The 55,967-nt window shown below is 48.8% G+C and carries 60 protein-coding genes and 3 riboswitches; of the genes, 44 read left to right on the plus strand and 16 right to left on the minus strand.

The genetic code is table 11. From position 1 onward, the window contains the following. Window positions 1–548: 548 nt before the first annotated feature. The 16 genes from ACFQZT_RS22355 (at window position 549) to ACFQZT_RS22430 (ending at window position 11,326) form a co-directional block, all read left to right on the plus strand. Window positions 549–848, plus strand: a complete 300-nt coding sequence (locus tag ACFQZT_RS22355) for a LiaF transmembrane domain-containing protein (RefSeq protein ID WP_379303255.1) — start codon at window positions 549–551, stop codon at window positions 846–848. A gap of 83 nt (window positions 849–931) precedes the next feature. Beyond that, the gene (locus ACFQZT_RS22360; protein ID WP_379303257.1) at window positions 932–1,585 is read left to right on the plus strand and encodes a PspA/IM30 family protein; all 654 of its coding nucleotides are present in this window, start codon (window positions 932–934) and stop codon (window positions 1,583–1,585) included. 35 nt (window positions 1,586–1,620) lie between these two features. Continuing rightward, complete coding sequence (locus ACFQZT_RS22365) at window positions 1,621–2,076, plus strand: PspC domain-containing protein (RefSeq protein WP_379303259.1); 456 nt, start codon at window positions 1,621–1,623, stop codon at window positions 2,074–2,076. A 3-nt stretch (window positions 2,077–2,079) separates the two neighbouring features. After that, window positions 2,080–2,766: a PspA/IM30 family protein gene (locus ACFQZT_RS22370; RefSeq protein WP_379303261.1), complete on the plus strand. Its 687-nt coding sequence runs from the start codon at window positions 2,080–2,082 to the stop codon at window positions 2,764–2,766. Window positions 2,767–3,212: 446 nt separating this feature from the next. Further along, window positions 3,213–3,299: riboswitch (cyclic di-GMP riboswitch) on the plus strand. An 86-nt stretch (window positions 3,300–3,385) separates the two neighbouring features. After that, entirely contained in the window at window positions 3,386–3,718 is a 333-nt protein-coding gene (locus tag ACFQZT_RS22375) for a DUF192 domain-containing protein (RefSeq protein ID WP_379303440.1), read from the plus strand. 20 nt (window positions 3,719–3,738) lie between these two features. Continuing rightward, window positions 3,739–3,921, plus strand: a complete 183-nt coding sequence (locus ACFQZT_RS22380) for a Flp family type IVb pilin (protein ID WP_379303263.1) — start codon at window positions 3,739–3,741, stop codon at window positions 3,919–3,921. Between the two features lie 72 nt (window positions 3,922–3,993). Beyond that, window positions 3,994–4,179: a Flp family type IVb pilin gene (locus tag ACFQZT_RS22385; protein WP_379303265.1), complete on the plus strand. Its 186-nt coding sequence runs from the start codon at window positions 3,994–3,996 to the stop codon at window positions 4,177–4,179. A gap of 36 nt (window positions 4,180–4,215) precedes the next feature. Next, a complete protein-coding gene (locus ACFQZT_RS22390) occupies window positions 4,216–4,410 on the plus strand; it encodes a Flp family type IVb pilin (protein ID WP_379303267.1) in 195 nt (64 codons plus the stop codon). A 111-nt stretch (window positions 4,411–4,521) separates the two neighbouring features. Continuing rightward, entirely contained in the window at window positions 4,522–5,043 is a 522-nt protein-coding gene (locus tag ACFQZT_RS22395) for an A24 family peptidase (protein WP_379303269.1), read from the plus strand. Continuing rightward, window positions 5,040–5,420 carry a TadE/TadG family type IV pilus assembly protein gene (locus ACFQZT_RS22400; protein WP_379303271.1) on the plus strand — a complete coding sequence of 127 codons (381 nt, stop codon included), beginning with the start codon at window positions 5,040–5,042 and terminating at the stop codon, window positions 5,418–5,420. The genes ACFQZT_RS22395 and ACFQZT_RS22400 overlap by 4 nt, the downstream gene beginning before the upstream one ends. Before the next feature lie 10 nt (window positions 5,421–5,430). Then, window positions 5,431–6,363 (plus strand): pilus assembly protein TadG-related protein, encoded by a 933-nt coding sequence (locus tag ACFQZT_RS22405; RefSeq protein ID WP_379303273.1) that lies wholly within the window; start codon window positions 5,431–5,433, stop codon window positions 6,361–6,363. A 9-nt stretch (window positions 6,364–6,372) separates the two neighbouring features. Further along, on the plus strand, window positions 6,373–7,053 hold the full coding sequence (cpaB, locus tag ACFQZT_RS22410; RefSeq protein ID WP_379303275.1) for a Flp pilus assembly protein CpaB: 681 nt from the start codon (window positions 6,373–6,375) through the stop codon (window positions 7,051–7,053). Between the two features lie 51 nt (window positions 7,054–7,104). Next, window positions 7,105–7,974, plus strand: a complete 870-nt coding sequence (locus tag ACFQZT_RS22415) for a CpaE/TadZ family protein (RefSeq protein WP_379303277.1) — start codon at window positions 7,105–7,107, stop codon at window positions 7,972–7,974. A 30-nt stretch (window positions 7,975–8,004) separates the two neighbouring features. Beyond that, complete coding sequence (locus ACFQZT_RS22420; protein ID WP_379303279.1) at window positions 8,005–9,435, plus strand: TadA family conjugal transfer-associated ATPase; 1,431 nt, start codon at window positions 8,005–8,007, stop codon at window positions 9,433–9,435. A gap of 5 nt (window positions 9,436–9,440) precedes the next feature. Next, window positions 9,441–10,394: a type II secretion system F family protein gene (locus ACFQZT_RS22425; RefSeq protein WP_379303442.1), complete on the plus strand. Its 954-nt coding sequence runs from the start codon at window positions 9,441–9,443 to the stop codon at window positions 10,392–10,394. Window positions 10,395–10,402: 8 nt separating this feature from the next. Then, window positions 10,403–11,326, plus strand: a complete 924-nt coding sequence (locus tag ACFQZT_RS22430) for a type II secretion system F family protein (RefSeq protein ID WP_379303281.1) — start codon at window positions 10,403–10,405, stop codon at window positions 11,324–11,326. A gap of 302 nt (window positions 11,327–11,628) precedes the next feature. On the opposite strand, the gene ACFQZT_RS22435 is transcribed toward ACFQZT_RS22430, so the two are convergent. From ACFQZT_RS22435 to ACFQZT_RS22460, 6 genes are all read right to left on the minus strand, one after another. Continuing rightward, window positions 11,629–12,465, minus strand: coding sequence for a response regulator (locus ACFQZT_RS22435; RefSeq protein WP_379303283.1), 837 nt, complete (start codon window positions 12,463–12,465; stop codon window positions 11,629–11,631). A 16-nt stretch (window positions 12,466–12,481) separates the two neighbouring features. Next, window positions 12,482–14,134 carry a GspE/PulE family protein gene (locus ACFQZT_RS22440; RefSeq protein ID WP_379303285.1) on the minus strand — a complete coding sequence of 551 codons (1,653 nt, stop codon included), beginning with the start codon at window positions 14,132–14,134 and terminating at the stop codon, window positions 12,482–12,484. Between the two features lie 46 nt (window positions 14,135–14,180). After that, a riboswitch (cyclic di-GMP riboswitch) is annotated at window positions 14,181–14,276 on the minus strand. Between the two features lie 209 nt (window positions 14,277–14,485). Beyond that, the gene (locus ACFQZT_RS22445; protein ID WP_379303287.1) at window positions 14,486–15,649 is read right to left on the minus strand and encodes a hypothetical protein; all 1,164 of its coding nucleotides are present in this window, start codon (window positions 15,647–15,649) and stop codon (window positions 14,486–14,488) included. Further along, on the minus strand, window positions 15,646–17,145 hold the full coding sequence (locus ACFQZT_RS22450) for a hypothetical protein (protein ID WP_379303289.1): 1,500 nt from the start codon (window positions 17,143–17,145) through the stop codon (window positions 15,646–15,648). Before ACFQZT_RS22450 ends, ACFQZT_RS22445 begins: the two co-directional genes overlap by 4 nt. Before the next feature lie 24 nt (window positions 17,146–17,169). Further along, the gene (locus ACFQZT_RS22455) at window positions 17,170–17,910 is read right to left on the minus strand and encodes a class I SAM-dependent methyltransferase (RefSeq protein WP_379303291.1); all 741 of its coding nucleotides are present in this window, start codon (window positions 17,908–17,910) and stop codon (window positions 17,170–17,172) included. Continuing rightward, window positions 17,910–18,893 (minus strand): glycosyltransferase family 2 protein, encoded by a 984-nt coding sequence (locus ACFQZT_RS22460; protein WP_379303294.1) that lies wholly within the window; start codon window positions 18,891–18,893, stop codon window positions 17,910–17,912. The genes ACFQZT_RS22455 and ACFQZT_RS22460 overlap by 1 nt, the downstream gene beginning before the upstream one ends. Window positions 18,894–18,974: 81 nt before the next feature. After that, window positions 18,975–19,064, minus strand: a riboswitch (cyclic di-GMP riboswitch). Window positions 19,065–19,315: 251 nt separating this feature from the next. Between ACFQZT_RS22460 and ACFQZT_RS22465 the strand changes: the two genes are divergently transcribed. The 5 genes from ACFQZT_RS22465 to nadE all read left to right on the plus strand — a co-directional run bounded on the left by ACFQZT_RS22465 (window position 19,316) and on the right by nadE (window position 23,138). After that, a complete protein-coding gene (locus ACFQZT_RS22465) occupies window positions 19,316–20,194 on the plus strand; it encodes a polysaccharide deacetylase family protein (protein ID WP_379303296.1) in 879 nt (292 codons plus the stop codon). A 69-nt stretch (window positions 20,195–20,263) separates the two neighbouring features. Then, window positions 20,264–21,142 (plus strand): hypothetical protein, encoded by an 879-nt coding sequence (locus tag ACFQZT_RS22470; protein ID WP_379303298.1) that lies wholly within the window; start codon window positions 20,264–20,266, stop codon window positions 21,140–21,142. 71 nt (window positions 21,143–21,213) lie between these two features. Then, entirely contained in the window at window positions 21,214–21,627 is a 414-nt protein-coding gene (locus ACFQZT_RS22475) for a DUF3905 domain-containing protein (protein WP_379303300.1), read from the plus strand. A gap of 125 nt (window positions 21,628–21,752) precedes the next feature. Then, entirely contained in the window at window positions 21,753–22,190 is a 438-nt protein-coding gene (locus ACFQZT_RS22480; RefSeq protein ID WP_379303302.1) for a BrxA/BrxB family bacilliredoxin, read from the plus strand. A gap of 138 nt (window positions 22,191–22,328) precedes the next feature. After that, entirely contained in the window at window positions 22,329–23,138 is an 810-nt protein-coding gene (gene nadE / locus ACFQZT_RS22485; protein WP_379303304.1) for an ammonia-dependent NAD(+) synthetase, read from the plus strand. A gap of 379 nt (window positions 23,139–23,517) precedes the next feature. Here the strand turns inward: nadE and ACFQZT_RS22490 are convergent, their stop codons facing one another. Next, window positions 23,518–24,495, minus strand: coding sequence for an aldo/keto reductase (locus tag ACFQZT_RS22490; RefSeq protein ID WP_379303306.1), 978 nt, complete (start codon window positions 24,493–24,495; stop codon window positions 23,518–23,520). Between the two features lie 238 nt (window positions 24,496–24,733). Here ACFQZT_RS22490 and acpS point away from each other — a divergent pair, with 238 nt between their 5' ends. Next, window positions 24,734–25,123: a holo-ACP synthase gene (gene acpS, locus ACFQZT_RS22495; protein ID WP_379303308.1), complete on the plus strand. Its 390-nt coding sequence runs from the start codon at window positions 24,734–24,736 to the stop codon at window positions 25,121–25,123. Between the two features lie 10 nt (window positions 25,124–25,133). On the opposite strand, the gene ACFQZT_RS22500 is transcribed toward acpS, so the two are convergent. Together ACFQZT_RS22500 and ACFQZT_RS22505 are read right to left on the minus strand one after the other, a co-directional pair. Next, window positions 25,134–25,574 (minus strand): c-type cytochrome, encoded by a 441-nt coding sequence (locus ACFQZT_RS22500; protein WP_379303310.1) that lies wholly within the window; start codon window positions 25,572–25,574, stop codon window positions 25,134–25,136. Window positions 25,575–25,707: 133 nt separating this feature from the next. Next, the gene (locus tag ACFQZT_RS22505) at window positions 25,708–26,283 is read right to left on the minus strand and encodes a hypothetical protein (RefSeq protein WP_379303312.1); all 576 of its coding nucleotides are present in this window, start codon (window positions 26,281–26,283) and stop codon (window positions 25,708–25,710) included. Between the two features lie 99 nt (window positions 26,284–26,382). Here ACFQZT_RS22505 and mutY point away from each other — a divergent pair, with 99 nt between their 5' ends. After that, a complete protein-coding gene (gene mutY / locus ACFQZT_RS22510) occupies window positions 26,383–27,510 on the plus strand; it encodes an A/G-specific adenine glycosylase (protein WP_379303314.1) in 1,128 nt (375 codons plus the stop codon). An 11-nt stretch (window positions 27,511–27,521) separates the two neighbouring features. Here the strand turns inward: mutY and ACFQZT_RS22515 are convergent, their stop codons facing one another. The 4 genes from ACFQZT_RS22515 to ACFQZT_RS22530 form a co-directional block, all read right to left on the minus strand. Further along, window positions 27,522–28,205, minus strand: coding sequence for a Crp/Fnr family transcriptional regulator (locus ACFQZT_RS22515; protein ID WP_379303316.1), 684 nt, complete (start codon window positions 28,203–28,205; stop codon window positions 27,522–27,524). A gap of 192 nt (window positions 28,206–28,397) precedes the next feature. Next, window positions 28,398–29,357, minus strand: coding sequence for an HD-GYP domain-containing protein (locus tag ACFQZT_RS22520; protein WP_379303318.1), 960 nt, complete (start codon window positions 29,355–29,357; stop codon window positions 28,398–28,400). A 347-nt stretch (window positions 29,358–29,704) separates the two neighbouring features. Next, window positions 29,705–30,316, minus strand: a complete 612-nt coding sequence (locus tag ACFQZT_RS22525) for a superoxide dismutase (protein ID WP_379303320.1) — start codon at window positions 30,314–30,316, stop codon at window positions 29,705–29,707. Between the two features lie 83 nt (window positions 30,317–30,399). Beyond that, on the minus strand, window positions 30,400–30,603 hold the full coding sequence (locus ACFQZT_RS22530) for a hypothetical protein (protein ID WP_379303322.1): 204 nt from the start codon (window positions 30,601–30,603) through the stop codon (window positions 30,400–30,402). 391 nt (window positions 30,604–30,994) lie between these two features. Here ACFQZT_RS22530 and ACFQZT_RS22535 point away from each other — a divergent pair, with 391 nt between their 5' ends. The 10 genes from ACFQZT_RS22535 to ACFQZT_RS22580 all read left to right on the plus strand — a co-directional run bounded on the left by ACFQZT_RS22535 (window position 30,995) and on the right by ACFQZT_RS22580 (window position 39,096). Next, the gene (locus ACFQZT_RS22535; RefSeq protein WP_379303324.1) at window positions 30,995–31,426 is read left to right on the plus strand and encodes a GNAT family N-acetyltransferase; all 432 of its coding nucleotides are present in this window, start codon (window positions 30,995–30,997) and stop codon (window positions 31,424–31,426) included. 143 nt (window positions 31,427–31,569) lie between these two features. Continuing rightward, window positions 31,570–32,124 (plus strand): DUF402 domain-containing protein, encoded by a 555-nt coding sequence (locus tag ACFQZT_RS22540; protein WP_379303325.1) that lies wholly within the window; start codon window positions 31,570–31,572, stop codon window positions 32,122–32,124. After that, entirely contained in the window at window positions 32,087–32,725 is a 639-nt protein-coding gene (gene lepB / locus ACFQZT_RS22545) for a signal peptidase I (protein ID WP_379303327.1), read from the plus strand. Before ACFQZT_RS22540 ends, lepB begins: the two co-directional genes overlap by 38 nt. Window positions 32,726–32,763: 38 nt before the next feature. Continuing rightward, complete coding sequence (queG, locus tag ACFQZT_RS22550) at window positions 32,764–33,957, plus strand: tRNA epoxyqueuosine(34) reductase QueG (protein WP_379303329.1); 1,194 nt, start codon at window positions 32,764–32,766, stop codon at window positions 33,955–33,957. 390 nt (window positions 33,958–34,347) lie between these two features. Beyond that, complete coding sequence (locus ACFQZT_RS22555) at window positions 34,348–34,899, plus strand: methylated-DNA--[protein]-cysteine S-methyltransferase (protein ID WP_379303331.1); 552 nt, start codon at window positions 34,348–34,350, stop codon at window positions 34,897–34,899. A gap of 5 nt (window positions 34,900–34,904) precedes the next feature. After that, complete coding sequence (locus ACFQZT_RS22560; RefSeq protein WP_379303333.1) at window positions 34,905–35,939, plus strand: HD-GYP domain-containing protein; 1,035 nt, start codon at window positions 34,905–34,907, stop codon at window positions 35,937–35,939. Window positions 35,940–36,058: 119 nt separating this feature from the next. Continuing rightward, window positions 36,059–36,268, plus strand: a complete 210-nt coding sequence (locus ACFQZT_RS22565) for a YneF family protein (RefSeq protein WP_379303335.1) — start codon at window positions 36,059–36,061, stop codon at window positions 36,266–36,268. Between the two features lie 117 nt (window positions 36,269–36,385). Continuing rightward, window positions 36,386–36,964, plus strand: a complete 579-nt coding sequence (locus ACFQZT_RS22570; RefSeq protein WP_379303337.1) for a TetR/AcrR family transcriptional regulator — start codon at window positions 36,386–36,388, stop codon at window positions 36,962–36,964. A gap of 18 nt (window positions 36,965–36,982) precedes the next feature. Continuing rightward, on the plus strand, window positions 36,983–37,570 hold the full coding sequence (gene folE, locus ACFQZT_RS22575; protein ID WP_379303339.1) for a GTP cyclohydrolase I FolE: 588 nt from the start codon (window positions 36,983–36,985) through the stop codon (window positions 37,568–37,570). Between the two features lie 206 nt (window positions 37,571–37,776). Next, on the plus strand, window positions 37,777–39,096 hold the full coding sequence (locus tag ACFQZT_RS22580; protein ID WP_379303341.1) for a deoxyguanosinetriphosphate triphosphohydrolase family protein: 1,320 nt from the start codon (window positions 37,777–37,779) through the stop codon (window positions 39,094–39,096). A 229-nt stretch (window positions 39,097–39,325) separates the two neighbouring features. Here ACFQZT_RS22580 and ACFQZT_RS22585 read toward each other — a convergent pair whose 3' ends face one another. Beyond that, window positions 39,326–40,342: an alpha/beta hydrolase gene (locus tag ACFQZT_RS22585; RefSeq protein ID WP_379303343.1), complete on the minus strand. Its 1,017-nt coding sequence runs from the start codon at window positions 40,340–40,342 to the stop codon at window positions 39,326–39,328. Window positions 40,343–40,783: 441 nt separating this feature from the next. Between ACFQZT_RS22585 and ACFQZT_RS22590 the strand changes: the two genes are divergently transcribed. Then, complete coding sequence (locus ACFQZT_RS22590; protein ID WP_379303345.1) at window positions 40,784–41,527, plus strand: IclR family transcriptional regulator; 744 nt, start codon at window positions 40,784–40,786, stop codon at window positions 41,525–41,527. A 137-nt stretch (window positions 41,528–41,664) separates the two neighbouring features. Further along, a complete protein-coding gene (locus ACFQZT_RS22595; RefSeq protein ID WP_379303347.1) occupies window positions 41,665–42,555 on the plus strand; it encodes a cation diffusion facilitator family transporter in 891 nt (296 codons plus the stop codon). 86 nt (window positions 42,556–42,641) lie between these two features. On the opposite strand, the gene sleB is transcribed toward ACFQZT_RS22595, so the two are convergent. Both sleB and acnA read right to left on the minus strand, forming a co-directional pair. Continuing rightward, window positions 42,642–43,301 carry a spore cortex-lytic enzyme gene (gene sleB / locus ACFQZT_RS22600; protein ID WP_379303349.1) on the minus strand — a complete coding sequence of 220 codons (660 nt, stop codon included), beginning with the start codon at window positions 43,299–43,301 and terminating at the stop codon, window positions 42,642–42,644. A gap of 475 nt (window positions 43,302–43,776) precedes the next feature. Then, window positions 43,777–46,491, minus strand: coding sequence for an aconitate hydratase AcnA (gene acnA / locus ACFQZT_RS22605; RefSeq protein WP_379303351.1), 2,715 nt, complete (start codon window positions 46,489–46,491; stop codon window positions 43,777–43,779). 374 nt (window positions 46,492–46,865) lie between these two features. Here acnA and ACFQZT_RS22610 point away from each other — a divergent pair, with 374 nt between their 5' ends. From ACFQZT_RS22610 to ACFQZT_RS22650, 9 genes are all read left to right on the plus strand, one after another. Further along, window positions 46,866–47,885, plus strand: coding sequence for an amidase domain-containing protein (locus tag ACFQZT_RS22610; RefSeq protein ID WP_379303353.1), 1,020 nt, complete (start codon window positions 46,866–46,868; stop codon window positions 47,883–47,885). 41 nt (window positions 47,886–47,926) lie between these two features. Beyond that, on the plus strand, window positions 47,927–49,078 hold the full coding sequence (locus tag ACFQZT_RS22615) for a D-alanine--D-alanine ligase (RefSeq protein WP_379303355.1): 1,152 nt from the start codon (window positions 47,927–47,929) through the stop codon (window positions 49,076–49,078). 7 nt (window positions 49,079–49,085) lie between these two features. Beyond that, complete coding sequence (locus tag ACFQZT_RS22620; RefSeq protein WP_379303357.1) at window positions 49,086–49,403, plus strand: hypothetical protein; 318 nt, start codon at window positions 49,086–49,088, stop codon at window positions 49,401–49,403. Window positions 49,404–49,593: 190 nt separating this feature from the next. Then, a complete protein-coding gene (locus ACFQZT_RS22625; protein ID WP_379303359.1) occupies window positions 49,594–49,908 on the plus strand; it encodes a hypothetical protein in 315 nt (104 codons plus the stop codon). A gap of 89 nt (window positions 49,909–49,997) precedes the next feature. Further along, window positions 49,998–50,987, plus strand: coding sequence for a UV DNA damage repair endonuclease UvsE (gene uvsE, locus ACFQZT_RS22630; protein ID WP_379303361.1), 990 nt, complete (start codon window positions 49,998–50,000; stop codon window positions 50,985–50,987). A gap of 381 nt (window positions 50,988–51,368) precedes the next feature. Next, on the plus strand, window positions 51,369–52,139 hold the full coding sequence (gene fabI / locus ACFQZT_RS22635; protein ID WP_379303363.1) for an enoyl-ACP reductase FabI: 771 nt from the start codon (window positions 51,369–51,371) through the stop codon (window positions 52,137–52,139). Between the two features lie 189 nt (window positions 52,140–52,328). Continuing rightward, window positions 52,329–53,189 carry an inositol monophosphatase family protein gene (locus ACFQZT_RS22640; RefSeq protein WP_379303365.1) on the plus strand — a complete coding sequence of 287 codons (861 nt, stop codon included), beginning with the start codon at window positions 52,329–52,331 and terminating at the stop codon, window positions 53,187–53,189. 522 nt (window positions 53,190–53,711) lie between these two features. Further along, window positions 53,712–54,575 carry a helix-turn-helix domain-containing protein gene (locus tag ACFQZT_RS22645; RefSeq protein ID WP_379303367.1) on the plus strand — a complete coding sequence of 288 codons (864 nt, stop codon included), beginning with the start codon at window positions 53,712–53,714 and terminating at the stop codon, window positions 54,573–54,575. A gap of 61 nt (window positions 54,576–54,636) precedes the next feature. Continuing rightward, entirely contained in the window at window positions 54,637–55,929 is a 1,293-nt protein-coding gene (locus ACFQZT_RS22650) for an ABC transporter substrate-binding protein (RefSeq protein ID WP_379303369.1), read from the plus strand. Window positions 55,930–55,967: the final 38 nt, after the last annotated feature.

The following is a 55,967-nucleotide window of genomic DNA, read 5'->3' on the forward strand; positions in this document are numbered from 1 at the left end:
GGCCGTTGAAATCCTGCGAATAAGCGAGAATACATGAGAAAAAACCTTAAAACCGAGGGAACGATATTTTTCATCTTTACAAACGAGAAGATGGATGATGGACAAAGACAAGTTCGTTCACAAACGTATGGCTTTAGGCAAGTAACTGGCCATCGGCCAGGTTTTTCGTGCGAGAGGAGGAGCTGCGGACACCGTGCCGCTAGCGGAATAATCGCGGCAGTAAGTGCCCAGCCGGCCCTTACAGCGTGGCAATCGCCCGCCCGCCGTTCCGTAGCGGCCGAAAAGGGCGCTACAGAAAATTAATGCTGCTACAGCAGCATGTTTTCGCCATAATTCTGCCCCGGACCTCGCAAGCCGCGCCACCAAATCAGCTTGCTTTTCTGCCGTTCAAGCGCTGCATCGCCTTGTCTTATCCGCAGGTCTGACCCCCGCCCCGACTTAGGTCTAGGTTTAAAAACCGTCGCGGGTCCGTTTTGGGCAGTCTCGTTTTTACCTAAAATAAAGACATGAACAAGAGCACAACACACGAAAGGCGGTGACGAAAAACGATGAAAAAAAACACAGGCTTGGCATTTCTGCTGATCGCATTTGGTGCGCTGATCTTACTACACAAAATCGGCATCCACACGGGACCATTCATTGGCTCGATTATGGCTTACGTAATTCCGCTCGCTATGGTGGGTCTAGGTTATGTAGGAATCAAAAACGGCAGTAAATTCGGATGGATCATCGCAGGACTCGGTACCATTATCCTGCTTGGTAAATTAGCCGGTTGGATCGTAATCCTACTTGCAATCGGGTTAATCGCTTACGGATTCTCGTTGTTGTCGAATAGAACGCGAGTGTAAGCACAGTAACACAAGGTATCGAAATGTATCGCAAGGTATCGCAATGTAATGCAATACAGAGATTGAAAAAGGTGGTATGAGAGATGAGCCTGCTTAGGCGTATGAGAGACATTACCGTAGCAACACTGAATGAACATTTGGAACGGTCGGAAGATCCGGTTCGGTTGATTGATCAATACTTATCCGCTACTCGCGAGCAGCTGCAACAATCCGAAAAGCTGTACCAGCAATGCGTCAGCCACGCGGCGGCGCTCCGGCAGCAGTATCTGACTGCGCTGGAAACGAAAGAAAAGCGCGAGCATCAAGCGATGCTTGCTCTGAAAGCCGGCGAAGAACAGATGGCACGGATTGTGCTTCAAGAGAAGCTGCAAGCCGAAGAAAAAAGCGAGCAATATCACGAGCTGTATGAACAGGCGAAGCAGTCCATCCTTGATCTGGATGAAGAACTGCAGCAAATGAAAGCCGATTACAAAGAAGTGGCAGACAAACGCAGCTACTACCTGGCGCGAATGGAATCCGCCCGCTTGCAGCAAAGACTGCATGCCCGGATGAGCAGTGTGACGCAGGATGCGACACCACGCATGTTCGGCCGCCTGGAGGAGCGCGTATCCGATATGGAGCTGCATGCTAGAACGCTCCGCGATGTAAGACGCATGAGCCGTGAAAGCTACTATGCGGCGGGTAACCCGGCAGTAGACGCTGAAATGGAAGCACTACGCAAAAAATTGAATAGCTAAAGAGATTCTGTGAAATTAGGAGGGATAGCACAATCATGAGCAAACTTTATCGCTCACGAAGAGATAAAAAAGTTACCGGACTATGCGGCGGACTAGCCGAAACGATGAATGTAGATGCAACGTTGTTACGCCTGCTGGTTGTCATTACGACATTTTTCACTGGAGGCACGGTCATTTTCATCTATTTCCTAGCTGCGGTTGTCATTCCGAAAGAACCTGGCTTTGATCAGCCGCCATATGATCCTTATGCAGGCGGATATGGCCGACATGCTTATAATGGCGGCGGCTGGCAGCCCCACAAGCCTCATCATACAGGTCCGGCAGCTAGCAACTTTAACACAGCTTCAACTTATGATGCTGCTAAAACCAATAACATTGATGAAATGATGAAAGATATCGAAAAGAAAGCTTTGCAAAGAGAAGTTGAAGAATTAAGAGCCAAAGTCGCTCGCTACGAAACTACTAACGATACTAATAAAAAGGACGTGTAAACAATGGGAGTATTTACAAGAATGAAAGATATGACGAAAGCATCGATTCACGAGGTATTAGATAAAATCGAAGATCCGATCGTTATGCTTAATCAGTACTTACGGGACATGGAACAAGAAATTGCGCAAGCCGAAGTGACTGTTGCCAGACAAATCGCCAATGAGCGCAAGCTGAAACAGCGCCTGGAAGAATCCGTACGCCTTGTAGCCGATCGCGAAGCAAAAGCGGCAGCAGCGCTGAAAAACGGTCAAGAAGCAATTGCCCGCCAAGCTTTGGAAGAAAAACTATATCATGAAGATAAAATTGTTGAATACACAGATATGCATGCAGGATCCAAAGCACAAGCGGATGAGCTGACTCAACAGCTGCACGAAATGAAAGATGAGTTCTACAAAATGCGCAATAAGCGCAACGAACTCGTAAGCCGTGCCCAACTGGCTAAAGCGAAAAAGCAAATGGCTCAAGTTTCCTACAACGGTGTGATCGAAAGCGGCAACGCATCCCGCGGCTTCCAACGCATGGAAGAGAAAATCATGCAGATGGAAGTGGAAGCGGAAATCGCCCGCAAGCCTTATGTGCCTGCAGGTTCCATCAACAACTACACACCAGTTGATGTCGCGAAACAAGCTAAAGTTGACGAGCAGTTGAACCTGCTCAAAGAAAAATTAACCGGCAGCGCTGCCGAGTAATGACTAAACTTTTATCGAAGTATAATCATGAAGCGCGACCGCTTTGAGCGGTAAGTTTAGACGCCGATCGAGCAAAGCTCGATGCGGACGAATTTTGATGAGAAGCTCCTCCTAGAGAGGGGCTTTTTTCGTGTTTTCTTATATATTGCATCATGGTGCTTTAGACATCAAAGACCTACTTCAAGACTAAGTTGGATGCTATGCAATAGGGGATCCACTATTTAACAAATCAAAGAGACTTAGAGGGAAGTCCCGACAAATTATTGAAATTTTCCACAACTTGATGCCTATTGCTATATCTAAGGGTCTATTACAGCGTATTGCTTTTGATATAGGCATGGTCGAATTATGTTATCAGAAAATTGAGGAAATAGGACGATTCCAAGCCGATCCGTTCGTAAGCTAAGATGAACACATAAATCGATTTCCCGACATGCTTCGCGGAATCTCGATAAAGGCAAACCCGGCGAAAGCCGGCGACGCAAAGCTATAGGGGCTAAAGTGCGAAAGTGCTATGCCAGCCAGCTACCGAAAGATTACGGGGGGAGTCTGTCTTCAATCCCCACCTTTCGGCAAAGGCGGGGATTTTTTATTTAGGAGGTGGAAGAGGTTGAAGCTGGTGAACCTGAATACAGGAGAGATCCTGGCTGAGCAGGTAACGGAAGCCCGGACGTTTGCACGCAGACTAAAGGGACTTATGTTTACGAAAGCTTTGCAACAGGCAGCCTGTCTTCATATTGAGCCCTGTCGTTCGATTCATACGTTCTTTATGAACTATGCGATTGATGTCCTGCATCTGGATCGTAATTACACAATTGTAGGGATTGAAAGCCGCGTAGAGCCTGGCCGCATGGGCGCGGTCATCAAGAACACCGCATCAGTAATCGAGCTGCCGGCGGGCAGCCTAGCGCAGACACGTACGCAAATCGGACAAGCTGTCCAATTCCAGTAAACAAAAGGAGCGATTTTATTATGTTGAACAAAATTAAAGGTCTTATCGTAGAAGAGCAAGGACAAGGGATGACAGAGTATGGCTTGGTGCTTGGCGTTATCGCGGTGGGTGTAGTTGGCATTTTGGTTGCTTTGAGAGGAAAAATTTTAACTCTGTTTCAAAAAGTTAATACGGATCTCGGTACTGCAACTAATACTCCATAATGATTATTTCCTACTCGTTATAGATGGGGAGTTTATGCAGCATAATATGCATTCTTTTAAAGGAGCGACTTTATGATGATGAACAAGATTAAAAGTCTTATCGTAGAAGAGCAAGGACAAGGGATGACAGAGTATGGCTTGGTGCTTGGCGTTATCGCGGTGGGTGTGGTTGGAATTCTGATTGCCTTGAGAGGCAAGATAATGACTCTGTTTGAAAAAGTGAATACGGATCTTGGCAACGCAACGAATGCTCCATAATCATGATATCCTTCTCACTTTAGAAGGGGTGTTTATATGCAAGACAAATTTATGAGTTTCTGTGCGAGTGAGAACGGGCAAGGCGTGACAGAGTATAGTCTAGTCCTATCTTTGATTGCGGTTGGTGTCATTACAATCCTTGTAAGCTTCCATCAAAAGATTGAAACGATTTTTCAAAATGGTGTAGGTAAAATCAATAATGCAATCAAAGATAATGGACTCATCAATTAGAGTATACATCTATTACGCTCCTTCATAGAGCATAGCAAACATTCAATTAAAGGGTCTTACGTTTCTCGGAACGTTAGACTCTTTTTTAAAATCAGAGGTTCGGAGGCAATCATGATTGTACTGGATGGCATACTAATTCTGATTCTTGCCACTTGTGTTGTTACGGATCTAAAGTCTCGCAAAATCTACAATATGGTCACCTTTCCGGGCATTCTCTTGGCGTTTATCCTGCATGGTCTCATTGACGGTATTGGCGGACTGGGAAATGCGGCACTTGGATTTGCTGTTGGAGGGGGAGTACTTTTGATTCCATATCTGCTAGGAGGAATGGGTGCTGGAGACGTGAAGCTGCTTGCGCTTGTCGGTGCCTTCAAAGGCATGACATTTGTACTGCTTACTTCCGTCTATATGGCGCTTATCGGCGGCGTGATCGCACTGGTACTCCTCCTATTAAGGAAGCGCGTTCGCGAGATACTGAAAAGAATTTTGTTCTCCATGCTGCTTTTAAGATATGGGGTGAAAATGTCTCCAGCTTCGAGTGATGATACCGCAACTTCTACGTATCCATATGGGGTTGCCATCGCAGGCGGCTCGGTGTTGAGTTTATGGCTTAAAGGATGGGGATTCGTATGATCAAAGACGAACGGGGGCAGTCGCTAACTGAGTTTGCCGTCATTCTTCCGATATTTTTGTTGCTTGTATGCGGCATATTCGATTTCGGGAGGCTGATGTATGCCTATATGAATATGAACAATGCAGCTCAAGAAACAGTGAGGCTCGGTGGGCTTGGTAAAAAAGATGCAGAAATGACTGCCTTTGCTGCGAACTATGTGCATCTGGGCGATCAAAGCAAATTGAAAGTTACGATCTCTCCGAAGGATACGACCCGTCATTCCGGAGACTATGTCACTGTTAAACTGGAATATCCCCTAACATTTATGACACCCGTCATCTCTAAGCTGCTTCCTGCTCCGACCGTTAAAGCTGCTTCGACGATAAGAGTTGAATAGGAGGCTAAGTGTGGAACACATCGGTATACTTGAAAAGTTAAAGCGCTGCATCACAAAGCAGGATGGAAACGTATCCGTATTGGTTGCGTTTGTTTTAGTCGTTTTAATGGGCATGACGGCTATTGTGGTAGAAGGTGGCATGTTATATGCAGTCAAAATGCACCTGCAGAAGACAGCGAACGCAACGGTTCTATCAGGTGCGCAAGAGCTGACTGCCACTGAGCAGAATGTTCGCAGTGTAGCAGATATAGTACTGAATGATCATGGAGAAAGTTCAAGTCTGGTAAAGCTAACCACTACTATGAAAGACCGAACCACCGCAGTTCTGAAGAAAGACGTGGATGTGCATTTCGCCAAAGTACTTGGTATTGATAAGATACCGATTAGCGTGAAAGCAACAGCAAAGATTGAGGCGATGGGTGCCGCGATGGGTGCCGCGCCGATCGGAATCGACCAATCCGTTCAATTGACATATGGCCAAGAATATCACCTAAAGGTCGACCAAACGGGATCCTCGACCGGCAACTTCGGAATTATTGCATTGGGAGCTCCGGGTGCCAGCACCTACGAGACCAACCTGACTTATGGCTATCAAAGTATGCTCTCTGTCGGGGATGTCGTTGATACACAGACAGGGAATATAGCTGGAAGTACGAGAGATGCGGTGCAGGCGAGAATAAACAGAAGCCCTTATCCGCCAGGCGATTACAGTCACCGCGATGATTCGCGTATTCTGCTGGTTCCGGTATATAAGCCCTATAACTATTCTGGCGGACAAATCAAGCAAATCCAGATCACCGGATTCGCATATTTCTATATTACTGCACCTATGGACTACAATACCAAGGAAGTCATCGGTATATTCATAGAACGTACGGGAACCGGATTTACCAAACCAGGGGCCGTAAACCGCGGCGCCTATGCTATTAAACTTTCAGAGTAGGTGACATCGATGAGATCGAAAATTATTTTAATTGCGGCACTCATTATGGGACTAGTGACGACTTTTCTATTTTTCAATTATATGAAACAGTTTGATCATGCGAAGGCGGCCAATGGAAATATGGTCGGTGTCGTGGTTGCTAAGCAGCAAATTAAGAGAAATCAGAAAATGCAAGCCGACATGTTGGAGATTAAGCAAGTACCGTCGCTAAGCGTTCATCCGCAGTCACTCAAAACCATCCAACAAGCTGAAGGCAAGTTTGCAGACGCAACGCTCGAAGCTGGGGAGGTTCTGCTGGGCAATCACGTGAAGGCAAGTAAAGACGAATCGGCTGTAGTTGCTAAGAAAATACAGAACGGATACCGAGCTGTCTCGGTAGGCGTTAATATTGTGCAATCCGTATCGAACCTCATCGAACCGGATGATTATGTGGATGTCATCGTTACGATTCCTCCAAAGGATGGAAATGATAAGCTGCTTGAATCATCTACGGTACTGCTTGAAAACATTCATGTGCTTGCCGTCGGCCGGAGGATGGTCGAAACAGACAGCGAGCATCCCTATGCGGAGTATGCAACAGTAACGCTGGAAGTGAAGCCGGAGGACGTTCCGAAGCTGGTTAATACGAACGATCGTTTCAAAGTTAGCCTGTCATTGCATAGCAGAGTCATTCCTGAAGCCGCCAAATAATCAAAAGAAGAAACCGTTACTAACGCAATGGAATGGAAGGAGGCATATAAGATGTCCGTTGAAGAAAAAGCATTCGTAGAGCAGGTCCGGAATAAGCGAGGAGAAATGATCGCAATCTGCAGCGCGAAGGGAGGTATCGGTAAAACGGCGATGGCCGTCAATCTTGCGGTTGCGCTCTCAAAAAACAATTCCAAGAGCAGCCATAGTCAAATCTGCATCATGGATGCGGATTTCCAGTTCGGTGATGTGGGGCTGTCCATGGACCTGCATTCCACATTTACTATTAAAGATGTAATGGAAAGTATAGACACTATGGATCAGCATACGCTATTAAGCTATCTTATTAAGCACAGCAGCGGGGTAAAAGTACTGGCAGCTCCGGACCGCCCTGAATACGCAGACCTTGTGTTCCCAGACCGCTTGGACAAGGTGTGCGATTTGCTGCTTTCCCAACATGACTACGTTATTGTGGACACACCGTCAGGTTTTTCTGATAAAACATTACAAATTATCGAGAAGGCCGATTCCGTCTTTATGGTTACTACGCTGGAGATGGCGGCGATAAAAAGCACGAAGCTAATGCTGGAGACGCTCATTTTGCTAGGGCTCCGCGATAAAATAAAACTGCTCGTCAACCGCTCTACGATGGATAGTGTCATCAAAGCCCCTGATGTACCGGACTTGCTTGGCGAAGATATGCCATTCTACGTACCGAACGAGTGGGAAGTGGTGAGTCACTCGCTCAATAGCGGGGTTCCTTTTGTCCTGAAAAATGGAAAATCCGACATTGCCAAAGCGGTATGTAAAATTGCCGAGCAGCTCATTCAAAGACGTGAAATCAGTGTATTCCAACCGAAGCAGACTTCGTTCATTCAATCGATTATTCAGCGGGCGCTAGGTGGTCATTCCTCTATGTTCTAGCCAAAACGACACTATCTGGAGGTGCTAAGCATGAGTTTACTTGAGAAATTGCAGGCGAAAAGTGGATATAATCAGCCTGAATCAGCGCAAGCGGAGCCTCAGGAGGCTGCCGATGTGTCTAAGCCGGAGAAGAAAGATCTGATCTCTACGTTCCGCCGTATTCGCGGTACCGAGCAGCCGCAGAAAGAGCAGCGCGAGCAGCTTAACAAGCAGCATGAGTTGAAGAACCGGTTATATAAACAAATTTTCAATGAGCTGAAAGATGACAATGTCGAAGAAATCATACCGAAGCTTGACGCCATGGCTGTTGAAATCATGAAAGAAGATGAGTCGTTCCGCGGCAAAGTGGATCGCAAGAAAGTCATTGATGAGCTTGCCAATGATTTGACCGGCTTCGGACCGATCAATCCGCTGCTGCTTGATCCGGAAATAACGGAGGTCATGGTGAACGGACCTAATCAGGTTTATGTGGAGCGCAAGGGCAAAATTGAATTGACTTACGTGCAGTTCCGCGATGACGAGCATGTGATGAACATTATCGAGAAAATTGTCGCGCCTATAGGCCGGCGGATCGATGAAAGTTCCCCGATGGTTGATGCCCGTCTGCCGGACGGTTCCCGTGTAAACGCCATTATTCCCCCTCTCGCGCTGAACGGACCGACAATTACAATTCGTAAGTTCTCGAAGGATCCCTATAAAATCGATGACTTGATCAATTTCGGCACCGTTTCGCGTGAAATGGCGATTTTCCTTGAGGCGTGCGTGAAGGCGAAGCTGAACATTTTTGTAAGCGGCGGTACGGGTTCAGGAAAAACAACGACGCTCAACGTACTCTCGTCCTTCATACCGAGCGATGAGCGCATCGTTACCATTGAAGATGCGGCTGAATTGCAGCTGTGGCAGGACCACGTTATTTCACTGGAATCGAGACCTGCGAATATAGAAGGCAAAGGCGCTATTACGATCCGCGACCTGGTGAAGAACTCGCTGCGGATGCGTCCCGAGCGGATTGTTATCGGGGAGGTTCGAAGCGGCGAGGCGTTGGATATGCTGCAGGCCATGAATACGGGTCACGACGGCTCGCTCGCCACAGGCCACTCCAATAGTCCGCGTGATATGATCTCGCGTCTGGAGACAATGGTGCTGATGGCGGGAATTGAACTGCCGGTCAAAGCGATCAGAGAACAGATTGCGGGTGCCATCGATCTGATTATTCAGCAGTCACGGTTGAAAGACGGTTCGCGCAAAATTACGAACATTACTGAAGTCCTTGGGATGGAGGGCGACGTCATTGTGCTTCAGGATATTTTCACATTCGAGCAGCATGGAGTGGATGAGCACGGCAAAGTCATCGGCAAGCTCATTCCTACAGGGGTAAGGCCAAGGTTCTACGACCGCCTGGAGTCTTCGGGCATTCATATTCCAGCTTCGGTGTTTATTGAGGAGGGGTGGCCGAATTGATCTGGATGTTGACCTCAATGGTTATGCTGACGGCGCTTTTATTTTTTACCGCAATCTTTCAAGGGTTGTTTAATACGAATCGCCAGATCAACCGCCGAATGAAGAAGTTTCTCGATCTGAACGACAAGAAGAAGCTTGGAAAAAAGAGGTTCAACTTTCTCGTCCAGATGCAGGTATACCGCCAACAGATGAAAGAGAAGGTGCTGACCAAGAAAAAAAGCGACAAGCTGGAGCAGATGATTTCACGCTCCGGCGTGGCTATGGCACCGGAAGAGTATGTAATGTTTCAATGGATTGCTGCGCTGCTGCTGGGAGTCCTGCTGTTTGTGATTTCGGACAGTATGGTTATCGTAATTTTCGGATTAATAATTGGATTTATGTCGCCAAGATTCTGGATCAAGAAGAAAACGCGGGAACGTATGAAGAAGTTTAATGACGGGCTGGAAGACATGATTATGACAGTCATCGGTTCTCTTCGAGCGGGATTTAGCTTTGCACAGGCGCTGAAGACAGTCGTCGACGAATCCGATGCGCCGATTAAGGATGAGATCGAACTGCTGCTTAAAGAAATGCAGTATGGCACAAGCATGGAGGAAGCGCTCGAGCACTTGAAGGAAAGGATGCCGAGTGAAGATTTGGATTTGTTGGTTCAAGCGGTCTTGATCCAGCGGCAGGTGGGTGGGAATCTGGCCGTAGTTCTTGAAACGATTGTACATACAATTCGCGACCGCAACAAAATTCAACGTCAAATCAGGACTTTAACCGCACAGGGAAGGATTTCCGGATGGGTTATCGGGCTCTTGCCGTTCGGACTTTCCGTCGCTCTATATTTAATTGAGCCCAGTTACATCGGATCGCTGTTAACGCATCAGATTGGGCTTATGCTGGTTGGCGGCGCGGGCATATCAATGATCATTGGGCTTTTCTTAATTCGCAAAATGACGACGATCGAGGTGTAGCCCATAGTATGATGTATGTTACTTATTTTATTACGTTTATGCTGCTTATTCAATTCGTCTTATCACTTAAAAAGGAAAAAAACGACAAGGTTAAGCGTCGTTTGTCCATGATCACCGATAAGGAAACGGCCGCTGGCCGGATTATCGAAGAAGAAGAGAAGAAAGAGATGTCTGCGTTGCAGCGCGTATTCCACAGCATGTGGCTGCGCACGAAACGCAGATTTGAGCGTAAAAGCGGGATGCAGGATACGGGGATTGAACTGAAGCTCCTGCAAGCCGGCAATCCGCTCGGCATGGGACCATTCGAGTATCGGCTTCTGCAGATTGTGATGATCGTAGTGCTGCCTTTCATCGGCGTGTTCTATAGTTTATTGGTTAAGCCGAGTATCGGCGGCCTGCTGCTTGGCGGATTGATCGGGCTTTTGATAGGCCTTGTGCTGCCATCGTATTATTTGGGCTTAAAAACGAAGCAGCGCAGCAAGAAAGGGCTCCGCGAGCTTCCCGACACCCTCGATCTGCTGACGGTCAGCCTGGAAGCGGGATTGGGATTTGATGCCGCGCTGAATAAACTGGTTTCGAAGTCGGAAGGCGTTCTTTCACAGGAGTTTCACCGCTGTCTTGAAGAAATACGTTTCGGCAAAACGAGGCGCGAAGCGCTGCTCGGGGTACGCGACCGTCTGGTCATCGAAGAATTGCGTGTACTGATCAGCTCCATTCTCCAGGCGGAGAAGCTCGGTATCGGCATGGTTCAGGTGCTGCGTGTCCAGTCGCAAGAAGTACGCGAACAACGCAAACAACGCGCGGAAGAAGCCGCAATGAAAGCGCCGATTAAGATGTTGTTCCCGTTAGTCATGTTTATTTTCCCGAGCTTGTTCATCGTCCTGCTCGGACCTGCGCTGATTCAGTTCATGACGGCGTTTGGCGGGGGCTAAGATAGCAGGAATGCAGTCAGCGGGAGTGTTAAAGGCAGCCTCATGAGGCTGCCTTTAATGATTCTAATACCCTAGATCTGCTGCCCATTACGACTATTCGGGCTCCTTTGGAGGAACGTAAATGCGTTATATGCCGAAAGCGTCCGATTTAATGAGGCAAGAGGAATGATGATCCTCTATTCCGTACATTCGGCCTTCGAAGAGACCTACTTTCCTCGTATAACGTACTCACGTTCCGCCATTTCAAATCGTAAAGGGATATTCCCGAAATAGGGGATTGTCGTTCCTCTAAAGGGTTATGACTATACAGCCGTCTTTCGCCCGATATGATCCTCCAGCCAACCGCTCAGCTGACGAAGGCCGTCGATCGTGAAATGCATCGTATGCTTCACTTGGTTGTCGCCACTCATTTCGATCAGCAGTTTATTCTCGCTCTCGGTGCAGACGACGGTGAACGTTGCCGTCTCTCCGTTGATTTCCTCCTGCCAATTGCACATAATACTGCTTACAAAGCTTCTCAAATTTCTATTCCCCCTTGGCGAATTTGATGCTTGTGTGTTTTCGACGGCGTTCGGCGGAGCGACTTGTTCTGTGGAGTTCCGGCCTTCTTGCACCACATGCTCGGTTAAGGATGCTGCATCTAAAGACGGTTCCTCTGAGCTCTGAGTGAGCGTAGCTTCTTCGTGACTCGGCGCCATCTCCAATTCCGGCGGAATGTCCGCTATAAGCTCAGCAGTGCTTGTCGTTACCGCCGCTTCGATCTTCAGGCTCACATGAGGTTCCGCGTATTTGCGGATGATCTCCAATACCTGATTCGTTTTAAACGGCTTCATTACGTACCCCTTCGCTCCTGCTTCCATTGCCTCTAGGATAGAGTCCTGTTGATTGGAGGCGGTGCAAACGAGAATCACGGCTGCAGCTTCGAGCTTTAAAATCTCTTTAATGGCCTCAATACCGCTCATCTCCGGCATATTTATATCCATCATGACCACGTCCGGCCGCAGCTCTTCATATTGCCGAACCGCCTCACGGCCGTTGCTCGCTTCTCCTGCCACCTCATACCCGTTTTGTTTCAGGCAATCGGCTAACATTTTACGCATGAACTGCGTGTCATCCACAATAAGAACCTTGAGCGCCATAGCGATTTCCTCTCCTTTATGTCGAAATGCCGATTCCGTTCACTGCTTTAACAATGTCTTCAGCAATGGTCAACCCTTCTCGCGCTTTGCACAAACCATCATAAAGCATCGGTTTAAAGCCGGTTTTTTCCAAATGCTGTTCCAGCTCGGACATCGATGGGGTTTGGAGCAGTAACTGACGCAGGGGCTCGTTCACTTCCAATACCTCATGAATGGCAATAAAATCTTGTAACCCTGTTTGGTCGCATAACCGGCATCCGGCACCCCGGGTCACCGTTATTTTCCCATCGATTTTCGCCTTCGCGAACATACGGAAATTCCCCTTGGACTGCTTCGAGTCATTATCTTCAAGCAAGCTATGGGCTTCAAATAGCCGAATTTCCTCATCGGTAGCCGCTACGGATTGGCGGCATTGGTGGCAAATCCGCGGTACCAATCGTTGGGAAACGATGCAGGATAAAGATGACGCCAACCGGTACGTGTCAATGCCCCAGCCCCGCAGCCGGTCGATCGTTTGAAGCGCATGGCTGCCATGTACGGCCCCGAGCACCAATCGTCCGCACAGCGCCGCACGCACAGCGATCTCGGCCGTTTCCGCGTCCCGGATGTCTCCGATCATTAAGATATTCGGGTCCTGCTGCAGCACCGACCGTAATGCGGAGGCAAATGTCAATCCGATCCGTTCGTTGACCTCCACCTGCGTCGTGCCCAAGATTCTACGCTCCATGGGATCTTCTATAGTCACAATCCGCTGTTCTTCCCTAATCAGATGATGCAACGCCGCATACAACGTAGTCGTTTTCCCGCTACCGCACGGCCCGGATATAAGGACAAGCCCGCCGCCCGGACGACGAAGCACACGTTCGAACTGCTGTGCATGGTCTTCCCTGAGGGCAAGATCCGTCAACTTCAACCGTTTCGCCGAGGGGTCCATGATCCGGATGACAATACTTTCACCATTTATAGTCGGCATAGTGGAAACGCGGCATTCCACGGCAACACCGCGGATGTTGCTTTCCAAATGGCCTTCCTGCGGCAGCCTACGCTGGGCGGGATCTAACCCGGCTTGGTACTTAATCCGGTTGATCAGCGCCTCCCGCATGGCGGAAGGAATGGTCCTCTGCGTCTTCAGCTCGGCCCCGATCCGGTACTTCACAATGAGCCCCTGTTCCTGCGGATCGAGGTGAATGCTGCCAGCCTTCTGCTCCATCGCTGAACCTAGGATTACGGTCAGCACTTGAACCGTTTCCGCCAGCCCGTATTGCCGGATAATCCCTTCCTCTACCTCAGTGCGGGCAGCTAGAAATGGCTGAACGATCATTCCGGTTTGGATTTGAATTTCTTGAATCGCCCCTTCATTTAGCGGGTCAGCCATGGCGATTTTAAGTTTTCCGTTTTTACACTCGATGGGGATCAGACCGTACTTTCGAGCAATCGATTCATCGACAAGCTTAACGGCATCCAGATCGTAGTGGATATCCGTTAAATTCACGGCCGGTATACCCAACTGAAACTCCAACACTTCAACCAGCTGCCGTTCGTTAATGAACCCGTGCTCGATTAAAATTTCCCCGATTTTTTTCGTTGTATGGGCCTGTGCCTTGAGCGCTTGCCCGAGCTGCTCTTCCGTTATCAGACCATTCATGACCAGAAGTTCACCAGCGCGCATAAGGACCTCCTTTCGCCATCCTGGAACAGCAAAAAGCCAACTGGCTTTGAGCAACCCGGCTATCGTACCATCGCTTGATCGAGATGGTGTAGACCCGTGGCTTTGCGTCCCCGACTTTCGAACGGGTTTGCCGTTGTTCGTTCCATTGGCTTCATTGACGATTTTAGACAAAAGTTAACTTCATATACTACGATTCTACAGAATCGGCCACAAGTTTGGGATAGCGCAAATTAATCATTTTGCACTGCCTGTTTCCTAGGTATTTACGGTTGTGTCCGTGTAAAAATATGTCGTAATACATCTAGCGGAGTAGGTCAAGAGTAGGGGCTTGAAATAGAAATTCATTTCGTATTACGCAACAAACCCTTTAAACCGCAAAACTAACCAAACATAAAGAGAGACGGATACCCAAATGAACAGAGCAAAATAGATAACCGATTTCCAAACGATGAATTGAGCATGACCAGAATTCTTATCTGCGCGTATCAAAACTTGGTCTACATGTTTCCCAAGGAAAATAAAAAGGGGGAAGATGGCTAAAAAATATCGCATAAATCCATGGGATGAGATCTGAACTGCCCGGTTCAAAGTCGAAGATAGCGGCATCAGCACTAAACCGAACGTGTAAATAACCTCGGACCAAGGTACAACGTTATGCTGCCGAATTGTTGAAATCATATAGCTGATAAAGATCAAAAACAATAGCATATGAAATATGATAATAGGTTCAATCCTGCCTGTTTGAATTGAAGTTACAATATCCTGATAAATAGGAGAAAAGGGAATAGCTGAATAACGTCCGTAATCAGGAGCCATTACTTTTAAAAACAACAAAGGCTCTCCTTTAGTCAGCCAAAGATAAACCGGATAGACGGCAAACATCAAACTGCTCAAGGCCGCCCAGATAAAGTCCTTAACGTCCAATTTCCGTCTGATCCATCTTTCCGCAAAAAAAGCCAGAGGAATCCATACTCCAACGATTCTGGTGAGGGCGGCCAGTCCTCCGATGAAGTAGGCGGCTTCTCTTTTTTTATTTCCCCAGAATCGGAAAGCGAGCAATGCCAGAAACAGAAAGAAACTTTCCGTATAGAAGGCACTGAAAAAATAAGAGGATGGAAAGCAAACGAGCACAGAGAGTGTCAGAATCTTTACTCTCTCACTAAGCCCTTTCTTTGTCATAAGTTGATACAGCAGCCACAAGGAGCATACAAAAAAGAAGTTGGATAGAACAAAGCCGGCCCAATAAACATCCATCCCGGTAACAGCGGTAAATCCTCGGACAATAAGTGGAAAAAGCGGAAAAAAGGCGGTTAATCGGTCCTCTGTATATCCTTCCGTAGCGATCTGCGCATAATTATAGGAATCGTAGAGTATAAAGCGGTCTAAAACAGGATTATCCACTTGCAGCTGGTTATCGGCATAATGAATCTGATCGGGTTGGCCGATCGACAAGAAACCGAACATGATCAAGCGGCTTACGACAAAAAGCAAAAAAATGGTTTGGAGAGCTTTCATTTATAAAATCTCCATAAATCCCATACCTGGCCGAAGCTTCCTGTAAAATCAGGCTTGCCTAATTGCTGTTTCACTTCATCAAGCTCAACTGCCGATAAGGAATGGACGTTTTTTTTCGAATCCGGAGTCTGGAGAATCAGAAAGTCAGGCCGGTCCGACTGAATGACATCCATTAAATATCCGGACCGAAAGCCATTTACGGAACGTTCGAACGCTGTCCACTCGTGAACGCCTTTAGTTGCTTCCAGAATAAACGGATCAAATCGGCCATCTGCGAGAACGTCCCCGCCCCTGAACATCACATATCCGGAAGTGCCGTAATCGGATAGTACTTTTGGCCTGCCGCCGGAATTATTCTTTTGTAGAATGTAGTTCATCTCTTCGACCGGATACTTGGTTAGGGGTTGTTTATAATCCGTAAACACGTCTGCCGAAAAGTTTAACAGCAAGCCCGTTACTATCAGGGGAAGCACATATTTCAAACCGATGTAAGGTTCCAAACTCCGGAACGCTTTCGACCATTTGAACCGACCGACGATAATGGCCACAAAGTACGGAAGAAACAGGACCAAAAATAAAAACTGTTTGTAACTGGCAAGCCCGAGATACAGCATTCCGATAAAAAGCATGAGACGGAACGGCCGTTGTTTGATACTGTACATGGCAGTCAGGACAAATGTAACCACAATAATGAAAGCTATGTAATTGTTTGAAAATGAAACGGGCTTCCATTCGTCGATGATTTGCGTAAAGGGGCTTTTACTTAAGGTTAAAAAATACGTTAAGCTCTTTAACCCTCCGAAATTCGCCAACCCGCCGATAATAATGGAAATCAAAGCGACCAGATCAAATCGGTTTAGCTTTTTCTCCCATATTCTTTCCAATATTTGCATCATGAACAGGACGGCGATGACCGCCCATACGCCTGTATGAACGTTAGCGAGAATCAAAGAGAGCAGGCCGAGAACCCCGGCTTTTTTCACCGTGGCGTTCATAGAGAACCGCCTGAGCCAAACGGCGAACCAAATAACAAGACCCGCAGAAATCATTTGCGGGCGAATTTTAAAATAAGCCAGATAAATGTAGAACATGAACACAGGAAGAGCGACATAGACCAAAAAAGGGTGCATCCGAGGGAGACCCATCTCTTGTCTCGAGATCTCCATCAATCGATATAGTCCCCAAGCAAGAATGAAGACCGACAACAACGTGAATAAATGAACGCCGTTCCATTCCCATAAGCTATATAACCCTCCGACGATCCACTGGAAACCGACTTCATGAGGCACATACGGCAGGTTGCCGCCTGCAAATGTATGGATCGCCGTATGAATGACCTTGCCTTGCGTGATCATTTCCTTTCCGACTTCAATGTGCCAGAACGTATCGGGGTCTTTTCGGGAAGAATTGGCATCCATGAAAATAAATACGACAAGAAATAAAGCAGCATAGACTGCGAATACGATTCTTTGAAACTTTATCTGGTTGGAATTCATCGTTGAGGGCTCCTTCTATCCAAGCTACAACTTTTGGCCGATTGCTATGATGGAAACGCCGAACGGCATTTTTCCGTGCTTCAGGATATGTCTTTCACTGGACATTACGCTCATTAGCAGCTGATTTAGAAATCGGGAAGGCAGGGACAAATCATCCGTTTTTCGAGTAGATCTTAATTTGTTTTGCAAAATCCGAACGAGAGCAATCACTGGAAACAGCCAAGTATTAAAATAGCTCGCGTATTTCGGATGAAGATTGCAATGACTCATTTTCCTGATCAACTCGTTCAATCGGTATCTTCTTTTATGATGATGGGATTCATCGTGACTGCTCCATAAGAAAGAAAAAGCGGGGACTGTGATGAGCAGATTCCCTCCCGGTTTTAGCTTTGCAGTGAGCGCGGCGAGTGCCCCCATATCATCTTCAATATGCTCAAGCACATCCAGAAGGACGATGAGATCGAATGATTCGTCGGCAAATGGAATCTGATCCGGCAAACTGCCAATATAAACGGCTTTCCCGCTTTTGGATCTTGCAATTTCAGCTGCATCCGGCTCCATTTCGAGCCCGGTAACGTTAGGTCCCAGACTGGATAGAAAGTCAAGGTTGCCTCCGGTTCCGCAGCCTGCATCGAGGATTTGAAAGTCGGGCCCGATTGATTTCACTTGCGATCTTAAAACGGTCTCAATGATGCTGCGCCGGCTGACAAACCACCAGTGTTCATGCTCCAGACGATCCATTTTCAAGTAGATGGTTTGTTCCACTATTTGACTCCTTCCAGCCGAGGCATATCTTTGCTCTCTTCAAGGCCGGTCATATCCCTGACGAAATATAATGGACGACGCTTCGATTCGTTGTAAATACGCCCGATATACTCCCCGATAATGCCCAAAGTCGTAAGCTGGACGCCGCCGAGAAACAGAACCGCAACCATTAGCGATGGATAACCGGGTACCGGATTGCCGTTCAATAAAGTCGTAATAAACAAATAACAGGCAAACGCCATGGCGAAAAAGGAGATGGCAAAGCCCAAATAAGTTGCCGCTTGCAGCGGCATGAAACTGAAAGAAGTGATTCCTTCCAGGGCAAAATTCCACAGCTTCCAGTAGTTGAACTTGGTTTTACCGGCAAATCGGGGCTCTCTCCGGTAGGAAATGCTTGTCTGACGGAATCCGACCCAACTGAATAGCCCCTTCATGAACCGGTGCTGCTCGCGAAGTTCTTTTAATGCATTCACTACTTTGCGGGACATTAATCGGAAATCGCCCGTATCCTGCGGAATGGGGATAGGGGTCAGCCTTTTGATAAATCTATAAAATAAATGCGCCGTGATCTTCTTCAGCGAACTTTCCCCATCCCGCTGAGTACGTGTGGCATAGACCACGTCATAGCCTTCTTCCCATTTGGCGAGCAGTTCCGGGATGACTTCCGGCGGATCCTGCAAATCTGCGTCAATCGGAATAACGGCTTCGCCGCGGCAATTGTCTAGGCCGGCCGTCAATGCGATTTCTTTCCCGAAATTCCGGGAAAGATCAATAATTTTAATGCGATGATCCTTCTCGCAAATACCGTGGAGCTGCTCCAAAGTATCATCCTTGCTTCCATCATTAATGAACACCACTTCATAACCGTAACCGGTTTGATTCATAACGCGTGTGACTCTAAAATAAAATTCCATGATGTTGGAGCTTTCGTTAAAAACAGGAACAATGATGGAAACCATAGGTTCTTTCACCGTTTTTCGCATACTAGCAACCCCGCTATTCATCATGTAATGGTAAATAAAAAAAGCCCCTTTTACCGAAAAAAGGGGCAAGAACTCCCGCACCTTGGTAACTGGCTGGCATAGCGCCTTATTGGCACCTTAGCCCCTGTAGCTTTGCGTCACCGGCTTTGACCGGGTTTGCCTTTTTCAACTTTTGCGAAGATTATCGTTCGAATTATAATATAGTCCCATCATAATGCATGTCCGATTTCTGCAATATCCGACAGAAAGATTATTTTGGAAGATATCGATCATAGCATAAAGAACTAATTGGTCGGATATGAATAGATCGCGAGGAGCAGCTGAACTAGGACTTATTTCTATAAAGTACCAATGCTTCAAAAAGCAGAGAAAGCCATAATAAGGGCATCATGTGGTTTGCATGCCAATGAGGGGGACTTGTTATGAGCAATTCTATGGTACAAGTAAGGACTGCGGCGTTTATTGGCATGATCTGCGTAATGATATCCGGCTGCAGTGCGAAAGTTTATCCCAACCATGCATCAGAGAAAACTCCGGAACCTGCGCCCTATGTGCAAGCCAATAAGCACTCAACTTCCGATGATTCCATCGTGGAAACGCAGCATTTCTACACGGGACCTCGAAAATTGAAGGTTGAGGCTTCCACCCGTGATGCCCGATCCGAAAATAAAACTGCCTACCTGACCTTCGACGACGGTCCATCTCAGAGCACGGCGAAGATTTTGAGCATTTTAAAAAGCTTCGGCATTCCCGCCACCTTTTTCGTGGTAGGGACGGACACCATTGAAGGAAGAGCACTGTACAAACGAATCGCAGCTGAAGGCCATGCGCTTGGCAATCATACATACTCACACAATTACAACACCATATATAAATCGCCGGAAGCGTTTCGCAGAGACGTCCGTAAGCTGGATCAGCTTTTGGAAGAAACCGTGGGCTATCGCCCGGATATCCTTCGCTTTCCAGGAGGTTCTAACAACCATCTCAGCTGGAAGCCCGGCGGCAGAGGTATTATGAGCAAGGTGGCTAGGGCGATGAAGGAGGACGGCTACCAATATTTTGACTGGAATGTAAGCTCCACGGATGCAGCTGCCCCGGTTCAAGACAGGAACATGATCATTGATTCCGTACTCGGCGCTAGCCGGGGAAAACAAAAAATCATTGTCCTTATGCACGACAATAGTTTTAAAACAACGACCGTTGAGGCGCTTCCCATCGTGATCAAAAGGCTGCAAGCAGCCGGGTTCCGGTTCGATAAGCTGACGAAATCCTCGTTCACTTTTCAATTTTTGACGCCATGAAGGTTGTTCGCTTGCCTCTCATCGTTTACCATAAACGTAAGGTCCAAAAGGAGAGGCAGGAGTTGCTGTATGCCGGATGTGTTACGATTAGGACCGCTGCAACTGCAGGGTCAATTGCTTACGTTGCTTCTCGCTTGTATTGTTGGCTATTGGCTGACCAGGAGGCTAGTGCGGAAGCTGAAGAGCGATAGAGGAGTTGCTTATCCCATCGATGATGTTGTCTTTAATGGCGGCGTTATTATACTGCTCTTCTGGAAGTTTGGCGTCATACTGACTCAGCCATCCTTGCTTTGGAAGCAGCCGGGGAAGCTGTTGTTGGTGTCCGGTTCCAGCGCCGAGCTGCTAACAGGGTTGTTAGTTGCTCTCATCTATGCTCTTTTTCAGCTGCGCAAGCATCAAATTCCGATCTTCCTGCTGTTGGATGTTCTCGCCTGCGGCCTCACAGGGGCTGTGTTGCTATATGCTTCGCTAGTACAGGAATATGGAAGTCCGACCTCGCTGCCGTGGGGGATCGGTGCCCAAGGGACTACGGGCAGGTTCCATCCTTATTACCAATATTTTGCGTTACTGCTCGTTCCCTTATGGATTTGGCAGCTTAAACGTTCAAGCGTGCACGCCCCTGGATCAGGCAAGCTCCTCAAATACACATCGCTTTATGTGGGCGGCGCCGGCATGTTGGCCAGTTTCTTCGCCCAATCCGTCCCAACCCCGATCTATCTAAGCTGGGCACAGCTTTTGTTCCTGACTATGCTCATCATCGGAATGCTTCTCCCGCGGTTGGCACATAATACAAACAGAAGGGAGCTGAGCTACATGAGCCAAAATGATTCAAAAGAACAAATCAAACAAGATCAGCAAAACAAAGAGCGCCAAAAAAGCTCGCCTGCCTCTGGCAAAGAAGGCTTTGTCGATAAAAAACTGGACGGTCCGAACCGGCCTTCCACATAAGCTAATCTAATACCCCACAAAGTGACCCCAAGCTCCGGAGCAGGGGGCCCAATTGAACATGGAGGTACACCATGAGCGACCAAAATCAAAGCAATCAGACCAAGTCTGCTCAGCAAGGCGATCTGGATCCGTTCGAGATTAACTTTCTTCCTCAATTTAAGGAAGGGCGCGGTCCGCATCAGCCCTTTGTGAATGAGCATGGCGTCGTCATCGGCGATCATAATTATGAGTCTGAGAACTCACCGCTCGAACAGTGGACGGCGGACACAGACCCTGATGTCATGGCCGGGGATGAGTGGGTTCATCCTTACAAGGACATTGGATTTCAAACCGCGGAGAACCGGGATCTTTTTGAGAAGGGCGTCCCCCCGCAAAGCGGAATCTTCATGCATCCGGATAAAGACGTTGCGTATGAGTACGATCTGGGACAATCGGATCCGGGCCAAGCAGCCATCGATAAGCCAAAAGATGAGGCGGAAGCATAGCTTTCGTCTTCTTCCTTTTTGTGGACTTTGGTTACTTTGCGCTTTGCTTTCCTAGCTGACGGATGTATAATAATGATAAAGATTATTATTTTCTATTAACTATAAAATCCTAAGGGGTGGAACATATGGCAATGTCCTTTGATTCTTACATGAAAGATATGGTTAAACCGATGAGAGAGGATTTGACTCGTCTCGGTATCACGGAGCTTCTGACGCCGGAGCAAGTGGAGCAAGCGATTGAAAGCTCCAAAGATGGCACGATGCTGCTTGTGATCAACTCCGTTTGCGGTTGCGCAGCAGGCCAATGCCGTCCGGGCGTAGCCAAAGCGCTGCAAAATGACGTACTGCCTACGTACACTTACACCGTGTTCGCGGGTCAAGAGAAGGATGCAACGGCTAAAGCGCGCGAATATTTGGCGCCATACCCGCCATCATCCCCGTCCATTGCATTGTTCAAAAACGGTGAGCTGGCGCACTTCATCCAACGTCACCAAATTGAAGACCGCTCTGCTGATATGATCGCCGGCGATTTGATCGGCGCTTTTAACGAATATTGCAAATAAGAGAATGTGATCGATCCCCGTTGCTTGCAGCGGGGTTATTTTTTTGAGTGCAAGCCTTTGAATTTTCAACGGCTAAAGTCTATACTAATCCTTAAAGAATGAGATAGTTCGATTACGAGAGAAAAGGTGGAGAGATGCATGAGCCTGCAACAGGAAATTATCGCTAAGCTCGGCGTGAAGCCGGAAATTGATGTGGACGCGGAGATTCGCAAGCGTGTGGATTTTCTTAAGGATTATGTGCGAAAAGCAGGCGCCAAAGGCCTGTTGATCGCGATTAGCGGAGGCATCGATAGCGCCGTAACGACGGGGCTTTGCAAGAAGGCAACGGATGAGCTTACGGCAGAAACCGGAACCGAATACAAGACAGTCGGCGTATTCCAGCCTTACGGCGAGCAAGTCGATATCGAAGACAGCTACGCCACGGCCAAAGCCTTCGATTTGAAATATCAAATCGAGAACAACATCCAGGAAGCCGTCGATGAAATTGCGATCGAAGTCGAATACGGACTTAAACATATCGGCGTTCACCAGCATGTCAGCCGCGGCGGCAAAGGCAACATCAAAGCGCGTACGCGTATGGTGATGCAGTATGCGCTAGCTTTTGAACTTGGGCTGATCGTCGTGGGCACTGACCACGCTTCCGAAGCGATCACCGGCTTCTTCACCAAATATGGCGACGGTGCCGTGGACATCACACCGCTGAGCACGTTGAACAAGCGCCAAGTGCGCTCGCTTGCTGCGAAGTTAGGCGTTCCGCAGAGCGTTCTCGATAAGGCGCCGACCGCCGGCCTATGGGAAGGCCAAACCGATGAGAGCGAGCTCGGCATTACATACGGCGACAACAGCGATTATCTCGAAGGCAAGCAAATCGACCCTGCCGTTCAAGAGAAGCTGGAAAAGCAATATTTGAAAACAGAGCACAAACGCGCGCCGATTCCGGGCATTTAACCACATAAATTATAAAAAGGCTGAAAGCTTCTCCTCGGAAGAGGGGGCTTCAGCCTTTTTTTGTATGCAAGGATATAGACACAAGCCAGTTGCAGATGTACCCTGCTTGAGCGGAACTACAGGACGCTATTTCTCCAAAAGATCCCTTGGAGCACGAGATGCGGAACTACAATCATCTATTTCGCAAATTGGAGCCAGAGGAGCACAATTTCGTGGAAATAAGGTACTGACGTTCCGCGAACTACCAACTTTAGCCCAAATTGTCGGCAATAGCGAGTTATAATTCCGTTCGCGGTGGAAAGGTTTCGAAGGAAGACGCCAAGACTGGCCGGGTATGGTGTTTTAAGACCGTTCTATTGACCTGATTTTGGTCAAGCGCCTACGGCACCTGGTGCCCGCGCGACTTCGCATAAAGCGCATACCACTCTTCGCGGCTCATCAGCTCGGATTGGCGAACCGCATCCTGGCAGGCGAGCACGCGCGCTGCGGACGAAGTACCGATAACCGGCTGAATGTAAGCCGGATGCTTCATCAACCAGCCGAGAACGATCGCTTCCGGCGTCGTTTCTTTCTCGCGTGCCAATTGCTGAACGAGCGCAGCCGTTTGCTGAACGGCGTCACTGGCATCGTCCAAGCTTCTTCCGCTATATATCCCTTGCGCCAGCGGACCCCATGCCTGAATTTGGATGTTCTCCATCTGGCAATGCTCCATAATGCCGTCGGTGAAATTAACGCTCGCGCCTTCTTTACGGTTGACGAGGATGCCTTGATCCAGCCAATCCGTGCGATGGAGGCTCATCTCCAATTGATTGACGACAAGAGGCTCCGCAATGGATCGTTGCAGGAAGCGAATTTGTGAGGCTGTCATATTGGACACGCCAAAATGCCGCACTTTGCCGGCTGATCTTAGCACGTTGAACGCTTCAGCAACCTCGTCCGGTTCCATCAGCGGATCGGGACGATGCAGCAGAAGCACATCGATGTGCTCGACGCCAAGGCGTGCCAGAATTCCATCGACGGAACTTACGATATGACTTTTGGTGAAATCGTAACGTCCCGGCAAGTCGCCGTCGGCAAAGCGGATTCCGCACTTGGATTGAAGCACGATTTGATCGCGAAGATCGGGTCTGTTTTTCAGAATTTGTCCGAAAACACTCTCGGATTTGCCCATTTTATAAATATCGGCATGGTCGAACATCGTTATGCCAACCGCAAGAGCTGCTTCCACAGCAGCTTCTGCGGTGATGTAATCTTCCTTCGTTAAAGGCTCATGGTTCCAGTCGCCACCAATCCCCATACACCCAAATACCAATCGGCTGTTCGAAATTCCACGTTTTACAAGCGGCATTGCTTTCATTAAGTTTGCCTCCTAGCACTGTGAGTTAAGCCTATTATACCTGCTAAAGAGGTTTGACATAAGAACTGAAAAAAGGTTCACTTACTTACCTCAGGGTAAGGTAGGATGGATTTGAAACGTGTGCTTCTTGTTATTGAGCGATTTATGGATAAGGTGACGGCGTTAGCTTGACCATTTACCGAGAATCGGGTACATTGTACGCAAAACAATGCAAGTTAAAGTGAGGCTGGGCACGCGGATGATTATCGGAATTGGCACGGATCTGGTGGAAATCGCGCGAATGCGCAAAATGCTGGAAGGCACGACTGCGGCGCGTTTCTTAGAGAGGATTTTGACGCCTCAGGAGCGAGGGCTGGCTGAGCAGCGAAGAGGCCGTCTTGCCGAGTTTGCCGCGGGGCGGTTTGCGGCGAAAGAAGCGATTGTGAAAGCGGTTGGCTGCGGCATCGGCAAGCAAGTCGGCTTTCAGGATATTGAGGTGCTGCCGGATGCGCTCGGCAAACCGGTATGCCGCATAACGGCGGAAGCGCTGGAGCGGGCAGGCCTAACCGGCAGCAGCCACCGCATCCATATCAGCATCACGCATACGGATTCGATGGCTGCCGCATATGCCATTGTAGAGCAGCTCTAATCGAGCCGCTCTATTTTTTTGAGCTGAGCCAGTCGGTCAGCAGCCCGACTTCCTCATCGGAAAGCTTGCTCTTATAGCCGGGCATGCCGCCGCCGCCATTCTTGATTTGGTTCGCGATTTGCTCTTTGCTAAAAGCAGTGCCGGCCTTTTGCAAGTTCGTTTTCGGACCGGCTCTGCCTTCCAAATCAACACCGTGGCAGCTAATGCACTTGTTGGTCGTAAAAAGTTCCTGCGCCTTCACATACGCAGGGTTGCTCTCTTGCGCAGCGGCAGTAGCGGCAGGCGATGCCGACGGCTTCGCCGCGCCATTGCCGGTCCCCCCTCCGCAAGCGGCCAAAACCAATGCCATCGGCGCAATGACCATCATAGCGCTACCTACACTGATCGTGCCCCGCCATATTGCAGTGCGGGTCCTCCATTTTTTAGTAGACGGTTTGCTTGTATTTTCCATGATTCAAGCCCCTCCAAGATAATCATCTTCTAATTGCTGTTAATGTGGCGGCCATTGGGTTTCATCCAATAGACTTTTTGACTGGCAGCTGTCAAAGGACGAATAGATGGATTTTATCCAATGAGGGGGCAAATTACTTCCCCCAAACCCGTAATATATACGCGCTAACCAGCAAGCTAATGCCGCCCATACCTTCAAGCACAACAGCCGAATAGCCGAGATACCACACACCCATGATCGCGGACAGGGCGAACAGCCACAGTCCCAGATACACCAGCGGTCTTCCCAGCAGAAGCCCGAACTGCACGAAACCAATCGCGAGTATAAATGCTCGCAATACCGGAGCGAAAAGCGGCCCGACAGCGCCAATCGCCTCTAACAGCGCTACCGCTGCAATAAGCAGAGCCCCTGGCAGCAGCAGGAAGATGGGGTGGCCCCAACCGCTGCGGTCAGTCACTCTAGCTTCTCCGTTGCCATCATTGCGCGTTTCCTTACGCAAGCTCCAAATCTGGATTAAGCTTGCCACGACGGCTGTAATCAAAGCCGCTTGCTTCAGCCAATCCAAGTCCCGCCATATGATGGCGAAATCCACAAGCGCGCTGAAGATCCATTCCGCGCCCCAAATACTCAATAACGGCAGCAGAGCGCGCGCTTCCCCAATCCAAGCCTTTCTTCTATTTGCCAAATCTGTTTGCTTTGCGTTCTGCATACATTCACCTCTAGTTTTCTCTTCCGCACATCTCGTATAATGGAAGCATGTCCATTTATCCATTATAACTTGAACGTGTCTGATAGAGAAGGAGAGCGCATGTACAGCGAAAAACAAAAGTCATATTTTTCCAATAACCTGTTAGACTGGTATCGCACACATAAACGGGATTTACCTTGGCGAAGAAGTAAAAACCCTTATTATATATGGATTTCCGAGGTTATGCTGCAGCAAACGCGAGTGGATACCGTTATTCCCTATTTTCACCGGTTCGTAGATCAATTTCCTACCGTCGAAGCGTTGGCGCTGGCACCAGAAGAAGATGTGTTGAAAGCGTGGGAAGGCCTGGGCTATTATTCGCGCGCGCGTAATTTACAGAGTGCCGTAAGGGAAGTGCATGAGCGTTATGGGGGCGTAGTTCCGCAGGAAAAAGAGGAGATTTCCTCGTTAAAAGGTGTCGGACCCTATACGTCCGGAGCGATTCTAAGCATCGCTTATAATAAGCCGGAGCCGGCTGTGGACGGTAACGTGATGCGGGTGCTTTCCAGATATTTTCTCATTGAAGAAGACATTATGAAACCTGCCACCAGGGTGCGGATGGAGAAACTGGCACGAGAGCTGATCCTGGATGGAACGGCGAGCGACTTTAACCAGGCGTTGATGGAACTTGGGGCGATGGTGTGCACGCCTCGTTCTCCGCATTGTCTGACATGCCCCGTGATGGCGCATTGCCGTGCACGTGAAGCGGGTATGGAAGAGTCGCTGCCGATTAAGAAGAAAGCCAAACCGCCACGCCCTGAACTTCGGGCTGTTGCATTCATCGAGGGTACGGGTGAACATGAAGGGAAATGGTTGATCCGGCAGAGGCCGCAAGAAGGGCTGCTGGCGAAGATGTGGGAATTGCCTCATGTGGAGTGGAAGTCTTCGGAGTGGCATGCGGATGCAGCCGACAATATGAATGAACTGCGTCAAAGCCTGGCCGATCAAGAACAAATCGTCATCAGTCCGATCGAATGGTTCATGGATACGGAACACGTGTTCAGTCATATTGTGTGGAACATGAAGGTGTACCGGGCCAAGCTGGGCGATATCGGCCGCCAGCGGGACGGGGGAGAATGGGTACCGTTTCATTATCGCTGGGTAGATGCGGATGAGCTGCATCAGTATGCGTTTCCCAACGTTTTTTTACGTATTATGAAAGCCTGGCAGGAAAAACACAAGAATTGACTAACGAGTAATTAACGGATTTCACGTTTAATGGCATCAATGTTTTTGAGTGTAATCATCTTCTTATCAATCTGAATCGCGCCCTCATCCAGCAATTCCTGCAGCACCTTGGTCACGGACTCCCGCACGGTACCGACCATATTGGCCAACTGCTGATGCGTTAGCTTGACGTTAATGACAAGTCCTTCTGCCGTTGAGATGCCATGCTGCTCGGATAGGCGGATGATCGTCTTCATAATGCGGGAACGAACACCAAGGAACGTGAGATCATAGATTTGTTCATTGGCTCTACGCAATCTGTCCATCGTAGTTTCGAGGAGCTTTAAGCACAGCTTAGGGCTCTTTTCCATAAATTGCACAAATGACGAGCGCTTCAGCGCATACAGCGTACAGACTTCCAATGTTTCTGCCGTAGCGGATCGTGTGAGCCCCGTGCTGATCAAGGACATTTCTCCGAAAAAATCCCCTTCCCGGAACAACGCTAGGATAATTTCCTTGGCCTCATCCAAGCGATAGATTTTCACGACACCTGATTTAATTAAAAATAATTCCTCACCTTCATCGCCTTCCAGAAAAAGGATGGTACCTTTCTTTACCTTCTTTTCTGTAAATAGCGGGGCTAACCCTAGAAGATCCTCTTCCGATAGCTCTTGAAAAAGGGGAACGTTTTGAAGCAGCGAAACGATCGTTTTCAACGGGCATTCAACTCATTTCGGTCATATTAAACGACGACCAGCTGCTCTCCGATTTGTTCAATCATTACATTCAATGTGCGCGATAAGTCAACTTCGTAAGGCTCCTTCAGCTCGTGTCCTGAGGCGGGTCTAAGTATACGTATAACGGGGCGCTGCATACTGTGGTTGTTTAAGCGGGAGACGATGCCTTTTTCACCGGTGCTCAGGGAAACACCAAGGCCGAGAGGGTAGATCGCGACATTGCCAACGGAACAGCTTGACCATATCTATATCGTACAGCTTTCCAGCGCCCCCGTAAAGAACCTCCAGAGCATGGTGCGGCGGAATCGCTGTGCGGTAAGATCTGGCATGGATCATAGCGTCATAGGAATCCAGTAGACCGACCCATCTGGCATAGGGGTGAATTTGTTCCCCATACAGGCTGTAAGGATAGCCGCTTCCATCCATCCGTTCATGATGCTGGAGGGCGCATTGTGCGGCGAGCGCGGGAATGCCGGCCTCATCTTTGGGCATTTGGAAGCCGTAGGTCGCATGCTTTTGAATTTCGAGATATTCGCTAGACGTTAACCGGGCGTTTTTTTGCAGCAACTGAACGGGGATATGAATGCTCCCCACATCGTGCAGCAGGGCTCCGAGGCCGATCGCCATGAGATCATCACGAGTATGGATACCTTGCGCCATAGCCAGCTTCGTTGCGTATACACATACATTAAGGGCGTTCTGGCAAAAATGTTGTTCGATATTCGCTGCGGGAACCATATTGAGAGTCGTTAGCATGACCGGATCATGCTTGCGGTACTGGAGTTCGTTGATGACGCTGGACATGCCTTCATGGAATAGCTTGCTGATCGAGGTGGAATTACGGAAGACTGGGGAAGAAAAGACTGCTGTAGGACTGAATTTTTCGAAAATCTTGCCTAACGAAGTTCGAAGCATCGCTCTCGTGTCTTCATGAATCGGATCTTCGATGATGATGTCATCCGTTCGCGGATCTTCAATGTATAAGTAATCGATGCGCATCTGGCTGAGTTTCCGGAGCATGGAGTTTGTCAGTTCAACACGATAGCCAACTAGAATTTGGCCTTCCTCCGTAAAGATCGCTTTGCCAAGCCTCATACCGGGCTGACACATTATGGTTGGAATGATTCTCATCTATAATTACCTACTTTCCTTTCGTTACAAATAATCCGAAAATAAGCTGAAAGTCTTATTAAATCCATTCAATAGACTCATTCGTTCGACCTTATGCAGACTATTATTTCATAATCGACCTATTAATTCTGTGAGAAAGGTAACAAAATCTCGGGAAAGTTTCGTTGAATAAGAACTAGTGGGAGGTGGGGATGGGAGAGGAGAAGTCAGGGGAGAGGTGCAAAACACAGTATAAGGAATTAACGAGGAAGGGAACAGCACTAAATTGATATAGTACCGACCTGTAATCCAGGCAATCAAAAGAGGTGAAAAAAGACGACCCGCAAAGGATCGTCTTTTTCTATGCCTTACTTCGCAGCGTCATAACGTTTGCCAACTTCAGACCAGTTGATCACGTTCCAGAACGCTTTGATGTAATCAGGGCGTTTGTTTTGGTAGTTCAGGTAGTAAGCGTGCTCCCATACGTCCAGACCAAGGATCGGAGTTTCACCTTCCATGATCGGGCTGTCTTGGTTAGGCAAGCTGTATACTTTCAGTTTGCCGTCTTTGCCGACAACAAGGAACGCCCAGCCGGAACCGAAACGAGTTGTAGCTGCCGCTGCGAAAGTTTCTTGGAATTTCTCGAAACCGCCAAGTTCGCTGTCGATAGCTGCTGCAAGTGCGCCTGTAGGTGCTCCGCCAGCGTTCGGGCCGATTGTTTCCCAGAACAAGGAGTGGTTCGCGTGACCGCCGCCGTTGTTGCGAACGGCAGTACGGATATCTTCCGGTACGCTGTTAAGGTCAGCAATCAGGTCGTTCAAGGATTTCTCATGCAGCGCAGGGTGCTTATCCAGAGCAGCATTCAGGTTAGTGACATATGCATTATGGTGACGACCATGGTGGATTTCCATCGTTGTCGCGTCGATGTGAGGCTCGAGTGCATTGTGTGCGTAAGGTAGAGCTGGTAATTGATGTGCCATTGTACAAAATACCTCCTAAAATTATGTAGTTTCTACCCCTTCATTATGAAGGTTTTTCGATAATAAAGCAACATTTATGTTTACTAAGTCAGACCTCCACGACGTTCGATTTCTTGAATGATTTGACTGTGCATCTGCGTTCCTTGCGCATTGAGCCAAGGGGCAAGCTCGCTCATGGATTTGTGATGAGACTTCAATTCGATCGCCGTCCATTCACTTGGCTTTATGGAACTCAGCACCTGGATATCCCTCGACTCATAGGAGCGTGGTTCTGCAATGTTTGCCATGGTTTCACCTCTTTCTCTCTATGTAAATACATTCCTACTATAAACTCCGAAATTATTCAGTTTTTTATACATCCTTAGATGAATATCCCGGTTTTCGACAAGAGGGAAAGATCAGAAAGTTCAGACGGATGGACCCGATTCATTTTGCCGCCGATACATGCTGATAGACCTGGGGAGGAATGGGAGAAAAGGATGGATAGGAATGGGAATTTTCACACAAAATAGTTGTAAACGCTTGCATTTAAGCGCTTCCAAGAGAAAAGTCGAAAAAAACCTTGTTTTTTGTGAATTTTAACACTTTTTCAGCAGGATTTCGGATTTTTTTGTCGTATTTACTAAGTCACCAGAAAATGAATCCGAAAAAATTTATATGGAATTGGGAGAGAACCGTATGCACGTTCGTTCATTTCAGCTTTCAGATACTTCTTCGGTAACTACACTTTTGCAGGACGTTTTATCCGAAACCTGCTATGAAGAAACAATCGAAGCATTCGCCCGTCAACTGTCCTGGGACACAGAGCTTGTCCTGATCGCGGAAGAAGAAGAGCAGATTGTTGGTATGATCATCGGAACGATTGATAACAACAATGGCTACTATTATCGAATCGCGGTTGCAACTGAGTATCAACGTAAGGGTATCGGCAAAGCATTGATCGAAGCCATGAAGCAAAGATTCCTCCACCGGAACGTGAACAAAATTATGGTGACTGTAGATGTACATAATGAAATTGTACTGCCTGTTTATGAATCCGCGGGCTACAGCACATCGGACTTTTCAAGGGCGGCGCATCGTCTTAGCATTGTGAAAAAAGTTAGTGTTTAATAGAACGGCCATAGCCATATGAAATTAAAATAGTTCGGACCATGGGAGCATATCTTTTCCGCCGTTGCAATTGGGGAGGAGATATGCTTTTCTATATAATATCGGAACATTACCGGCAGGAACGTGTAGAGGAGCTTTGAGACATGGATGTATTTACGCCGTATGTGATAAAAAGCTTCAAACACGATGGACATCTTCACCGTATGTGGTTGAGCAATTGGCGGGTTCCCGAAGCTAATCTCCATCCTGACCACCAGCGGGAATCCATGATGGTGTTTATCAACAGTCAAACCAAGATCCAGGAAGCGGACGGTAAAGAATGGGTGAGCCGCATTCCGGGCGTGTCTTTTTTTATTCCTCAGCAATGGTTCAACATCGTAGCTCTAATCGAGGAGAACGGCATTAGATACTACTGCAACGTGGCATCTCCCTTGTATGTGACGGAAAACGTGCTGACATATATCGATTACGATCTGGACGTGATTCGGATGCCTGATGGTACGATTCATATCGTCGATGAGGAAGAATATGAGCGTCACAAAATCAACTATCACTATTCTCAGCTTGTCGAAGAGAAGGTGCACGAAGGTCTTGCTGCGGTGCTGGAGCTGCTCCGTGCCGGCAAGCCACCGTTTCAGGACGATTTGGTTCTCTACTATTATGAGCAGTGGGAAAAGCAAAAGAACGGAGGGGCCTGAATTGAGCTTCTTTGTGCAGCGCGGTGAAAGGAACAAAGCCGCGGCTAGACATGTCGCGGATGCAGAGGCGAAGAGTTTGACTCACGAGCTATGGGATTGGACGAAATCGATCCTCGTTGCTCTGCTTGTCGTTATTCTCGTTCATCAGTTTGGTTTCAATCTCTCGACTGTCAGAGGCAACTCGATGCAGCCTACGCTGCAGGAAGGCGAGTGGCTGTTCGTGAACAAGGCAGTCACGTATCTTAAAGCCCCTGGGCGCGGCGAAGTGGTCATCTTGAAGGAGCCCGAAGAGCAGTTCGCGCTTAAACACCCTTATCTGGTTAAAAGGGTAGTCGCCGTCGCCGGCGACGAGGTGGAAGGCCGAGGCGGTGTTTTGTATGTGAACGGCGACGCGGTACAGGAGCCGTATACCGATACGCCCATCAGTGACGGGGACTTCGGACCGATTCAGGTCGGACCGGGGCGCGTCTTCGTGATGGGCGATAATCGGCACGCGGCGGCGAGCGCCGACAGCCGCCGGTTTGGAGCCGTGCCGGCCAGTATGATACTGGGGCGGGCGGAATATGTGCTGTGGCCATTCCAGGTGGCCGCGAAGCTTTAATGTGAACTCACCATGCTAAGGAACGAGAGGTGGAGAATATGGCGGTTTCCCTTGCAGCAGGAACAGATGCGGATTGGCGCACTATCAAACAAGAGATCGTGGAAGCCGCGTCATCGCTCGGTATAGATAAAATAGGCTTCGCGACGGCGGAGCCGTTCACAGAACTGAAAGAAATCCTTCTCCAGCATAGGGAGAAGGGGTACGAGTCCGGCTTTGAGGAGCCGGACATCGAGAAGCGGGTACGCCCGGAGCTCAGCTTCGAATCGCCGCAGTCGATCATCGCCATCGCTGTCGCGTACCCGTCGAAGCTGCCGAATCCCCCGCGCTCCGAGCCGGGGGCTTACCGCGGGATCATCTCGCGCACCTCGTGGGGGCGCGATTACCATGACGTGCTTCGCGACCGGCTCGCGAAGCTGGAAGCATTCATCGCGGAGCGCGTGGAAGGCGCGCGGATGCAGAGCATGGTCGACACGGGCGTCCTCGTCGACCGCGCTGTCGCCGAAAGGGCCGGCATCGGCTGGAGCGGCAAAAACTGCGCCGTCATTACGCCCGAATGGGGCTCTTGGGTCTATTTGGGCGAAATCATCACGAATATTCCTTTTCCAGCCGATACATCTATTATGGATCAGTGCGGGGATTGCACAATTTGCATTGATGCGTGTCCGACCGGAGCGCTAGTTGGCCCAGGGCAGCTGAATTCGAGCAGCTGCATCTCGTTCATCACACAAACCAAAGGCTATGTAGAGGACGAGTATAAGCTGAAAATCGGCAATCGCCTCTACGGCTGCGATACATGTCAGATCGTCTGCCCGAAGAACAAGGGGATGAATTGGACGCATCAACCCGAGCTGCAGCCGGATCCGGAGAAGGTCAAGCCGCTGCTAATCCCCTTACTGACGATGACGAACAAGGAGTTTAAGGAGCAATACGGCAGCCTGTCAGCATCCTGGCGGGGCAAAAAGCCGATCCAACGCAACGCGATCATTGCGCTGGGCAATTTCAAGGATCGGACCGCGGTTCCGGTCTTGACGGAACTGCTGCATACCGATCAGCGGCCCGAGATTCGGGCGACCGCAGCATGGGCGCTGGGGCGAATCGGCGGCGAAGCAGCTGCTGAGGCGCTCGGACAAGCCGCGTCCAAGGAGCAAGAACCTGCGGTGCTAAGCGATATTGAAAAAGCTATCCTGCAAGTTCAAAGCGGTGTGGATAAAGCCGGTTGTTCCGGCGAATGATGCCAACTCCGTAAAGCTATACACGGTCTGTTCACCACATTTGACGTTTAACACGGAAAAACCGCCTTAAAGTGACGGATCCACTTTGACTTACGCCGGATAAGCTTGAAAAACCGCGCTAAAGTCGCGAAATCGGCGAAAAAGCATTGCCGAGTTACGTTTAACGCGGAAAAACCGTCTTAAAGCGAGGGATCCGCCTCGACCAACGCCGGATAAGCAGGAAAAACCGCGCTAAAGTCGCACAGCTGAGAATTCGGTAAATACCGTCTCAGGGAAACTTCACTTTCATTACGGTTCTGCGACCTGATGATACGATACACACCAGATAGGTTACCTGTTTATGCTGGCGAAGCCAGATTTCCTCACAAAAAAACTAAGGGAGGAACCGAAATGACTCAGGCAGCGCAAGCCCAAGTACTCTACTATACAGAGATTTCTTCACCTATAGGACCGCTCGTCCTCGTAGCAAGCAGCCAAGGGCTCTGTTCCATCGAATTCGGTACATTTGCCCATAATCACGAGAAGCTGGGCGTTTGGGCCAACCGTTGGTTCGGCGCGCACGAGCTGCGGGAGGATGAACAACAACTGCAGCCGGTAAAGCAGCAGCTGGAGCAATATTTTAAAGGTGAACGATCCGGCTTTGAAGGGAAGTTAGACCTGCATGGAACCGAGTTCCAGAAAAGGGTGTGGACTGCGCTGCTCGATGTCCCCTTCGGCCAAACAGCCTCCTATAAAGATATCGCAGAAGCAATCGGCTCGCCCAAAGCGGTTAGAGCCGTTGGTGGTGCAAATAATCGCAATCCGATACCGGTCATCGTCCCTTGTCATCGAATTATAGGCGCTGGCGGTGAGCTTGTCGGATATGGCGGCGGGCTTGATATCAAAGTTCTTCTATTGGAATTGGAAGGCACCAGGACTAAACAGACTATTACCGTGGAGTGAATCCTATGAGATATGTGCATCTGGACTCCGTCGAGCCTGGGCAATATTTAGGGCGGACGATTTTTTCCAGCAATGGGGCCGTTTTGCTTTCGGAAGGCGTGCAATTAACGGTCTATATGATCAATACACTCAACCGGATCGGGGTTACGATGATCTATATTAAGGACCCTAATTTGGAAGATATCGAAATCCCGGAAGTGATCTCTGATGAAACGAAACGTGCAGTGATGATGCGAATGAGCGAAACATTCGACACGATCCGCTCCGGCAAAGATTTTAATTCGCGTTCGATGAGCATCTCGATCAATACATTGCTTGATGAAATCATGAAGAACAAGGATGTGCTCGTGCAATTATCCGATATACGCACCCAGGATAACGAGAAGTATGTGCATGCAACTAATGTGTGCATGATGTCCGTTCTAGTCGGCATCAATATGGGGATGAACGCAACTCAGCTCAAAGAGCTTGCGATCGGAGCGCTGCTCCACGATGTCGGCAAGGTCGAGCTGATTACGGATGACACGTCGACAGACCCGAAAAAGCACCACACGTGGCGCGGTTTCGAACTCATCAAAAATAAGCGGGAGTTCAGCTTGCTCATTGCTCATGTCGCCTTCCAGCACCACGAAGCGCTCGATGGATCGGGCGTTCCGCGCGGGCTCATGAGCGAAGAAATCCACCTTTATGCTAAAATTACCGCTGTCGCCAATATGTATGATAATTTGCTCTTCGATGTTTCCTCAGGACGCCGCATGCTGCCGCATGAAGCGTGTGAGCACATGATGGCGTTAGCAGGGACCAAGCTGGATCGGGATGTGCTGATTGAATTTCTAAAAATCGTCTCAATATATCCTACTGGCGCCTCAGTTCGCTTGTCGACCCGTGAATCCGGCGTTGTGGTGGGGCAGCATCGGGGGCTGCCAAGCCGTCCGATTGTCAGAGTCGTGAAGCAGGATGCACTCGACAAGGAGCTAGAGATCAAAGAAATCGATCTTGCGAAGCACACGACCGTTTTTATCGAACAGGTGCTCCTGTAACATCGATTTGAAAAGGGACGAATAGAAATGCTATGATGGAGCAAATGAACCATTTTTTAAACAAATATATTGGGGCCCCCACAAAATAGTATTGTGGGGTTAAATTAGGGGGCAAGCTTATGTGGAATATTATTATTCCTATTCTTACGCTGATTGTGGGCCTGGTCGGGGGCTTCTTCATTGGGGTATTCTACTTGAGAAGACAACTGGAATCCATGCAGAACAATCCGGAAATGCTGCAAAAAATGGCCAAGCAAATGGGCTATAACATGAATAAGCAGCAAATGGCGAAAGTTCAAAACATGATGAAAAACCAAAAGTGGAAATGAAACAAGAGTTCAGAGGGCTTTGCCGTCAAACCGTACAAACGGCGGGCGGCACGAGCCCTTCCTGTTACAGTCCGTTATGAGTAGGACGTACCAGTACTATCCAGAGGTGGCACAGGCATGACGAACAATAAAGACCGCATTATGGAAGCTGCGATGGATTTGTTTCATGACCAAGGCTTTCAAGGTACGGGTCTTGAAGAAATCCTGTCTAGCAGCGGTGTATGCAAAAGCAATTTTTACTATCATTTTAAAAGTAAAGAAGAGCTTGGCGTAAAAGTCATTGAACGTAAGGTGCAGGAGATGCGGGAATCCGTGATGGAGCCAAGTCTCGGCAATATGAAGCTTTCGCCGAAACAGCAAGTTATAGAATTGTTTAATCGGATGCTGGCCTTTTGTGAGGAGCATGAGTGCCGAAAAGGTTGCTTCTTTGGCAATATGGCGTTAGAGCTTAGCGATCGATCTGAGGCGCTGCGAATACCGCTAAGCCGCTTTTTTAGCGAACTTGAAGATAAGGTCGCACGCTGCCTGCAGGAAGGGAGCAATCGAGGGGAATTGACGCTGAAGGGCTTAACGCCAACGGAGTTGGCACTGCCCATCGTTTCGCTGCTTCAAGGCGGTTTGCTGCTGACGAAGACGCACAAGGAAAGTAAAGCTTTACGTGACAGCATTAAGCTGCTTACAATTTGCATGGTGTAGAAGAGGAGTGAAAAGAATATGGCATCTATCGATTATAAAAACGAAAGAGTCGCGGAGAACCGCGAGCTCATTGAACAGCACGTCAGAGCGATTTTGCGCTTGATCGGAGAAGATGTGGATCGGGAAGGGCTGCTGGACACCCCAGCTCGCGTAACCCGGATGTATGAAGAGATTTTTGCCGGCTATTCAGCGGATCCGCGCGATGTGCTGGGTGTTACATTCGATGAACAGCATGAAGAACTCGTCATCATTAAAGATATCGTCTATTACAGTCAGTGCGAGCACCATATGGCGCCGTTTTTCGGCAAAGTGCATGTAGGTTACCTGCCTAGCGGCAAAGTCGCCGGTTTGAGCAAATTTGCCCGTCTGGTCGACGTTATCACCCGTAAACTTCAGGTTCAAGAGCGAATTACCTCTGAAATCGCCGACATTTTGGATGAAGTGCTGAAACCGCATGGCGTCATGGTCGTCGTTGAAGGCGAGCATATGTGCATGTGCTCCAGAGGCGTGAAAAAGTACGGCAGCCAGACGGTAACGTCCGCCGTTCGCGGTTCGTTCAGGACCGACTCGACACTGCGCTCGGAGTTCCTGTCGCTTTTAAAATAAAGATCCAAATAGGGATGTGCACGATGACAATCGTTTTGTGCAGCATCCCCTTTTTTATGGCGTGATAGAGGGATGACTTGTTGTACAGCGGATGGATATAGTATTCTGTATCATAATAATCCTCGAGTAACTACCGTACATGCCATCGCATAAACTGATAGGAGGACAAGAGGAATCACGGAAGTGGCAAAGAGGGAGGCAAACTTATGAATAACATACGCAAATTTCGGCCGGGGGAGGCCGCTTCCTCTAAAGTGAGCGAAGAACGGGATGAATTTGAAAAAGATTATGCCAGATTGATTCAGTCGCCGGCGTTTCGCAGGCTGCAAGGCAAGTCGCAAGTATTCGGAGCCGGTTCCGGCGATTACTACCGGACAAGACTTACCCACTCGCTTGAAGTCGCGCAAATTGCCCGCGAAGTGGCAAAACGGCTTGAACGCACGAATCCTTTTCTAAAAAAACGGGAGCATCCGGGCTTGATCATTGATCCCACGGTGGTGGAATGCGCCTCGCTCGCGCACGACTTCGGTCACCCGCCATTCGGCCACAAAGGAGAAGAGGTGTTGAACCACCTTTTGATGAAAGAATACGGGCTGAAATATGAGGGTAACGCGCAAAACTTCCGGATTCTGATGTTCTTGGAAAAGCGTGCAGGGAGCGACAGCGGCCTCGATCTAACCGCAGCCGTGCTGCTGGGTATTAATAAATATCCGTTCCTTATCGAAGAAGAAGGCAGGCTTAAAGGCGTGTACGGATCTGAGTGGGACATCATCAGCGAGCTTCGCTCGGCATGGAAAATGCCGGAAGGATGTTCCACGCTGGAAGCGCAGCTCATGGATCTGTGCGATGATATCGCCTACTCGACGCACGACATCGAAGACGGCATCCGAGCCGGCAAAATTCAAATGAACGCCACTTTTTTCGAGGATCAAAGGTTGAATCGCCATCTCGTCATGGAGATTCTGAACGATCCGAATAACAAGAAATTCGGCTGGGAAGAAGTCGACATTGAAGAGATGGTGCGCCAGGTACTTTCCGACTATCTGGAGCAGTGGCAGCAGATTTTCACCGAATGCAACCGTGAGGAATCACGGACCCGCCGTGAGATGAAAGCGCGATGGGTGAGCTCTTTCGCGAACAGTTTGGACATCATCGACGACCCTGATAAGGGGTGGAAAAAGGTGACCCTCGTCAAAGCGGATGCCGAAGACATGACCCTGCTGCGGACAATGGAAATATTGAAAAAGCTGGCCTGGGTAACGCTAATTAAAGACTTCCGCGTACAGCGTCTGCAAAAGCGCAGCGAAATCATTGTGGAACGTCTGTGGGACTCGTTCATCGACCCTGACAAGGGCCAATGGATCATCCCGCCGGACTGGATGGACAGTTATGAACGACATAAGGACAAGTGGAGCTGGCCGCGCTTTATCGCCGATTACATATCGGGGATGACGGACGCCTACGCGGAGAAGGTGTACGCAGAGCTGTTCGCGAGCAAGTCAGGCTCGATTTATGAGATGGATTAGGTGACTTAATTAAAATAAATGTTTAAAAAGTCCGCTTTCAGAACCGAGAAGGTTGGACGAAGGCGGAGAAGGAGGAACGGAGCGTAGAGATTTGCTGCGAGAGTACCGGACTTCCCGGTTTCGTGCAAGATTCGATGTCGAATTACTTCTAGAATCGCTTCGTTATCAAAGTGGGCTTTTTAAGCTACCTCTATAGGCAAAAAAATACCGACCCCGCAAGGGGTCGATTTTATAGGGAGGAGGAAATACCAAGGTCGGCATGCGCAGGTGCCTGAAGCCCCTGCAAAAAATTCAGCGTCTGCTTAACGTAGGCTTGCGGTTCGGCGCGATAGAGAAGCTCATGCTGGGCATTCGGGATAATCCATAGCTTGTCGGATGTATCCTTCTGCTTCTTGAACATATCCTCAATCATGCCATAAGGCGCTTTGGTGTCGGCGGTGCCATGAATAAAGAAAATCGGCATCGGGTAAGAGGTGCTCGTAACTTTGTTGTAAGGCACTTCATGAAGGCTTACGCCGTTCAGAAGCGGGAAGAACAAACGGACCAGCGGCAATGAAGGGAATTTTGGTACATTTACATATTGTTTCATATTGTGATAAAGCGTATCCGGGTTGAGCAAAAAGGTGCTATCCAGAATCATGCCGGCAATATCGCTGCCGCTTTGCAGAGCGGCCTGTAGAGCCGTTCCTGCACCCATGGAGAATCCCCATATGTAAATAGGGCCATCGGATAGTTGTTTTATATAATCTACTGCCCCAAGAAGTTCTTGGGATTCGCGAATGCCGCCGGTCATAAGATGGTCATTGCCAGGCTGGACATAACCGTAATCAAACATAAGAACATTGTAATTTTGCATATGAAGCTCGCGGGCTAAGTTATAGATCGGAACCCATAGCTCTTCGCGGTTGCCGCCGTAGCCATGCGAGAATATGACCGTTTTGTTGGAGCTGGCCGGAATGAACCAGCCATCGAGATTGGATGCACCGTTTCGGCTTGGAAAGGTGACGCTGCTATAAGGCAGCCCGACAGCTTGCATCGGATTCGAATGCAACGGGTCGATATGAGGCCGCGCAAGCGTCCAGGCGATATAAGCGTGAAAAGCAAGCAGCAATGAGGTGCATAGCAGTAAGAATGAGATAAGGATGGTGGAAACCAGCCTTTTTTTGCGAAGGAGCGGGCGGGTTACCGCCTGCTCTAAGGGCGATTGCAGCGACCCGGATCCGGGTGTGATAGATGTAGTTGACATGGCGATTCCCTCCCTCAAAGTTCAAAAATGAGTCTAATCTTGCCCTGGTGTCAGATCGAGGTGTCAGGGAAAAGATGGTAAGTTTTTGTAATATTCAGATAAGTATTCTATTAATTTAATGTTAATCTGTATGCGCTTACAAGTCAATGAGGGTGCGGTAATTGTAAGCCTTCTGTAACCATTCTGTAACAGTAGACTTTCTGCTTGATGGGGGCAATTTGGCGGTATCCTTTCTCAACTTCGGGAGGGCTAATAAACAAATCTTGTTAGACTAAGCAGTTTGTTGGAATGAACCTTTACTGAGCCAAGTAGATTCGTTATACTAGAGGTAACTGGGTTTCACAAGGTGAAACTAGGACAAATTCTTCGATGAGCTGTTAAAATAGGATCAACCCGCTCAATTGGCGGATAATGGATCCGAATAATGAGAGTGGTGTAGCTATGGAAGATGCTAAACTAACCGTTCGCGCGGTTGAGCGCGCTTTAGATATTTTGCTATGTTTTACAGGAGCTTCGGAGTTGACGCTAACCGAGATTGCCAGCCGGGTTGAGCTGCATAAGAGCACGGTGCACCGGTTGCTTGCCTCCTTGGAAGGCAAAGGCTTCATTATGCGCGACAGCTCCTCGGAAAAATACAGGCTGGGCTACCGGCTGTGGGAATTGTCCGCCAACCTGTCGAAGGAGGGCGATCCGGGCATCATTTTGCTGCCGGAGATGGAACGGTTGCGCGACCAGCTCGGCGAGACGATCTCGCTGTATGTCCAGGACGGTCTGGAGCGCGTGCGCATCCAAGCGGTGCAGAGCAACCACGCCATTCGCCGCGTGGCCCCTGTCGGGGCGCGGATGCCTTTGTACGTCGGCGCCTCGAGCAAGGTGCTCGTCGCCTTTGCTGAGCCTGCGGTGCAGGAGCAGCTGCTAGCCTCGGCCGATTGGCCGGCGGGGCTAGACTCGCTAGCGTTCCTGCAGCAGCTCAGCGACACCCGGCGCGCGGGCTTCGCCACGAGCGTCGAAGAGCGCGAGCCCGGTGCGGCGGCCGTGTCCGCACCGATTCTTGACCGCGGAGGCCGGCTCATCGCGGCCCTCGCGGTGTCCGGTCCAGCGAACAGGCTCACGCTGGAGCTGATGCAAGAGCAGGCGCCGCTCATTATGGAGGCGGCGCGGCGTATGGGCACGATGCTGCGCTAGCGCATCGCGAGCCCTTGCAGAGGCTTCGGCGCTGCGCCGAAGCCATTCATCCCTCATCCTTGTGAGAGCTCAAGGATGGGGGATGTTTTGCTTCCAGGCGGTCATACTAGAAGAGGGAAGGGGAGTGGCAACGTGGGATGAGCAAATCGGCCTCTATGCTGGCCATCTGGATCAGTCTTGCCAGCAACATCGTACTGACCGCCATCAAAATCGTAGTCGGCCTCCTGTTCAAGAGCCAGGTGCTTATCGCCGACGGCATTCATAACGCGGGAGATGTCATTGCGACCGCCACCGCCTACAGCTCCATGCGGGTATCCTCGAAACCGGCGGATATCGATCATCCCTACGGCCATGGGAAAGCCGAGGTGCTTGGCGCTTTTATCGTTGCCATCATCCTTGGCGGAGCCGCTATTTATATGGGCTATCACGCGATTCACGCGCTGTTCCAGCCCCCTGGATCGGCTCATATTCTTGCTTTTGCCGCTGCTGTTGTTTCGTTGATCTGGAAGCAGGCGCTTTACGTCTATACGATACGAATCGGTAGAAAGACCAACAGTAAAGGTTTGATGGCCACGGCTTACGACCATTTGGCCGACGTGTATGCTTCAATAGCTGCTTCCATTGGTATTGGCTTGGCTTTGATCGGGGATTATTATCATATGCCCCTGCTGTCTTATGGAGATCCCGTTGCCGGGATTATCGTCTCATTTCTGGTATTAAAGCTAGCATGGGAAATGGGGAAGGAATCCTTCGACATTCTCATGGAGCGCAGTGTGAGTGCGGCCTACATCGAGCAATACGCTGCCTTGATCCGTTCCGTACCCGAGGTTAAGCGGATCGATCGCTTGCGTGCCAGAGAACATGGGCACTACATATTGGTTGATGCCAGGGTAGGTGTTTCTGGGAAGCTAACCATTCAAGAAGGACATGATATCAGCCGCGTAATCAAGCAAAAAATCATAGATGCACACAGCGATGTGGTTGAGGTCCTCGTTCACCTCAATCCATGGTATGAGGATGAACATTAGCAAACTTCAAACGAAAAAAAAGAGGTTATCCTGAGATCTTTTAAGATCAAAGGTAACCTCTTTTTGTTTTTTGCACGAAGTGCAACTTATTTGGCAAAGATGTGGTGACCAATTTGGATCGTCTGTGGTCGTGACCAGATCCATGCGCTTGTCGCTGTGTCCGGGTTAAAGTAGTACAGGGCGCCCTTGGTAGGGTCCCAGCCTTTGACGGCATCTTGAGCAGCCAGATACGCAGTTCTGTCGGGTGTTAGCCAATACTGGCCATCACTCACGGCTGTAAAAGCGCCAGGCTGAAATGCAATACCTTCTATGCTATTCGGAAATTTTCCCGATTTCAGTCTGTTCATAACGACTGCGCCTACGGCTACTTGACCCTCGTAGGATTCACCGCGAGCTTCGCTATAGATAATTTTTGCTAAGACATCCAGATCGTGCTGATTAGCCGAAAAAGTATGCAAAGCATTCCACGTATCCGTTCCTGTCACGCCATCTGGGGTTAACCCATAATTGCTTTGAAAGTTTCGGACTGCTTCCGTTGTGGATGCACCATAGATTCCATCCAATTGTTGTGTATAGTAACCAAGCATCTTTAATCGGAATTGCAGGTCCCATACATCTCCGGTTTGGCTTCCTCGTTTCAGAATCGCTGTTGCCGCGTAGGTGGTCTGAGTATAACTGCCTAATGCAGAAGTAACACCGATTGCCGCGAACAGCATGACGAGGATGAACTTTTGAAATGACTTCATCATCATCTCCCCTTTCGCTTTTACCCATTATAGGGGCGAAAAGGGAAGGGCTCAACCCACAGTTATTGGCAATGTGTCAAAAAGTTCGAGTTTATAGGCACCTCAAAGGCAGGCCCCTTCTGCATAAATGCACGGTTGCAGCTCATTGTTTATAGTAGCTTCGCTCAGCATCCAAAACAGTTTTTTTCTCGTAATTCCCCCTCGCCACGGTAACGATGAAAAACACCTCTTCAGCTGTGCACTTGCCGTTTTTATTATCGTACGCTTTGCAACATTCATGCTGGCTAGCTCCTTATTCCGAGTACATTCCCCGTCACATGTTTCGCAGCTCTAGCTAGCTCCATAAAGCCAAGGGTATCCGATATCCCTAACGCTTTAAATTCTATATATTGTTTAAACTTTGTGTTTAAACTTTAACTAATAAAAAAAGCGTCTGAGACTGCCCTTACAGGCAAGCCCAGACGCTTTTAATTGATTACTTTTTCTCAGCCATGATTTGACGAAGAACAGTTTGCAGGATACCGCCATTACGGTAGTAGTCTACATCCACCATGCTGTCCAGACGCACTAGTGCGTTGAACTCGAATGTGGAACCATCTTCGCGAGTCGCTGTTACTTTTACAGTGGAACCTGGTTGAACATCGTTGCTCAGGCCGGTAATGTCGAATGTTTCACGGCCTGTGATGCCGAGGGACTTCCAGCTTTCGCCGTTCACGAATTGGAGAGGCAGAACACCCATACCAACCAAGTTGCTGCGGTGAATACGCTCGAAGCTTTCTGCAATAACGGCTTTCACGCCGAGCAAGAATGTACCTTTTGCCGCCCAGTCACGGGAGCTTCCTGTACCGTACTCTTTACCTGCGATAACAACAAGGTTCGTGCCGTTCTCTTGATACTTCATGGAAGCATCGTAGATGGACTCGACTTCGCCGGTTGGCAGGTAAGTCGTTACGCCGCCTTCAGTTCCTGGTGCCACTTGGTTACGAATACGGATGTTCGCGAACGTTCCGCGCATCATCACTTCGTGGTTACCACGACGGGAGCCGTAGGAGTTGAAGTCTTCTTTTTTCACGCCATGCTCGATCAGGTATTTACCTCCAGGGCTGTCAACTTTGATGTTACCAGCAGGGGAGATGTGGTCCGTTGTCACGGAATCGCCCATGAGCGCCAAAGTTTTCGCGCCGCGGATATCGGCGATATCTTCAAGCACTGTACCTAAGTCTGTGAAGAAAGGAGGCTCTTGGATGTATGTGGAGTTCGTATCGAACTCGTACAGGTCGCCTTCTGGAACTGCAATTTGGTTGAAACGCTCGTTGGCGCGGAATACGTTTTTGTATTTCTCGCGGAACATGTCTGCATTCAGAGCTGTGCTCAATGCTTCTTGGATCTCTTGGTTTGTAGGCCAGATATCTTTCAGGTAAACAGGCTTATCGTTTTGGTCGTACCCGATAGGGTCTTTTGCCAAGTCGATGTTTACTGTTCCTGCAAGCGCATAGGCCACTACAAGCGGAGGAGAAGCCAGGTAGTTTGCTTTTACTTGAGCGTGAACGCGGCCTTCGAAGTTACGGTTACCGGAAAGTACAGCGGCTACCGTCATATCGTTGTCTGCGATCGCTTTGCTCACTTCGTCCGGAAGCGGACCGGAGTTACCGATACAAGTTGCGCAGCCGTAACCTGCAACGTGGAAGCCAAGCGCTTCAAGGGACTCAAGCAGACCTGCTTTTACAAGGTACTCGGTAACAACCAGGGAACCTGGAGTTAGGGAGCTTTTCACGTATGCCGGTTTTTTCAGGCCGAGGGCAACGGCTTTCTTCGCCACAAGTCCTGCGCCGAGCATTACGCTTGGGTTGGATGTATTCGTACAAGATGTGATAGCCGCGATTACGACTGCACCTGTACCCATTTTCACAGTTTCGTTCGGATATTTAACATCCACAACTTCTGCGATTTTCTCTTCAGTCAGGCCGTATCCGCCTTTGTCGATCGGTGTACGGATGATGGAGTTGAAGGACTCCTTCATGTTCGTCAGCTCAATGCGGTCTTGAGGACGTTTTGGACCTGCCAAGCTTGGTACGACTGTGCTCAGATCAAGCTCGATCACGTCAGTGAACACTGGATCCGGAGTTGCGTCTGTACGGAACATGCCTTGTGCTTTGTAGTAAGCTTCTACAAGCGCAATTTGCTCTTCTTCGCGGCCAGTGCCTCTCAGGTAGTTCAAAGTCTCGGAGTCAACCGGGAAGAAACCGATCGTTGCGCCGTACTCAGGAGCCATGTTGGCAACTGTTGCACGGTCAGCCAAGGAGATGTTGCTCAGGCCAGGGCCGTAGAATTCAACGAATTTACCGACTACGCCTTTTTTACGAAGCATTTGTGTAACTGTAAGCGCCAAGTCAGTTGCAGTTGCGCCTTCAGCCAAGCTGCCTGTTAATTTGAAACCGATAACTTCAGGAGCTACGAAATAAAGCGGTTGGCCAAGCATACCGGCTTCAGCTTCGATACCGCCGACGCCCCAACCGACAACGCCAAGACCGTTGATCATCGTTGTATGGGAGTCAGTACCTACGAGGGAATCCGGGTAAACGACAGTTTCACCGTCAACGGTTCTTGTTGCGGCTACGGAAGCCAAATACTCCAAGTTAACTTGGTGAACGATACCTGTTGATGGAGGTACGGCACGGAAGTTATCGAAAGCGGTTTGCGCCCAACGCAGGAAGCGGTAGCGCTCTTCGTTTCTTTCGAACTCGAGGTTGATGTTCGTATTAAGAGCGTCAGGTGATCCGAATGCGTCAACCATGACGGAGTGGTCGATAACCAGGTCTACAGGGACAAGAGGGTTGATCCGTTTAGGATCTCCGCCTTCACGAGCCATTGTCGCGCGCATTGCCGCAAGGTCAACGACGACAGGTACGCCTGTGAAGTCTTGAAGAACGATACGAGCAGGGATGAAAGGAATTTCTTTGTTTTCATCGCGGCCGTTCGCCCAGCCTGCAATTTGTTTCACGTGCTCGCTTGTGATCGCTCTGCCGTCGAATTGACGAACAGCTGCTTCAAGCAACACTTTAATGGAGAAAGGCAAATTAGTAATGGTTCCGTTACCTTGGCTTTCAAAGTCCGGAAGAGAGTAATACTGGAATGTCTTGCTTCCGACGCTTAACTGCTTGCGCACGGAAAAAGAGTCCTTGTTGGACATGGTGATTTCCTCCTTCAATATCTTCATTCATTGGTTTCATATAGTGAAACTCAATTTCATAATCCCTCTATTCCAAGTATACCGTCTCCCCCTGCTTCCGTAAAGATTTATTTCAATCATTTTTGCCTCTTGTAAGTCATATATTGAAACAAATTAGGGCCTGAAAAGGCCTGTCCTACCGGCAAAACAGGTGGAGCTTTTTCAAAGCCGGAGGAGTCCTTCACGGAAATTAAATCAACAAGCTCTCATCTAAGTAATATGAACTTATTTTTCTTAGAATAAAAGTTCTTATCACCTCGTACATGCAAACGAAGCCAGCTTTCTTGAGAATAGCTTAGCCTTTGCTCGGAAAATGCTCTTAGGAGGTCATCCCAATGCCCTGGAAAACGGCGCTTTATAATTACGTTCATGCCAAAAATCAGGCGGAGCTTGAAGGCTCTGCTGCACCCATGGAAGCTTACGCCTCAGACAGCGTTTTTTTACGGAAACAGGATGTCAGGCTTCGGAGGCAGTTGGATAGTTATCGTGACCGCGATGCGAAGCTGTTGCGCAGTGAGACGAAGTTGCGCCTTAATGGCGTCAAGGAAACTGCACAAGGCATCGTTGCTGATATCCAGCTTCGCCGTGCGATGCAATATCGAATCGGATCGACTCTGCACGTCGAGGAGCGCATCGAGCCGGAACGAGTGCTAATCGAAGCGGCAGCAGGCAGATGGCATGTGAACCGCGCGGATGCTTACAGCTCGGAAAAGTCGTTACCCGACAAACAGCATGGCGTTTTTTTGCCTTTTGACTCCGCAGCATATGGTGAACCGCACAGAGCCCCGTCTCTCCCCTACATCAACCATAGTATACTCAACAGCGGAGCCCCGGAATCCTTACCCAGAAAAATAATCTATAATCGAGCAAAAGCTGTCGAATATGCAGAAAAGTGGTGGAATGCCTACAATCCCAGGTACATTGAATTTGAAGTTGATTGCACGAGCTATGTGTCGCAGTGCCTCTTTGCAGGAGGGGCTCCGATGGACTATACTGGGAAAAGGGGTTTGGGCTGGTGGTATGCCGGCAAGCAGGGCTCTCAGGAACTGTGGAGCTACAGCTGGGCAGTTGCCAATAGTCTGCAAACCTATGTTTCACATAGCCGCAAAGGGCTTCGCGGCCATGCCGTGAACGATCCCCGCGAGCTGCAGCCTGGAGACATGATTAGTTACGATTGGGACGGCGACGGCCGATACCAGCATAATGTCATCGTTACGGCGAAAGATGCGAACGGAATGCCCCTGGTGAACGCGCATACTTACAATAGCCGTAACCGTTACTGGGCATATAAGGATTCGCCAGCTTATACCGAGCGAACGAAATACATATTCGTCCGGGTTGCCGATGAGATGTGATAGGCGCAGGATGAAATAGAAACACTAGACGGAGGTAAGTAATGAGCCGCAAAATACGAGTAGGACTAATCTACGGAGGGAAATCCGGAGAGCATGACGTGTCCTTACAAACCGCATTGGCAGTAATGAAAGCTGTAGACTTCAATAAATATGAGATTGTCCCGTTTTATATAACAAAAAAAGGGGAATGGAAAAGCGGTGCCCCGCTGCTGGGACCGGCGGAATCCAAGGAAGCTCTGACCTTCGGTAACGCGGCTGCTTCCGAGCAGCTGGCGTCCAGCGCGATTGCCCCGATCTTAGGGTCGATTGGGTCCCATGGAGAAGTGAGCATCTCGGCAACGACATCTGGTGCTGCAGCTGCAGCGGAAGCAGGTCTTGATGTTGTTTTCCCGTTGCTGCATGGAACTTTCGGCGAAGACGGGACGATTCAGGGCTTGCTCGAAATGGCGAATATTCCTTACGTTGGCGCGGGTGTTCTAGCATCCGCTGTTGGCATGGATAAGGTCATGATGAAAAAGATTTTCGCGCAAGAGGGGCTCCCGCAGTGCGTCTTCCGCCATTTTACCCGCATTGAATGGGAAAAAAATCGTGCTTATCATTTGTTGGAGCTCGAAACGGCGATCGGGTACCCTTGTTTCGTGAAACCGGCCAATCTTGGCTCAAGCGTTGGGATTTCCAAAGCGAGAAATCAGGAAGAATTAATTGCCGCAGTCAATTTTGCCTTCCAATACGACCGTAAGGTCATTATTGAAGAAAACATCGACGCCAGAGAGATCGAAGTCGCCGTGCTGGGCAATGATGAGCCGCAAGCGTCTGTGGCAGGCGAAATTGTGTCTTCGAATGAATTTTACGATTATAAGGCCAAATATTTGGATGGCAAATCGGCGATGATTATTCCGGCTGAAATTGCTGCCGAAACGGCAGATCAAATCAGACAGCTGGCGATTCAGGCCTTTCAAGCGATAGATGGCAGCGGCTTATCCCGGGTAGACTTTTTCCTTGGTAAAACCGATCAGAAGATATACATTAATGAAATCAACACGATGCCGGGCTTCACGCCGTTCAGCATGTATCCGCTGCTCTGGAAAGAATCCGGCAAGGCTTACGCGGAGCTGCTTGACGATTTGATCCGTCTGGCGATTGATCGGCATACGTCGAAGCAGAGCATCCAATATACTTTTGATGTGGAGTAGATGAGGCATGGGATTTCAAACTGAATTTAATTCCGTCTGCAAATTAAAATCCGAACAAGAACTTTACGAGCTGCTGGAATATGGCCGCGGTAAAATGGTAAAAAGCGGCTTCCGTGTCTTCCCGACCGGTCAGAAGGTGATCGCGTACACCCCGCATAATCAGGCGATCGCGATCGTTAAAATCGTGGCGTCGATCGCCGAGATTAACTTTCAAGGCGAAGAAGTGACGCAGGTGGAGATGGAGCTGGTGCGCCGGCTGACTGAAGAAGAAGCGCGCATTCAGACGGCGCTGGCCGATGAAATGTTTTTCGGTGATCACGGGTAGGTCCACACCGCAAGTCATGGAACAATCAGATCCAGGTAAATAAGACCGTTTGCAGCCTGTAAAAGGGCTCTAACGGTCTTTTCTTTTTTAATTGGAGATTCTAACGGTACTATATGAAATTAGTACTTACCTGAGACGGCGAAGAGGGCTACAATGACCCTACGAGGAAGCCGGTCAAGGAGTGAGCATCGTGGAACAACAAGTAAGAAAACAACATAAATTAACGGCTTATTGGCTGTTTAATCTGATATTGGGAGTGCCTACTCCTTTTGTATTTGTCTTCATCATCATCGGTTATTACGGCTTGTTGTCGCCATCACAGCCGCATGAACAATACGTAGCGCTCACTATATTCGCTGTTTATCTGGCGGTTTGGCTTGGCGGCAATTATGCCTGCTTGCGCGAAGAAAGCTGGAACACGAGAATCGGTATGCTCGCATTGAGTCCTTTGTTGATTGCCGCTTCAGGTTTTATCAGTTTTAAGCTACTGCTTCCCTTATTTTAAAATGAGAGTAATCGCCCCGTGCATGTGATACTTCCCAAGAGGGTACGCTATATAGGTATTTTTTGTATCCATGACCGGAGGTGTGCCCCATGATCATTCGCCTAGGGTATGTGGCTATGTCCACAGAAGTCAAGAACGCATCCCCTTCCAAAACAATGACAGCGACCAACTTCAGCAAATTAGTCGACAGAGAGGCAGCAATCCGTAAGCTGGAGCGCATTGCCGCTGAAAATTTGCATAATACGCTCAGGCTGCTTCGACATAATCGCGCCCATGACATTATGGTGTACCGCTTTTCTTCGAAGCTGATTCCGCTTATCGGGCATGAATTATTGAAAGACTGGGATCCAATCCCGACGCTAGCCGCCGAATTTCAAGAGGTAGGCACTTACGCCAAGCAAAATGGCATGCGCGTCAGCTTTCATCCTGATCATTTTACGGTGCTGAGTACCCCTAAAAAGGACGTGCTTCAGAAGTCTATCGAAGACTTGGAACGGCATTCCGCGATGCTGAATGCAATGGGGCTTGGCATGGAAGCGATGTGCAACATTCATGTTGGCGGCACGTATGGCGATAAAGATAAGGCGGCAAAACGCTTTGTACATAATTTTATGGAGCTCAGGCCCGAAATTCAGCAGCGGATTACGCTGGAAAACGACGACAAAACGTTCACCGCACTGGAAACGTTAGAACTGGCGGAGCGGGTGAGCGCTCCTATGGTACTGGATATTCACCATCATATGGTGAACAACAGCGGAGAGGACGCTGCCGAATTATGGCCGAGAATTATGGGAACTTGGAAGCGGACAGAGGGGAACATATTGAATGAATCGGCTGCATCGCTTCCCCCGAAAATTCACGTATCAAGCCCGAAAAGCGAAAAAGATCCGCGGAGCCACGCCGACTATGTCGAGGTGGGCCATCTTTTTGCATTCCTGAAGCAGATCGCGCCGATCACGCCAAGGCTTGATATCATGATCGAAGCGAAGATGAAAGACGATGCCTTATTTCGCTTAATGGACGATCTTAAGCAGCAAAGCGGCGTTTCTGTACTCAATCAGGCTTCCGTCGAGCTGTGAGCTTCAGGGTGGGCAGTGTACTGGATTTTGTGCATGCCTGTTAACAGGAAAATCTACTGTTAATTGCCCCCTATTTCGGTAAAATTGACTATTTACATGGAAAACCTGCTGCTAATGCATCAGTTTTGAGCGATTTTAAGGCAATGTGCCGAATTTAGAAGGAGAAATTCCAGCTAAGTTAATTACACGTCGAAATCACCTATCAATTACATGGAGCTTTTCCCGTTAATCATTCGCTAGGGCAAGGGGCTGCTAGGGATTGAACCCCTGTTTCTACTTTGAATTACTAGATTTTGTCCTTGAAATGTTTGGCAAAATGGGGTACTTTGGAGAGTGGAAAGACCGAAGTACAAACCATTGTTGAGAGGGGTTTCTTGTACGATGAATCAACTGTTAACCGGAAAAAATATACTCGTTATGGGTGTTGCCAACGACCGCAGCATCGCATGGGCAATTGCTCAATCTCTAGCGGCGCAAGGCGCAAAGCTAGTTTTCACTTATGAAAATGAACGCGTGGAGGAACGCGTGCGCAAGCTGGCGGATACAATCCCCGGATCGACACTTATGCCTTGCAACGTTACCGTAGACGAAGAGATCGACACCCTCGCCAACACGTTAAAAGAACAACTGGGCGTGCTTCACGGTCTCGTACATAGCATCGCTTTTGCTAGAACCGAAGAGCTGGAAGGCTTGTTCGTCGACACGTCGCGCGACGGGTTTGCTTTGGCGCACGATGTCAGCGCCTACTCGCTGGTTGCGGTAGCGAAGCGCATCTACCCGCTGATGACCGAAGGAGGCAGCATCATGACGATGACTTACCTCGGTGCTGAACGCGCGATGAAGAACTACAACGTCATGGGCGTTGCCAAAGCGGCGCTCGAGGCAAGCGTGCGCTACTTGGCGGCCGACCTCGGCCAGTTCGGCATCCGCGTGAACGGCATCTCCGCCGGCCCGATCCGTACCTTGGCTGCCAAAGGCATCAAGGACTTCAACTCCATCCTTCGCCAAGTGGAAGAAAAAGCTCCGCTTCGTCGCACAACGGAGACGGCGGAAGTCGGCGACACGGCCATGTTCCTCATGAGCCATCTGTCCCGTGGCATCACGGGCGAAGTCATCTATGTCGATGGCGGATACCACATCGTAGGGGTTTAATCATACATATGCCGGAGGGTGTTCAAAAGGTCTGCAAAGACCTATCGAACACCCTCTTGTCTTTCCATTTTGGACAAAAAATGTATAAATGTACGAATATTTTGGGATGAAACGCACTAGAATTTAAAGCGTATAATTTACTATACTAAAACTGCGAAATCATTCTATGAAAAGAAAGAGTTGATATAAATGGCAAATGGAACACAAGAGCCGTTCGTTGTGGGGAGCAAGAGCTTCACAGCGGTGGCGATAAATACGGCGGCAAAAGCGGGGGAGTGGATTAAAAGTAAGCTGGGTGACATCAATCGCGTGGATACGAAATTCTCGTCACATGATCTTGTCACGGAGGTGGATAAGGGCTCGGAGAAGCTCATCCGCAATCTGATTATGACCCATTTCCCTCAGCATTCCTTTCTGGGCGAGGAAGGGGTTGAGCCGGGTCCGGAGGCTTCCAGCAAAGCGCTTCAGGAAGTGAGCGACGCCGAGTACTTGTGGATCGTAGATCCGATCGACGGGACGACGAATTTTGTTCATGGGTTCCCATTCTTCTCCGTATCGATTGCCTTGGCTCACAAAGGCGAAATCATTGTCGGTGTCGTCTACGACCCGACGCGTGATGAGCTTTTTGTAGCGGAGAAGGGCAAGGGCGCCTATATGCATGGCAAAAAGACGACGGTTTCGCTGGATGGTAAGCTGTCCGAAAGCCTGGTTGCGACCGGATTCCCGGCGGACAGGGACGGTGCGCTGCCGATCAATCTGAAAGGCACGCTGGCGCTGGCGCCAAAAGTAAGAAATCTGCGCTCAGGCGGCTCCGCTGCGCTGCATTTGGCTTACGTCGCAGCAGGACGGCTGAGCGGATTCTGGGAGATTGGCCTCAGCGCATGGGATGTCGCTGCCGGCGCATTGCTGGTGCAGGAATCGGGTGGCAAGGTGACCGATACGGCAGGCGGGCCGTATCAACTCGCTGTACGCAATGTATTGGCCACGAACGGTCAAATCCACGATGAACTGCAGCAGGGGTTGGCTGAAGCGGGAGCGACAGGATTATAAATGACAAAGTGATTGGCACATTAAAATTTTGGATATTGACTTTTTATTCGATCCCAGTATGATAAAACTATAATTTAATTTGGCTGCGGAGCTTAGGAGAACAGCAAGTATATTCCAAGTGGTGCGTTTCTAACGTCCATGTGGAATAGCTTGCTGTTTTCTTTTTGTCCCGAAGTAGAGGCTGGAACACCGCATGTACTTGATGAGATTCTCAACTGTTGGGGCGCAAGTCCTATTTTCCTGCTTGGGTACTTCGATATTCGAGCCACGGTAAAAAGGTAGGGGAGACTACATCGATTGATGGAAGTTGGCTTGAGATAACATCTTTTGATGTATAAGCAATGGAAAAAGATGTCGAGAAAATTAATTCGGCAGCTTTTTATTTGTTGAAAAAGATGTATAGCTTTCAACAATGTACGACAAATTATAAGCAAGATATGTTAAGTGGACACAATTTCAGTATGGTATATTCTTAATGAAAAATAACAACACGCTTCGCTTGGCTAAGAAGGGAGGGGCCACTTGGTAATCCATACTCCCACCAATCTTGCACTGCAAAAGCTCGGAATTTATGTAAGAGCTGACGCGGATGACTGGCAGTATAACTGGCCTGTTCATACCCACGAAGGGTTGGAAGTATATTATTTCATTCGCGGAGATGCGAACTATGTAATTGGTGATAATATTTACGAATTGGCGCCAGGGGATATGCTTCTTTTTCGAGGAAGTACTATCCATAGGGTAAATCCGTCTAAAGACGTCCCTTATATTCGCAGCTATGTGAACTTCATGCCAAGTTTTTTGCTAGAGTGGATGTCTGGGGACATGTTTGAAAAGCTAATGTCTTTGTTTGAAGCACCGAATGGCATGTTAATTCGTTGGTCAGTTGAAGAACGCGGTGAAATGGAAGCGTTTTTCCGAACTATTCACAGGGAAAACGAGAGGGAAGCGTTCGGGTACGAGCTTATGCTCAGAACAGAATTAATTCAAATGTTGGTAACGATCTACCGGAAATCAAAGCGGTTACATGAGTTGGTGCCCACCCAGCAGCAATCACACACTCAAGCAAATGTACAAAGGATTCTCCAATACATTAATCAGCATTACAAGGAAAATTTCTCACTAATGGAACTGTCTAAGAAGCTTCATCTAAACAAATATTATATTTGCCACTGTTTTAAAGACGTCACCGGGTATACAATCAACAACTATGTGATCAGCAAACGGATTGAAGAAGCAAAGAAGATGCTTTTAACGACGGATGAGCCGGTCGGAATCATTTCCGATAAGCTCGGCTTTAATACGGCGGTTCACTTCAGCCGTTCCTTCAAGAATTACGCGGGCGTATCGCCTCAACAGTACCGCAAACAAGGCGGCTTAACATAAAGCCGATAATGCTTGAATTCGGATACACCTGCATCAAAAAAATAATGAATGGGGTAGACACATGAACAAACTTATGAAAACGGTAACCATCGCTATGGTACTCGTTCTTCTGACTGTTCTGACCGCCTGCGGCTCGAAAAAATCAGCCGATGGCGCAACAAGTGCGGGCAGTAAAAAAGCTTCTCTAGATTTTGTTTGGTTCTCCGACGGTAATGAAGGCGAAATTATGAAGAGCATCATCAAGGACTATGAAGCTAAAAATCCGAACATTACAGTAAATCTGATTGAAGTGCCTTACAAAGACTTAGGAACAAAGTTAAAGACGATGATCTCAGGCGGAAAGCCTCCTGCTCTTGCACGGATCAGTACAACTGAACTTGGCGGATTTGCCAACCAGGCGATCGACTTGGCCTCCAGCAATGGCGGCTTGGACAGCTATACAGCTCAGTTCGTTGATTCCATCAAACCGTTTTATGTGGTCAATAAGAAAGCGGTTGCCGCTCCAATGGACGTAACGGCTAACGGACTGATTTATAACAAAACGCTGTTTAACAAAGCCGGAGTGAAGGTGCCTACCTCACAAGATAATATTTGGACTTGGGATGAGTTTTCCGCTTCCTTGAAGCAGGTTATGGAAAAAGGCGGAGCCAAATACGGTCTGGTATGGGATTTCACACCGCAACGTTGGTCGACAATGCTGTATCAATTTGGTGGCCGCATGATGAGTGAGGACGGAACGAAAGCAGTGATTAACAACGATGCAGGCGTAAAAGCCGCTGAATATTTCAAGAAGCTGCATACTGACGGCATTATGCCTACATCCGTATGGCTTGGCGGAGACAACCCGAACAATCTGTTCCGTACAGGCACAGTTGCCGCTCATTTTGCAGGAAACTGGATGATCAGCAATTACAAAGATATTCAGAATTTCGAGTGGGGCGTTACCTACATGCCAAAAGGCACGACGCGTTCTTCGGTACCGGGCGGTAAATTCGCTATGGCTTTCCAAAAATCGGGGGTTGAGAAGGAAGCTACAGATTTCATTAACTACATTTCAAGCAAAGAAGTGAACGCGAAATACTGCACGGATGCACTGTTCCTCAGCCCGCGTAAAGATAATTCCAAGCTGGACTATGCGTTCGGCAAAGACATGATGGAACTGTTCTCGAATGAGCTCAATAACACGGTTCCGGCTGCCGCCCAAGATTGGTCCAGACAAACGGTCGTGCCTAAGTTCAGTAACGACCTGAAAACCACGATTTCGGAAATTGTCAGCGGCAAGAAAACAGCGAAGGACGGCATGGACAAAGTTGCCCAATTGATCGATAAAGCAATCGCTGATGAAAAGAAATAATCAAAAAACGAGCTGCCGGGTTAAACCGGCAGCGGTTC

This window comes from Paenibacillus sp. GCM10027628, assembly GCF_042676385.1.
Taxonomy (GTDB): Bacteria; Bacillota; Bacilli; order Paenibacillales; family NBRC-103111; genus Paenibacillus_E.

What these genes read in the sequence shown, in the direction of transcription:
- ACFQZT_RS22560 (WP_379303333.1), top strand. Translation starts at nt 34,905, where the DNA reads ATGAGATATGTGCATCTGGACTCCGTCGAGCCTGGGCAATATTTAGGG.
- ACFQZT_RS22650 (WP_379303369.1), top strand. Translation starts at nt 54,637, where the DNA reads ATGAACAAACTTATGAAAACGGTAACCATCGCTATGGTACTCGTTCTT.
- ACFQZT_RS22415 (WP_379303277.1), top strand. Translation starts at nt 7,105, where the DNA reads ATGTCCGTTGAAGAAAAAGCATTCGTAGAGCAGGTCCGGAATAAGCGA.
- uvsE (WP_379303361.1), top strand. Translation starts at nt 49,998, where the DNA reads ATGATCATTCGCCTAGGGTATGTGGCTATGTCCACAGAAGTCAAGAAC.
- fabI (WP_379303363.1), top strand. Translation starts at nt 51,369, where the DNA reads ATGAATCAACTGTTAACCGGAAAAAATATACTCGTTATGGGTGTTGCC.
- ACFQZT_RS22535 (WP_379303324.1), top strand. Translation starts at nt 30,995, where the DNA reads ATGCACGTTCGTTCATTTCAGCTTTCAGATACTTCTTCGGTAACTACA.
- ACFQZT_RS22585 (WP_379303343.1), bottom strand. Translation starts at nt 40,342, where the DNA reads ATGTCAACTACATCTATCACACCCGGATCCGGGTCGCTGCAATCGCCC.
- ACFQZT_RS22480 (WP_379303302.1), top strand. Translation starts at nt 21,753, where the DNA reads ATGGCAATGTCCTTTGATTCTTACATGAAAGATATGGTTAAACCGATG.
- ACFQZT_RS22540 (WP_379303325.1), top strand. Translation starts at nt 31,570, where the DNA reads ATGGATGTATTTACGCCGTATGTGATAAAAAGCTTCAAACACGATGGA.
- ACFQZT_RS22640 (WP_379303365.1), top strand. Translation starts at nt 52,329, where the DNA reads ATGGCAAATGGAACACAAGAGCCGTTCGTTGTGGGGAGCAAGAGCTTC.
- ACFQZT_RS22365 (WP_379303259.1), top strand. Translation starts at nt 1,621, where the DNA reads ATGAGCAAACTTTATCGCTCACGAAGAGATAAAAAAGTTACCGGACTA.
- ACFQZT_RS22445 (WP_379303287.1), bottom strand. Translation starts at nt 15,649, where the DNA reads ATGAAAGCTCTCCAAACCATTTTTTTGCTTTTTGTCGTAAGCCGCTTG.
- ACFQZT_RS22435 (WP_379303283.1), bottom strand. Translation starts at nt 12,465, where the DNA reads ATGGCGCTCAAGGTTCTTATTGTGGATGACACGCAGTTCATGCGTAAA.
- ACFQZT_RS22360 (WP_379303257.1), top strand. Translation starts at nt 932, where the DNA reads ATGAGCCTGCTTAGGCGTATGAGAGACATTACCGTAGCAACACTGAAT.
- cpaB (WP_379303275.1), top strand. Translation starts at nt 6,373, where the DNA reads ATGAGATCGAAAATTATTTTAATTGCGGCACTCATTATGGGACTAGTG.
- ACFQZT_RS22555 (WP_379303331.1), top strand. Translation starts at nt 34,348, where the DNA reads ATGACTCAGGCAGCGCAAGCCCAAGTACTCTACTATACAGAGATTTCT.
- ACFQZT_RS22395 (WP_379303269.1), top strand. Translation starts at nt 4,522, where the DNA reads ATGATTGTACTGGATGGCATACTAATTCTGATTCTTGCCACTTGTGTT.
- ACFQZT_RS22580 (WP_379303341.1), top strand. Translation starts at nt 37,777, where the DNA reads ATGAATAACATACGCAAATTTCGGCCGGGGGAGGCCGCTTCCTCTAAA.
- ACFQZT_RS22385 (WP_379303265.1), top strand. Translation starts at nt 3,994, where the DNA reads ATGATGATGAACAAGATTAAAAGTCTTATCGTAGAAGAGCAAGGACAA.
- ACFQZT_RS22530 (WP_379303322.1), bottom strand. Translation starts at nt 30,603, where the DNA reads ATGGCAAACATTGCAGAACCACGCTCCTATGAGTCGAGGGATATCCAG.
- nadE (WP_379303304.1), top strand. Translation starts at nt 22,329, where the DNA reads ATGAGCCTGCAACAGGAAATTATCGCTAAGCTCGGCGTGAAGCCGGAA.
- ACFQZT_RS22425 (WP_379303442.1), top strand. Translation starts at nt 9,441, where the DNA reads ATGTTGACCTCAATGGTTATGCTGACGGCGCTTTTATTTTTTACCGCA.
- ACFQZT_RS22570 (WP_379303337.1), top strand. Translation starts at nt 36,386, where the DNA reads ATGACGAACAATAAAGACCGCATTATGGAAGCTGCGATGGATTTGTTT.
- ACFQZT_RS22420 (WP_379303279.1), top strand. Translation starts at nt 8,005, where the DNA reads ATGAGTTTACTTGAGAAATTGCAGGCGAAAAGTGGATATAATCAGCCT.
- ACFQZT_RS22615 (WP_379303355.1), top strand. Translation starts at nt 47,927, where the DNA reads ATGAGCCGCAAAATACGAGTAGGACTAATCTACGGAGGGAAATCCGGA.
- ACFQZT_RS22520 (WP_379303318.1), bottom strand. Translation starts at nt 29,357, where the DNA reads ATGAGAATCATTCCAACCATAATGTGTCAGCCCGGTATGAGGCTTGGC.
- ACFQZT_RS22440 (WP_379303285.1), bottom strand. Translation starts at nt 14,134, where the DNA reads ATGCGCGCTGGTGAACTTCTGGTCATGAATGGTCTGATAACGGAAGAG.
- ACFQZT_RS22370 (WP_379303261.1), top strand. Translation starts at nt 2,080, where the DNA reads ATGGGAGTATTTACAAGAATGAAAGATATGACGAAAGCATCGATTCAC.
- mutY (WP_379303314.1), top strand. Translation starts at nt 26,383, where the DNA reads ATGTACAGCGAAAAACAAAAGTCATATTTTTCCAATAACCTGTTAGAC.
- ACFQZT_RS22460 (WP_379303294.1), bottom strand. Translation starts at nt 18,893, where the DNA reads ATGCGAAAAACGGTGAAAGAACCTATGGTTTCCATCATTGTTCCTGTT.
- lepB (WP_379303327.1), top strand. Translation starts at nt 32,087, where the DNA reads ATGAGCAGTGGGAAAAGCAAAAGAACGGAGGGGCCTGAATTGAGCTTC.
- ACFQZT_RS22595 (WP_379303347.1), top strand. Translation starts at nt 41,665, where the DNA reads ATGAGCAAATCGGCCTCTATGCTGGCCATCTGGATCAGTCTTGCCAGC.
- ACFQZT_RS22475 (WP_379303300.1), top strand. Translation starts at nt 21,214, where the DNA reads ATGAGCGACCAAAATCAAAGCAATCAGACCAAGTCTGCTCAGCAAGGC.
- ACFQZT_RS22380 (WP_379303263.1), top strand. Translation starts at nt 3,739, where the DNA reads ATGTTGAACAAAATTAAAGGTCTTATCGTAGAAGAGCAAGGACAAGGG.
- ACFQZT_RS22465 (WP_379303296.1), top strand. Translation starts at nt 19,316, where the DNA reads ATGAGCAATTCTATGGTACAAGTAAGGACTGCGGCGTTTATTGGCATG.
- folE (WP_379303339.1), top strand. Translation starts at nt 36,983, where the DNA reads ATGGCATCTATCGATTATAAAAACGAAAGAGTCGCGGAGAACCGCGAG.
- ACFQZT_RS22470 (WP_379303298.1), top strand. Translation starts at nt 20,264, where the DNA reads ATGCCGGATGTGTTACGATTAGGACCGCTGCAACTGCAGGGTCAATTG.
- ACFQZT_RS22525 (WP_379303320.1), bottom strand. Translation starts at nt 30,316, where the DNA reads ATGGCACATCAATTACCAGCTCTACCTTACGCACACAATGCACTCGAG.
- ACFQZT_RS22450 (WP_379303289.1), bottom strand. Translation starts at nt 17,145, where the DNA reads ATGAATTCCAACCAGATAAAGTTTCAAAGAATCGTATTCGCAGTCTAT.
- acnA (WP_379303351.1), bottom strand. Translation starts at nt 46,491, where the DNA reads ATGTCCAACAAGGACTCTTTTTCCGTGCGCAAGCAGTTAAGCGTCGGA.
- ACFQZT_RS22390 (WP_379303267.1), top strand. Translation starts at nt 4,216, where the DNA reads ATGCAAGACAAATTTATGAGTTTCTGTGCGAGTGAGAACGGGCAAGGC.
- ACFQZT_RS22400 (WP_379303271.1), top strand. Translation starts at nt 5,040, where the DNA reads ATGATCAAAGACGAACGGGGGCAGTCGCTAACTGAGTTTGCCGTCATT.
- ACFQZT_RS22620 (WP_379303357.1), top strand. Translation starts at nt 49,086, where the DNA reads ATGGGATTTCAAACTGAATTTAATTCCGTCTGCAAATTAAAATCCGAA.
- ACFQZT_RS22590 (WP_379303345.1), top strand. Translation starts at nt 40,784, where the DNA reads ATGGAAGATGCTAAACTAACCGTTCGCGCGGTTGAGCGCGCTTTAGAT.
- queG (WP_379303329.1), top strand. Translation starts at nt 32,764, where the DNA reads ATGGCGGTTTCCCTTGCAGCAGGAACAGATGCGGATTGGCGCACTATC.
- acpS (WP_379303308.1), top strand. Translation starts at nt 24,734, where the DNA reads ATGATTATCGGAATTGGCACGGATCTGGTGGAAATCGCGCGAATGCGC.
- sleB (WP_379303349.1), bottom strand. Translation starts at nt 43,301, where the DNA reads ATGAAGTCATTTCAAAAGTTCATCCTCGTCATGCTGTTCGCGGCAATC.
- ACFQZT_RS22565 (WP_379303335.1), top strand. Translation starts at nt 36,059, where the DNA reads ATGTGGAATATTATTATTCCTATTCTTACGCTGATTGTGGGCCTGGTC.
- ACFQZT_RS22355 (WP_379303255.1), top strand. Translation starts at nt 549, where the DNA reads ATGAAAAAAAACACAGGCTTGGCATTTCTGCTGATCGCATTTGGTGCG.
- ACFQZT_RS22430 (WP_379303281.1), top strand. Translation starts at nt 10,403, where the DNA reads ATGATGTATGTTACTTATTTTATTACGTTTATGCTGCTTATTCAATTC.
- ACFQZT_RS22490 (WP_379303306.1), bottom strand. Translation starts at nt 24,495, where the DNA reads ATGAAAGCAATGCCGCTTGTAAAACGTGGAATTTCGAACAGCCGATTG.
- ACFQZT_RS22505 (WP_379303312.1), bottom strand. Translation starts at nt 26,283, where the DNA reads ATGCAGAACGCAAAGCAAACAGATTTGGCAAATAGAAGAAAGGCTTGG.
- ACFQZT_RS22500 (WP_379303310.1), bottom strand. Translation starts at nt 25,574, where the DNA reads ATGGAAAATACAAGCAAACCGTCTACTAAAAAATGGAGGACCCGCACT.
- ACFQZT_RS22610 (WP_379303353.1), top strand. Translation starts at nt 46,866, where the DNA reads ATGCCCTGGAAAACGGCGCTTTATAATTACGTTCATGCCAAAAATCAG.